Origin of the sequence: Tenacibaculum amylolyticum, assembly GCF_964511145.1 — a bacterium.
Taxonomy (GTDB): Bacteria; Bacteroidota; Bacteroidia; order Flavobacteriales; family Flavobacteriaceae; genus Polaribacter; species Polaribacter amylolyticum.
Genome location: NZ_CAZEFZ010000033.1, coordinates 57672 through 115342 on the forward strand (window position 1 = coordinate 57672; position 57671 = coordinate 115342).

The window sequence follows — 57671 nt, forward strand, 5'->3', positions numbered from 1 at the left end:
ACATAGATTAATCAAAATTTTTAAAATAAAATGGGATTAAATATCAAACCTTTAGCAGATAGAGTTCTTGTAGAACCAGCTGCAGCTGAGACTACTACCGCTTCAGGAATTATTATACCTGATAATGCGAAAGAAAAACCACAAAAAGGGACTGTTGTTGCCGTAGGAAATGGTAAAAAAGACGAACCTTTAACAGTACAAGTAGGAGATACTGTTTTATACGGAAAGTATTCTGGTACTGAGCTTAAATTTGAAGGTAAAGATTATTTGATGATGAGAGAATCTGACATTTTAGCGATCATCTAAATAACAACTAATTAATCACAAACAAAGAAAATAAAATGGCAAAAGATATAAAATTTGATATTGAAGCACGCGACGGTTTAAAACGTGGTGTAGATGCTTTAGCTAATGCTGTAAAAGTAACTTTAGGACCAAAAGGTCGTAATGTAATTATTTCTAAAGCTTTTGGTGCTCCACACGTTACTAAAGATGGTGTTTCTGTAGCAAAAGAAGTAGAATTAGAAGATGCTCTAGAAAACATGGGAGCACAAATGGTAAAAGAAGTAGCTTCTAAAACAAATGATTTAGCTGGAGATGGTACTACTACTGCTACTGTTTTAGCACAAGCAATTGTAAAAGAAGGATTAAAGAATGTAGCTGCAGGTGCAAATCCTATGGATTTAAAAAGAGGAATTGATAAAGCTGTAGCTTCTTTAACTCAAGATTTAGCTAAGCAATCTAAAGAAGTAGGAGATTCTTCTGAAAAAATTCAACAAGTAGCTTCTATTTCTGCAAACAACGATTCTGTTATTGGAGATTTAATTGCTACTGCTTTTGGAAAAGTTGGTAAAGAAGGTGTTATTACTGTTGAAGAAGCTAAAGGAACAGATACGTATGTAGATGTTGTTGAAGGAATGCAGTTTGACAGAGGTTATTTATCTCCATACTTCGTAACCAATGCAGATAAAATGATTGCTGAGTTAGAAAACCCTTACATCTTATTATTTGATAAGAAGATTTCTAACTTACAAGAAATTTTACCAATCTTAGAACCAGTTGCACAATCTGGTCGTCCGTTATTAATTATTGCTGAAGATGTAGACGGACAAGCATTAGCGACTTTAGTAGTAAATAAATTAAGAGGAGGATTAAAAATTGCTGCTGTAAAAGCTCCAGGATTTGGAGATAGAAGAAAAGCAATGTTAGAAGACATTGCTATCTTAACTGGTGGTACTGTAATCTCTGAGGAAAGAGGTTTCTCTTTAGAAAATGCAACGTTAGATTTATTAGGAACTGCTGAAACAGTAACAATTGATAAAGATAATACTACTGTTGTAAATGGAGCAGGTGATGAAGAGCAAATTAAAGCGCGTGTAAACCAAATTAAAGCACAAATCGAAACTACAACTTCAGACTACGACCGTGAGAAGTTACAAGAGCGTTTAGCTAAATTAGCTGGTGGTGTTGCTGTATTATATGTTGGTGCTGCTTCTGAAGTAGAAATGAAAGAAAAGAAAGACCGTGTAGATGATGCTTTACATGCAACTCGTGCAGCTGTAGAAGAAGGTATTGTTGCTGGTGGTGGTGTTGCTTTAGTTCGTGCTAAGAAAGTATTAGAGACTTTAACTTCTGATAATTTAGATGAAACTACAGGTATTCAAATCGTAAACAAGGCTATTGAATCTCCATTACGTACAATTGTAGAAAATGCAGGAGGTGAAGGTTCTGTAGTAATCAATAAAGTTTTAGAAGGAGAAAACAATTTTGGATACGATGCTAAAACTGAACAGTATGTAGATATGTTAGAAGCTGGTATTATCGATCCTAAGAAAGTAACTCGTGTAGCTTTAGAAAATGCTGCTTCTGTAGCTGGTATGATCTTAACTACTGAATGTGCTTTAGTAGATATTAAAGAAGATGCTCCAGCTGGTGGAATGCCTCCAATGGGTGGTGGAATGCCAGGAATGATGTAAGCATTTGCTTCAGATAATAAAATTTTAAATAAGTCTTGAGTTTTATAAACTTCAAGGCTTATTTTTTTGGTATAATTCTTGTTGATTTTCCTTTTGTTACCCAAACTTAGATTGCAATGAAGAAAATAGTATTATGCCTAGTATCTCTTATTTTTTGTTATACCCTTTTTTCTCAGCAAAAAATTGATAGTAGTTATGTAAGTTATTTTGAAAACACTAGAGAGATTCCTTTTTTACATCTCAATAAAACTACTTTTTTACAAGGAGAAGAAATTTGGTTTAAAACCTACATACAAGAACAAAACTCTCAAAAACTACATACTTCTACATCCAATCTTTACGTGTCCATTTTTGATCAATCAGGTATACTAAAAGACCAACAATTAATACATATTAAAAACGGACTTGGTCTCGGTAATATTCTTCTCGACTCTACTTATAAAGACAAAAATTATTATATAAAAGCCTCTACAAGATGGATGAAAAATTTTGAAGAAGACAATGCTTATTATCAAAAAATAAACATCATTTCTTCAACAACTAATATAACCAATATTTTATCCGAAAAAGACTTCTTTGAATTCAAACTACTTCCAGAAGGAGGCCATTTTATAGCTAACACCACAAACAATATAGGGATCCTTATTAAAAACTCTAATAACAAAGGTCTCCAAATTAAAAAGGGAGTTATTAAAGATCAAAACAATAAGATTATACGTCAATTTACCACAAATGAATTTGGAATGAATAGTGTACGTCTTTTTATTAAAGAAAATCAAACATATACATTTTACGCTACTTTATCTAATGGCTCTGAAATAAAAACAACCACCACCTCTCCTTCACCTCAAGGTATTGCTTTACATATTGTCAACAAAAAAAATGAACCACTTGTTATTAATGCTATCACTAATAAAAAAACATCAAGTGTATTTGCAGGAAAGTCGTATAGAATTATGATACATAATACTAGAAATTTCAGAAATTATTCTTTTACAATGAATCGTAATAAACAGAATTATATATTTATTATAGGTAAAGAAGACTTACCCCCTGGATTAAATATTATTACATTATTTAATGAAAACAATGCTCCTATAAGTGAGCGATTAACCTTCATTCATTCAGATAATTTATTTGAAAATGTTAGAATAAAAGTTAGAAAATCTATTACCGACTCTTTAAAAGTTACTTTTTCAAACCCATCTAGAGAAACTATTAATGTTAGTGCTTCTTTTTTACCTTACAACACAAAGGCATACAATCCTTCAAATACCATAAGCACTTCTTTTTTACTAAGGCCTTATATTAAAGGCTCCATACAAAACCCAGCTAAATATTTTGGCCCATACTATAAAAAACAACAAAGAGACCTTGATCTATTGTTACTTACTCAAGGATGGAGTAAATACAATTGGAATACTATTTTTAATACCCCACCTGCCATAAACTATCCTTTTGAAAATGGTATAAATATTACAGCTACACTTAATAAACCGATAAAACAAAAACAATTTATTGTTATACATTCTAAAGAAAATAACTTAATACAAATAATTCCTCCCAATAAAAACCCTTGGGTAATAAGAAATAGCTTTATTAAGAAAAATTCTATTATAGACTTTTCTTTGAATAATGAAGATTTTGCTAAAAAAATTTCTCCTGCATTATCTTTTTCTACAGGAAAAATAAATGAAACTTTCAATTCTTTTAATTTATTTAAAAATGAAACATTAGAGGTCGCTAATTTCTCATTACTGAAAGGTGATTTTGAAACTCTAGATGAAGTAATTGTACAAGCAAATAAAAGAAAAAAAATAGACAACAACATCACATATGGAACTGCTAGTAATCTACAAAAAGGAAACGTTCAAGATTTAAAAGTAGGAGATAATGAAACTATTATAGATTTTTTACTCACTAAAAGTTATAAACTAACATATAATTACCTAGGAGATTTATCTATATCTAAACGAAGAGGAATTAATAGAACTAATAAAGGAAGTTACGGGAACTCTAATGCTAAAATATTCTTAGATAGAAATGATGTTACTGGAATGGCTTGGATTTTAGATAGAATTTATTTAAACACAGTAAAAGAAATATTTTATGGAAATAACCCTCAAAGATCAAGAGAGGAAATTCATATTTTTTCATTAACCCCATCTGAATATATAACTAAAAGTGATGAATACACTCATGTAAAATTACCTATAGGTTTTGCTACAGAAAAAAAATATTATAATCCTAAATATCCTTCTCTTCAAGATGATACTTATTTAAAATATGGAGGCCTTTTTTGGAGACCTAATATTACACTAGATCCTTACGCCAGATTAACCTTTAAAATCCCAAAACACACACAACAAAAAATTAATGTGTATATTGAAGGGATTTCTACTACTGGAAAACTAATTTCAAAAAAAACAGTTATTAAAACTGAATAAAAAACTTAGTATTATAAAGTTTTTGGGTAAATCACATTACTTCTAGTCTCGTTTACTCATTGTAACGTATCATTCACTCATTCCTCTTTTTTGCAGAAATGAATATTCAATAGTTTTAGTGCTAATCACTAATTTAAACTACACTTTATGATAAAAAAAGTACTATCAAGCATTTTATTCTTTTTATTTTTAAGTATTAATGCTCAAAAAAGAGGATTTAACAACAGTTATATAAATTACTTTCAAAACACACGAGAAGTCCCTTTTTTACAACTAAATAAAACTACTTTTCTACAAGGTGAAGAAATTTGGTTCAAAGCTTATATTCAAGAACAAAATTCTCAAAAACTCCATTCAACAACATCAAATTTATATGTTTCAATTTTTGATGAATCTGGAGAATTAAAAGATCAACAATTAATCCATATCAAAAATGGTATGGGAAATGGAAATATCTTGCTAGATTCTACTTTTACCAATAGTAATTATTACATAAAAGCCTCTACGCGATGGATGAAAAACTTTGAAGAAGACAATGCTTTCTACCAAAAAATTAAGCTTGCTTCTACAAGAGATAAAGAAGTTTCAACAACTATTCCTGAAGAAGATTTTTTTGAGTTTAAATTATTTCCTGAAGGTGGTCATATTATCGCTAATACTCTAAACAGCTTAGGAATTCTAATTAAAGACTCCAATAATAAAGGGATTAAAATACAGGAAGGTCTTATAAAAGATCAAGACAATAAAGTTATTCGAAAGTTCTCTACAAATAAATTCGGTATGAATAGCGTACGTTTATTTTTTAAAGAAAATAGCAGTTACACATTTCATGCTTATTTATCTAACGGTTCTGAAATTAAAGTAACAACACCTAAACCTAAAAAACAAGGTATTTCATTAATTGTTAATAATAAAAGTTCGAAAGAAGTAGTTGTTAACCTTGTAAGTAATCATGAAACTTTACAGTCAATTGCAGGAAAAAAATATAACGTACTGGTTCATAATACTAGAAACTTTACAAACTATCCTTTTGTTTTTAAGAAAAACAACTTAAACCATGCATTAGTTTTACAAAAATCACAGCTTGGTTCTGGAATAAATATTATTACTGTTTTTAACGAAAAAAATACTCCTATAGCAGAAAGACTAATCTTTAACTATTCAGATAATTTATTCTACAACTTAAATATTCAAGGTAAGCGAAGTATAAATGATTCTTTACAAATAGGAATAACTAATCCTACTAATGAAAAAATATATGCTAGTGCTTCTTTTTTACCTCATAACACTATTGCTTACCAACCTACTTATAATATCGTTTCATCATTTTTATTAAAGCCATATGTAAAAGGAACTATTCAAAACCCTTCTGCATATTTTAAAGGAAATTCTAAAAAACAGCAAAGAAACCTCGATTTATTATTACTTACCCAAGGCTGGAGTAAATATAATTGGCATACTATTTTTAATTCCACTCCTCGTACTATACATCCTTTTGAAAACGGTATTGATATTACTGCTAAAGTGAATAAAGGATTAACGAATAAACAATCGATCTTACTATACTCTAGAGATAATAATATGGTAAGGATTTTACCACCTAAAGAGCAACCTTGGGTTATTAAAAACTCTTTTATTAAAAAGAATTCAGTATTCGACTTTGCTCTTAAAAGTAACGACAACTTATATAAAATAAGACCTGTGCTAGCCTACTCTAATAATAAAATGTCTGAAAAAATTAATCTAAGTAAATTAAAAAAAACTAATAACAAAGAGTTAGAAGTGGCTAACTTTAAACCGTTAGATAATGAATTTGAAGCATTAGATGAAATTGAAATACAAGCAAAAAAGAGGAAAAAGTTTGAAAATTCAGAAAAAGTATATGGAGCCCCTACAATACTTTCGAGAAGAAGAATGGAAGATATGATTGTAGCTTCTGGAGAAACTATTATTGATTATATAAAATCTAGGCTCTATAAAGTTAGTTACGATAATTCTGGGAATTTACAAATACTTCCTAGAGGTTTGGTTACACCATCAGGCCCTAAGAATGCTATTTCTACTGAAGATGAAGGTTTTTTAGCCGATAATGTTATAGAGTCAAGTAATAATAGTGATAGTAAATATGGAAGACCTTCTGTAAGAGTATATCTGGATGGGGCTGAAATTAGTGATAACCTATTCCTATTAGAAGGAATCTATTTAAATACTGTAAAAGAAGTCTTTTACGGAAGAAGCCCTGGAAGAATTGGAGAAGAAATTCATGTTTTCACTGTATCCCCCGGTGAATACGAAGATAAACGTGCAGAATATACTCATGTAACTGTACCTGTAGGTTTTGCTACTGCAAAAGAATATTACAATCCTAAATACCCTTCTTTTACAGATGCTACTTATCAAAAATATGGTGCTATTTTCTGGAATCCAAATATCTCTATAGCTCCTAATGGAAAATTAGATTTTAATATTCCAACCAATATGCAAAAACATATTAATATCTATATCGAAGGTATTTCTGAATCTGGAAAACTAATTTCTAAAAAAATAATCATTGCTAACTAGCATACTTTTTATAAAGTATTATCAGAAATTTAAAAAAATATTCTATGAAAAAAACAATACTATCAAGTATTCTATTCATCTTTTTTTTGAGCGTTAATGCTCAAAAAAAAGAAATAGACAGTAATTATATAAACTATTTTCAAAATACACGAGAAGTCCCCTTTCTACATCTAAATAAGACTACTTTCTTGCAAGGAGAAGAAGTCTGGTTTAAAGCTTATGTTCAGGAACAAAATTCTCAAAAACTCCATCCAACAACATCAAATTTATATGTTTCAATTTTTGATGAATCTGGAAAATTGAAAGATCAACAATTAATACATATTCAAAATGGTATGGGTAATGGGAATATTTTATTAGACTCCACTTATACCAATAACAATTATTATATAAAAGCATCTACTAGATGGATGAAAAATTACAAAGAAGATAATGCTTTTTATCAGCGTATTAAAATTGCTTCTACAAAACAGCAAAACAATATTATTGCTACTGAAAAGGAGTTTTTCGAATTCAAGCTATTTCCTGAAGGAGGTCACATTATAGCAAATACTATAAATAATATTGGTATTCTTATAAAAGACGCTAATAATAAAGGTGTACAAATAGAAAAAGGAGTTATTAAAAACCAGAATGGTAAAATTGTACGGCAGTTTGTTACCAATAAATTTGGGATGAATAATATTCGTTTATTCTTTAAAGAAAATGAATCTTATACTTTTCATGCTATCTTAAGCAATGGTTCAGAAATTAAAACACAAACTCCAAAACCAGAACGATTAGGTATTGCTTTAATTGTAAACAATAAAATTCCTGAAAAATTGGCTATAAACCTTGTCAGCAATATTCAAACTTTGAAAATGCTTTCGGGTAAACAATACAACATATTAATACATAACACTAGAAGTTTTAAAAATTTTCCTGTTACTTTTAATAGTAAAAACCTAAATCATGTTTTAGTATTACAAAAAGGTCAACTGGAACCTGGAATACAAATAATTACAGTTTTCGATGAAAATAACATTCCTGTAGCAGAAAGATTGATTTATTTGTATTCAGATAATTTATTTACAAGTTTTAATGTTAGTAGTAAAAAAGTTGGCAATGATTCTTTGCAAATCAATTTTACTAATCCAACTAATGAAAAAATATATGCTAGTGCTTCTTTTTTACCTTCTACTACAATAGCTAATAAACCTAAAAACAATATAATTTCAACTTTTTTATTACAACCATATGTAAAAGGAAACATTCAAAATCCTTCTGAATATTTTAAAGGGAATTCTAAAAAACAACAAAGAGATTTAGACTTATTATTACTTACACAAGGTTGGAGTAAATATAAATGGAATCATATTTTCAATAATTCTCCAAGCATCAAATATGCTTTTGAAAATGGTATTGATATTACTGGAAAAGTCAACAAAAAGCTTTCTAGTAAGCAATCTATCCTCATATACTCTCAAGAAAATAACTTACTTAGAACAATTAATTCTAGTGAAAACCCGTGGACATTAAAAAATAGTTTCATAAAAAAGAACTCCGTTGTTGATTTTAGCATTCATACTAAAGAAAACCTAACAAAAATTGCTCCTGCTTTATCTTATTCTACTGGAACATTAGTAGATAAACTGAATTTTAATCAAATAGCTAACACTAAATATATAAGTAAGGATATATCTAACTTTACCCCTCTCAAAAACAATTTTGAAACTTTAAACGAAGTAGAAGTAAAGGCTAAGAAAAAAAAGAATCAAATTCATAAAGACTATATTGAAGCAGGAGGTTATAGAAATATTAACATGAAAGATATCATCGTCCATTCTGGAGAAAACCTAGTAGATTTTATGCTTTCTAAAACTCCTCCGTCTAGAAGAATATCTAGAGTTCAATTAAATGGCAGAGATATATCTAGAGAACCTTGGTTATTAGAGAATGTGTATTTAGATCAGGTTAAAAGTATGTATTTTGGTTCAGATATGTTTTCTTTAGGACCCGCTGGTTATGCTTTTTTTATATTCACATATTCTCCTAACGAATATAATTCCAAAAAATCTAGTATGATGCAAGTTAAAATCCCTATTGGTTTTGCTACAGCTAAAGAATATTATAATCCAAAATATCCTTCTTATACAGATACTACTTATCAAAAATATGGTGCTATTTTTTGGAATCCTAATATTTCTATAGCTCCTAATGGGAAGCTAGATTTTAATATTCCAACCAATATGCAAAAGAACATTACTATGTATATAGAAGGCATTTCAATATCAGGAAAACTTATTTCTAAACAAGTAACTTTAAAAACCAAATAAAAAAACTCCCAAATTGGGAGTTTTTTTTATTTAACCTTTTTTATGATCTTTCACTACTTGTTCATCTCGGTATTTACAACAAGGATCTAGTTGGTCATATTTTTCTTGCGGTGCTTTTACAGCTTTGGTATCGTGTCCTACATTGGTAACACTTTCACGAACTTTATTTTCATCTGTTTTACGTTCGTCTATAATTACCATCAACTGATGTGAATTTAAATCCCAATTCGCAAACTTTACTCCTTTTGTGTTTAAAGCTGCTTTTTCAATACGTTTTTTACACATCATACAAACACCATCTACTTCAAAAGATAGTTTTTTATTACGTTTTTTCTTTTGTGCTTGTGTAGCAAAAGCCACAAATACAATACAAATTAATGTGAATACTTTTTTCATGATATTATGTTTTAATCAATTTTAAATCTGAATCCTGCATAGTAAGCACTTCCAAAAATAGGTGCATACACAATTGTACTATCAAAGTTTGCACCAAAAGGATTTTCACTACCTAGAATAGGATTCTCTTGTTGAACATTCGTTATATTCTCTCCTCCTATATATACTTCAAACTTATCTGAAAACACTTTAGTGATTTGCGCATTTAACAAACTATATCCTTTAGTATAACTTGGTAATTGTAATGCAATTGGATTTGAAGAGGTATTAGGAAGACGTTGGGTTCCTATAAAATTATATGTTGTATCAAATTTCCATTGACTTCCATTATCGCTTTTCTTTGTTTCAAAAGAAGCATTAGCAAAATAACGATGTTTAGGTTGCAATGGTTTGGCTAAATTTCCTGAAATATAATCTGTAGATACATCAAAAAACTTATATGCTGTTCTAATATTAAAGCGCTTTATTGGCTCGTAATTTATCTCTATTTGAAAACTATTTGCAATACTACTACCTGTTAAATTATAGAAAGATATTTCTTGTGGGTTTTCCCAATCTACAACGACTTGGTTTTCGAAATTTGTTTGATAGTAATCTATGGTTACATCTCCTTTTCTATTAAACAATCTAAAACCTTGTAAAAATGATACTCCATAATTCCAGGCAATCTCAGGATCTAAACCATAAATATTTCCTCCAGTACTTTGTATTGCTATTTGTCTTGATGAAGCAAATAATTGCTGGTTCTCTGCAAAAATATTAGCACTTCTTTTACCTCTACCTATTGAAGCTCTTAATACTCCTTTTTCCCAAGGCACATATCTTAGATGCAATCTTGGTGTAAGAAAAGTTCCTAATAAATTATGACGATCTAAACGTAAACCAGCTGTTAGGCTAAAATTTTCTGTATTATCATAAGCATATTCAAAAAATGCTCCTATAGAATTCTCATCTCTATCAAAATTCGTGGTTTCTACTAACTCTTTATAATCATCATAAGTAAAACTCAAGCCAGTTTTAAACTTATGACGTGTATCTCCAATAATAGAATTAAAAATATAGTTCGCATAAACACTTTCATGTTTAATATCATAATTACGTAATCCAAAATAAGAATCCTGATTATGATTACTATATGCTATTTGTAATCCCATACTTTGAAATGGTAGTTCTGGAAATACATAACCTACTTTTGCAGAAAAATCAAAACGTTTTGTTTTAATTTCACTACCCCAAATTGTTGTAGAACCTTTGTCTACATCTGGATTAAAATTAAGTTGCCCAGTTTGCTTTCGATCGTTTAAAAAACGAAAATTTAAAAAGCTAACCCAACCTGTTTCATTATTCGTAAACTGCCAACGGTTCATCACGTTTATTTGCTCAGCCAAAGGAGCATCTAAAAAGCCATCTCCATTATTATCAAATTTTTGACTCCTTAAATCGCCATGTGCATACAAACCTGTTTGCCATTTTTCGTTTAATTTCTGATTAAAATGTGTATTTAGTTCTAAACGCCCATTTCGGTTTCCATATCCATTTATAAAGAATTTATTATCGCTATAAGGTTTTACTAACTCTGCGTTAATCTGCCCTGAAATACTTTCAAAACCATTAACTACACTTCCAGCTCCTTTCGTTATTTGTATACTTTCTACCCAAGTACCTGGTGTAAATGTGAGTCCGTATACCTGAGAAGCTCCTCTAACCATTGGTATATTTTCCTGAGCAATTAATAAATATGGGCTGTTTAATCCAAGCATTTGAATTTGACGTGTTCCTGTTAAAGCATCAGAAAAATTAACATCAATAGATGGATTCGTTTCAAAGCTTTCTGCTAAATTACAGCATGCTGCTTTTAATAGTTCTTCACTATTTACTGTAAATACATTTTGCGTTTGTAAAAACGATTTTGATGTTGCTTGTTTTCTTGCAGAAATTGCAATTTCATCTAATGTATTTTCTTCTGTTATAAAATGATGAATCGGTTTTAAGTTTTTAATTTCAATAGTATCGGTTTTATAACCAACAAAACTAATTACTAACTTTTTGTAGGTTGGTTTGTATGGTATTTCAAACCATCCTTTTTCATTGGTTGTAGTTCCTATATTGGTGTTAAGCCAATATACGTTTGCTCCAAAAACTCCAAGGTTATCTTTCGGGTTGTTTTTATCCATTACCATCCCTTTAAAAGTTTCTTGTGCTAAGAGCTGTGCATTTACCAATAGAAATGCACACCATAATATTTTAAATTTCATGCGTATCTATGATTTATATTTTACATTTTTTTATAGCCACATAAAGGCTATTTCTTTAAAAAAATGCTTTTAAATCATATGATAAATACCTCGTGAAGTAATTGAATATCTTTTGTTAGTTTCGGAGGATTATAATACTTATGCGGTACTTTTTCTCCTTCTAAGTCGTTAAATAAATTGTAGTAACTAGCTACAAAAGCAACTAGAAAATGTTGTTTTTCTAAATCGAACTTTTCAACATCGTTTTTTAGTATATCTTGTCCTTCTATTTGTTGTATTTCGTCTTTACAACATTTTTTCTTTTTCACAACTTGTGGAGCATCACAACTTCCATCTTCTACTTCTGCTACACAATCGTCTGCATTTCCAAAATAAGATATTGCTACTAAAAATTCTCCACAAAAATGCTTTTCAACCGTGAAAGAAAACGTTGAAAACAACACTAATAGTGCCATTAAAGAGGATACTATTTTATTAAGGATAAACTTCATTTACATTGCAAAAATACGAAAAGTTTTATTAAAGAAGGGTTAAATTTTTCTTTCCACCACGTAATCAATCATTTGAAGTAACGAATTTTTATACTCAGAATCTGGATAATCTTCTAAAATAGAAAGCGCTCTGTTCTTATAATCGTGCATTTTTTGAGTGGTATACTCTAAGCCTCCACTCTCTTTTACAAATGCAATTACTTCTTTTACTCTTTTTTTATTTTTATTGTGTTTTTTTACAGAATTGATAAGCCATTTTTTCTTTTCTGGAGAACAATTATTCAATGTATAAATTAAAGGCAGTGTCATCTTTTGTTCCTTAATATCTATACCTGTAGGCTTTCCTATTTTATCTTCTGTATAATCAAATAAATCATCTTTAATTTGAAAAGCAATTCCAATATACTCTCCAAATTTTCGCATTTGTTGTACAGTTTCATTATTAGCGCTTACAGAAGCTGCTCCAATACCACAACAAGCTGCTATTAAAGTAGCAGTTTTCTGACGAATAATTTCAAAATATACATCTTCTGTAATATCTAATTTTCTTGCTTTTTCTATTTGTAGTAACTCTCCTTCACTCATTTCTCTAACAGCAATAGAAATCAATTTTAGCAAATCAAAATCTTCATTATCTATGGAAAGTAATAAACCTTTAGAAAGTAGAAAATCTCCTACTAGCACAGCTATTTTATTTTTCCATAAAGCGTTAATTGAGAAAAAACCTCTTCTTCTATTACTATCATCTACTACATCATCGTGCACAAGAGTTGCTGTATGAATTAATTCTACAATAGAAGCCCCTCTATAAGTTCGTTCGTCAAAACTTCCTTTAGAAACCATTTTTGCAACTAGAAAAACAAACATCGGACGCATTTGTTTTCCTTTTCTTCTTACAATATAATAAGTGATTCTGTTTAATAAAGGAACTTTAGACAACATCGAGTCTTTGAACTTCGACTCGAAAAGCTCCATTTCTTTTGCAATAGGTAGTTTTATTTGCTCAACTGGCTTCATTACAGCATACATTTCACAATGGAAGACCAAAAGTAAAGAAATTTAATTGATTATTTTCGCTTATAATCTTTAAAGGATGAAAAGCATTTTTATAAGCCTCTGCTTTCTAATTAGTGGAGTTATTTTTTCTCAAAATAATACGCAACAATTCCCCAATGATTTTTTAGGCATCTATCTAGGAGAATTACAAATTACTACTTCAAAAGGAGCTCAAAAAATCCCAATGGAATTTCATTTGCTTAAAACCGATTCTATTCATAAATATGAATATAAATTGGTTTATGATGAAAGCCCTAGAAACTATACTTTAGTTGTTATAGACAAAGAGAAGGGTATTTTCGAAATAGATGAAAATAATGGAATTGCATTACCAGCATATACAAATGACAATGTATTATACAGCTTCTTTGAAGTACAAGGAAATTTCTTAAGTACTCGTTTAGATTTTAATAAAAAAGACGAATTAACTTTTGAAATTTTATTCTCAAAACTAGATAAAAAAACACAAACTGGTGGTACTTCAAAAGAGATTCCTATTGTATATGGTTATCCAATTACTGTTTTTCAAAAAGCTATTTTAAAAAAGAAAAGCTAATATTTAATTACCAAGCTTAAGAAGGGACTGTTTGTAGTTTTCGTATTCTCTTAAATCTATTCCATAATTGTTTATTTCTTCTTTTATAAATAGAAAGTGTTCCTCTATCTAACCCAAAATAGAACAGACTAATTCCAGCCGGTGGATTTGCGCTCGGTAAAAACTCGAATTTACCATAAGCAATACTTGGCCATACCCAACATTCAAGGGACGTCCCTACAATTTCTACAATCGCAACAATAAAATACATGCTTAAATAAAACAATCGCTCTTTTGGGTATTTTCGTAAGGAAAGAAAGACAACAACTGTAAGAATAAAACCGAAAACATCATTTCTATAAACAAGGAATAGAACTGAATAAATAACAATAAAAATGGTTATAAAAAGCTCTATTTGTTTTCTATGCGATTTTACTTTTTGTTTTCTAGAAAATAGATAAATCCCTAAGAAAACAATAGCATGACCAAAAGGAACATAATGAGGAATATTATGTAAGCGATACGTATACATTCCTAAAAATAAAGAAAAGAAATACTCTCCTATAACACCTATTAACAAAGCATAAAATAGCTGTTCTCGCACACGTGGAGTACCTTTCTTCAGTAGATATAAATATAGAATAACAGCAAGAATATTATTTAACCACTGTCCATTTTCATAGTAGTTCTCTGCAAAAAATCTACTATCAAGAAATAATCCTAGGAAAATTATAAAAATTAACCACCCAATCGACTGAAAGGTTTGTCCTAATAAAGTTGTGGAAAGTTTCATTTACGATTTATTAGCAAGTTGACCACAAGCAGCATCAATATCTTTTCCTCTAGAACGACGTACATTTACAACAATATCGTTCATTTCTAAATTTGAAATATAATTGTTTAATGCTCTTTCAGAAGCTTGCTGAAACTCTCCATCGTCTATAGGATTGTATTCTATTAAATTTACTTTTGCCGGTACGTATTTACAGAACTTTACTAGCGCATCTATATCTTCTTTTCGATCATTAATTCCTTGCCAAACCACATATTCATATGTTATTTTACGATTTGTTTTTTCGTACCAATACTCTAAAGCTTCTCGTAAATCTGTTAGTGGAAATGTTTTATTAAAAGGCATTATAGAAGTTCTTACATCGTCTAAAGCTGAATGTAGAGAAACTGCTAAATTAAATTTCACTTCATCATCTGCCATTTTTTTAATCATTTTAGGCACTCCAGAAGTAGATAATGTAATTCTTTTTGCAGACATTCCTAAACCTTCAGGAGATGTAATCTTATCAATTGCTTTAATAACATTATTATAGTTCATTAAAGGTTCTCCCATCCCCATAAATACAATATTGGTTAATTTATGATTATGGTACAAACGACTTTGTTTATCTATTGCTACTACTTGATCATAAATTTCATCTGCATTTAAGTTCCGCATTCTTTTTAAGCGCGCAGTAGCACAAAACTTACAATCTAAACTACACCCCACCTGACTCGACACACAAGCTGTTGTTCTTTTTTCTGTAGGAATTAATACCGATTCTACAATTAATCCATCATGTAATTTAATGGCATTTTTAATGGTTCCATCATTACTTCGCTGCATTGCATCTACCTCAATATGATTGATCACAAAATTTGCATCTAGCATTTCACGAGTTGCTTTTGAGATATTTGTCATATCATCAAAAGAATGTGCTGCTTTGCTCCACAACCATTCATATACTTGATTACCTCGAAAGGCTTTATCTCCATTCTCTACAAAGAAATCTCTTAATTGTTCTTTGGTTAAAGCTCGTATGTCTTTCTTTTTAGGTTTCATCGTCATCAAAAATAGCAAAAACCTCACAGATAGTTATTTGTGAGGTTTTCTTTATGTTTATGCTTTCTACTTTCTTAATTATATAATTAACATCGCATCTCCGTACGAGTAGAATTTATATTTTTCTTTTACTGCCTCTTCATAAGCCTGCATTACAAAATCGTATCCTGCAAAAGCAGCAACCATCATTAATAAAGTAGATTTAGGCGTATGGAAATTAGTTACCATGCTATTCGCAATACTAAAGTCATATGGAGGGAAAATAAATTTATTTGTCCAACCATTAAACTCATTTAAACGATGACTTGCAGACACAGAAGATTCTACAGTTCTCATTACTGTAGTTCCTACTGCACATACTCTACGTTTTTGATCTAACGCATTGTTTACAATATTACATGCCTCTTCTGGAATGATAATTTGCTCAGAATCCATTTTATGTTTCGAAAGATCTTCTACTTCTACTGGGTTGAAAGTTCCTAAACCAACATGTAATGTCATTTCTGCAAAATCTACTCCTTTTATCTCTAAACGCTTCATTAAGTGCTTAGAAAAGTGTAACCCTGCTGTTGGAGCTGCAACTGCACCTTCGTGCTTTGCATATATTGTTTGGTAGCGCTCTTCATCCTCTGGCTCTACATCTCTCTTAATATATTTAGGTAATGGTGTTTGCCCTAAAACAATTAATTTTTTACGAAACTCTTCATAAGAACCATCAAATAAGAAACGTAATGTTCTACCTCTAGAGGTTGTATTATCAATAACTTCAGCAACTAAACTCTCATCTTCTCCAAAGAATAATTTGTTTCCAATACGAATTTTACGAGCTGGATCTACTAAAACATCCCATAATCTATGTTCTGCATTTAATTCTCTTAATAAGAACACTTCAATTCTTGCTCCTGTTTTCTCTTTATTTCCATACATTCTTGCAGGAAATACTTTCGTATTATTCAACATCATTACATCTCCTTCATCGAAGTAATTGATTAAATCTTTAAACAACTTATGTTCTATTGTTTGTTCTTTACGATTTAATACCATTAAACGAGCTTCATCTCTATGCTCTGAAGGATATTCTGCTAATAATTCTTTCGGTAATTCGAAGTCAAATTGAGATAATTTCATTGTAGAATCTTTGTTAATGGCGGCAAATATACGATTTCGACATAGGGGTTGTCAAGCCTTTTTGGTTTTATTTTATTTCTTCTTGGTGAATTCCAACTTTTTCAAGATCAATCCAAAAGTTCTTATACGACTTTGTTACAACTTCCGCGTTTAAAATACGAATAGAAGTTTTCAATGCTAGTGGTGCAAAAGCCATTGCCATTCGATGATCGTTATATGTTTTTATACTTATATCTGAATGTATTTTATCTGAAGTTTCTAAATGTAAACTTTCATTAGTTACAGAAATAATAGCTCCTAATTTTGTTAGCTCTTCTTTAAGTGCTTCTAAACGATCTGTTTCCTTAATCTTTAATGTATGTAATCCTTCTAAATTACAAGCAATACCAAGTCCAAAACACGTTGCGGCAATTGTTTGTGCAATATCTGGTGCTTCTACTAAGTTTAACTCTAATGTTACTGTGTTTGTTTCTTGCTTTTTCTCTAGAGTAATTGTATTATTTTGGAATGTAGTATACACTCCAAAATGTTCGTAAATAGTTGCTAAGCAACTATCTCCTTGTAAACTCTCTTTTTTATACGATGATAATGTAATTTCTGTTCCTACAGCACTTAAAGCTACTATAGAATAAAAATACGAAGCAGAACTCCAGTCAGCTTCAACTACTACTGTTTTATCAGCTATTTTATGTTTAGGTTTTATATTGATGAAAGCACCATTAAATGTTGTTTCAATCCCTAGTTGTTCCAGTAAACTTAGCGTCATTTTTATATAAGGAATTGAAGTAATCTTTCCTTTTAATTCTACTTCTAATCCTTTTGGTAAACTAGCTGCAATCAGTAATAAAGCAGAAATGTATTGACTACTTACATTTCCATCTATAACAACTTTACTTTCTTCTAATTTTTTACCATGTATTTTTAAAGGAGGGTATCCTTCTTTCTCTATATATGTTATATCTGCACCTAAACTTCTCAATGCATCTACCAATATTTTAATTGGTCTGTTATGCATTCGTTCCGAACCTTGTAAAATCTTCTCTACACCTTCTTGAGCAGCAAAAAAAGCAGTTAAAAATCGCATTGCCGTACCTGCATGTCCAATATCTGCAATTTCAGAATCGCTACTTAATGCATGCTGCATATGCTCAGAATCATCGGAGTTAGATACATTTTCTATATGCAATTCTGGATATAACTGTTGTAAGATTAACAGTCTATTCGATTCACTTTTAGAACCAGAGATTACAATATTATTTTTAAACAATTGATTTTTAGGAATCTTTAACAACAAGTCCATTGACAAAATTTTATATTTAGCTTCTTAATCAACTAAACAAATGAAAAAACTACTTTTTTTAGGAGTTTGTATGCTCCTACTCGCAAATATCAACGTTTACGGGCAAAAAAACAACAACCAATTTTCTAATGAATATTTTGATGCTATTGCTTGGAGAAATATTGGTCCATTTAGAGGAGGACGTAGTTGTGCTGTAACTGGTGTTCCTCAAAAATCTAACTTATTTTACATGGGTACAACTGGTGGTGGTATCTGGAAAACGAACGATGCAGGAAATACTTGGCAAAACATTTCTGATGGCTTTTTTGGAGGTTCAGTTGGATCTATTGCCGTTAGTGAATGGGACAATAATATCATTTATGTAGGAACAGGTGAAAAAACCGTTCGTGGAAATGTTTCTTCTGGTGAAGGTGTATGGAAATCTGAAAACGCTGGAAAAACATGGAAATATATGGGATTACCCAATTCTCGACATATTCCACGTGTTAGAATTCACCAGAGAAATCCCAACATTGTTTTTGCTGCTGTTTTAGGCGATTTATACAAACCTACTTCTGAAAGAGGCGTATATAAATCTATAGACGGAGGTAAAACTTGGAAAAAAGTATTATTTAGTAATGAAGATGCTGGGGCTGTAGATTTAATTATAGACCCTAGTAATCCTAGAGTGCTATATGCCACAACATGGAATGTACGAAGAACCCCTTATAGTTTATCTAGTGGTGGTGAAGGTTCTGGCTTGTGGAAAAGTACTGATGAAGGAGAAACATGGACAAATATTTCTAGTAACGATGGTCTTCCTAAAGGAATTTGGGGGATTTCTGGTATTACAGTATCTCCTGTTAATTCTGATATTGTTTGGGCAATTATAGAAAATAAAGATGGTGGTGTTTACAAATCTTTAGATGCAGGAAAAACATGGAAACTGATTAATAAAGAACGTAAACTACGTCAGAGAGCTTGGTACTATACTCGCTTGTATGCTGATACTGAAGATGAAGATATTTTATATGTTTTAAATGTGCGCTATCATAAATCAACAGATGGTGGAAAAACATATAAAACCTATAACGCTCCTCATGGTGATCATCATGATTTATGGATTGCTCCAGAAGACAATCAACGTATGATTATTGGTGATGATGGTGGTGGTCAGGTTTCTTTTGATGCTGGAGAAAATTGGTCTACTTATTTAAATCAACCAACTTCTCAATTTTACAGAGTAACTACAGACAATCACTTCCCTTACAGAATTTATGGTGCACAACAAGACAATAGTACTATTCGTATTCCGCATCGAACAAATGGTAGATTTATAACCACTAAAGACTGGGAAAGTACTGCTGGTGGTGAAAGTGCACATATTGCTGTAAACCCATTAAATAACGATATTGTATATGGTGGAAGTTACGGAGGTTTATTAACTAGAGTAAATCATAAAACAGGAGAAACCCGAGCTGTTAATGTTTGGCCTGACGATCCTATGGGACACGGTGCTGAGGATTTTAAATATCGTTTTCAATGGAATTTCCCTGTATTATTTTCTCCAAACAATCCTAAAAAATTATATGCTGCTTCTAATCATTTACACGCAACTACAAATGAAGGGCAATCTTGGGAAATTATTAGTCCAGATTTAACTAGAAATGATCCAAAAACATTAGGCCCTTCTGGTGGTCCAATTACAAAAGACAATACAGGAGTAGAATATTATGGAACTATTTTCGCTGTTGCTGAAGTTCCTAACGAAGATGGAGTTATTTATACTGGATCTGATGATGGTTTAGTTCACATTACAAGAGATGGAGGTAAAAACTGGGAAAATATTACGCCTAAAAGCATGCCAGAATGGATGATGATTAATGCTATTGAAATTGATCCATTTACAAAAGGTGGTGCTTATATCGTAGGAACAAAATATAAATCTGGCGATTACCAACCATATATTTATAAGACTGAAAACTACGGAAAATCTTGGAAGAAGATCACTAACGGTATTGGTAAGGAAGATTTTACACGAGTACTTCGTGCTGATCCTAAAAGAAAAGGATTATTATATGCTGGAACAGAAAAAGGCATGTATGTTTCTTTTGATGATGGTACAAACTGGCAAAAGTTCCAATTGAACTTGCCTATAGTTCCAATTACAGACTTAGCTGTAAAAGAAAATAATTTGATTGCTGCTACACAAGGACGTTCGTTTTGGATTATAGATGATTTGACTCCTTTACATCAAATTAACAATACTACCATAAAAGAAGATTTCTTCATTTATAAACCTAAAAATAGTTATCGAATGGGTGGTGGAAATGGTGCTACATCTAAACGAAATGGAACCAATTATTATGGAGGTGTTCCTGTAAATTTCTATTTAAAAAACTTCACTAAAAAAGACACTATTTCATTAACCTTTTTAGATGCTACGAAAAAACCTATTCGCGTATTTAGTAATCATCCTAATAAAAAGAAAAAAGAAGGGAGTTTAAAAGTAAAACAAGGTGATAATGTATTTTACTGGAACATGATGTATACTGGTGCTGAAAAAGTAAAAGGAATGATTTTATGGTGGGCTTCTTTAAATGGACCAATGGCACTTCCTGGAAATTATGAAGTACAACTTTCTGTAAATGGAAAAACAAAAACACAACCTTTTACCATTGTTAAAAAACCTAATTCGGAATCTACTTTAGCCGATCTGCAACAGCAGTTTGACTTTATCAATAGTATTAATGCTAAAATGACTGAGATTCATACTGCACTTAAAAATGTAAAAAAAGTTCGTTCGCAGGTTACGAATTTGAAGAAATCTATTAAGGATAAACAAAAACACAAAGACTTATTAGATTTTGCAGATAAACTAGTAAAAGAAATGACCGTTATTGAAAACAATTTGTATCAAACTAAAAGTAAGAGTAATCAAGATCCTTTAAATTTCCCTATTAAACTCAACAATAAATTAGGGCATTTAAATTCCTTAACAAGAATTGGAGATTATAAACCAACTGATCAAGCTATTGCTTTTAAAAATGAAATTACGAAACAAATAGATATTGAACTGAATAAATTATATACACTTTTTAACACTGATGTAAAACAACTAAATCAAAAGGTTAAAGAAAGTCAAATTGATTTTATTCAATTAGATTAAAAAGCTAATCCTTCTGAGTACGTTTGCTGTAATTGGTGTCTTTCATGATATTACTAATTGGTATAGCGTTATTTCAGAACGAGACATATTACTCAAAAAAGGCTGTCTAAAATATTTTAGACAGCCTTTTTATTTATGATAATTTAATTTTCGTTATTTGACAATAAATCGTTTAGAAGTATTGGTAAATTCATTACTTAAATTCAGAATATAAATTCCTGAATTCAGTTTATCTGTATTAATTAGTTTACTTTCTAATACACCTTCTCTTACTGTTTGTCCTAGTGTATTAATAATTCTATACTTCGTATTCGATAATTGATCCGATGAAATTAGCTTTAAGAACTCTCCTTTTACAATTGGGTTTGGTGCCAATGTTAACGAAGTTAATACGTTTTCATCTTCATCTCCTAATACATCTAATCTAGTTCCAAACTCAACTACAGATCTAGAACTACTAGAACATGAAGTTTCATAAATTCTAACATTAGAGAATGTAGAATTATTTCCAGATCCTGCATCATTATCATTAATGAATACTAATCTATCCATATTTCCTGTATATGAATCACCTACAGGGATTACATACGTTGTAGTTCCACTTGTATAATTATCGAAGTTTGTTACCCCATAGCTTTGTGTTCCATGTACTTTAAAGTATCTACTCGAAGTTAAACTATTATCATCTTCAAAACCAATTCCATGAATTTCTCCTTCAGAAGTACTACTAAATTCAAACTCTATTACAGTATTTGAAGTCACTGTATAATTCAAAGAAATATACTTCCATGTATTGTTCGTTAATGTTAATGAATTTCCTCCTGAACCTATAGAGAAATTACCAGAAGAGTCTTGATTTGAGAAAGATGTAATTGTATAATCATTAAAATTGATTGCTGAACATCCTGGGTCTGTTCCACCTCCAGCAGTTAAATTTATATTATCAATAGCAATATCACTTCTCCAACTAGAACCTGTAGTTCCAACAAATCTAAGTGTTACTGCTCCTCCAACATAAGCATTTAAGTTTACAGAAATGTCATTCCATTGGTTTCCTTTGTTTCCAGAATCGTTCCAGATACTAGTCCATGTTGTTCCATTAGTAGATGCTTCCAATGCTAATGATCCAATATTAGTTCCGTACATATGATTGCTGAATGTAAAAGTAGCTGATGTTTCTCCTGAAAGATCGAAACAAGGACTTTCTAAAATAGCAGTTGCGTTTGGCCCTATTTGTCCTGGGCTATTATTTGTTGAAGCCTCTAAAAACATATAAAAACTTCCATCTGCCCCAGAACTTGGTCCAGTAGTAGAGGAAGGTGTTCCACCACTATCTCTTACCCAATCTCCATCATCTCCAGATGCTTGAGTCCATCCATCATTAGTTTCGAAACTTTCGCTATATGGTAATGATTCACATGAACTACCTATTGCTGATGTTGTAAATGTTACTGTTGAACTATAAGCAGAATTACTACTCGTACACTTACTACGTACTTGTACTTCATAATTTGTAGATGCATTTAACCCTGATAATGTTGTCGATGTACCTGATACTGCATTTACTGTCCAGCTAGTTGTACCTGCTTGACGGTAACGAACATCGTACGTTGCTCCTGCAACTGAATTCCAAGATACTGTTGCTCCTGAACTAGAAACTCCAGATACAGCAACTCCTGTTGGTACAGTAGCTGTACACGGTACTGGATTTGTAATTGTAAAGTTTGTATTAGAAATATCGAAGAAAATATGGTTATTTCCTTTTACCATAATTCTATTTTGATTTCCTACTTCATTAGGTACAGTAATTGTATGAGAACCATCATTAGCTACATTACTTGCTAATGTAATTGGATATGTATCTCCACCATCTGTAGACATTAAAATATCTACTGTAGCTGCATTCACTCCATTTCCTGTAGTCCCTGCAACATTCCATGTTACTGTTTCTGCAGCTCCACTTGATAAGCTTACACTTGTATTAGGAGATGTAACTACGAAAGGACCAGCTGTCCCGTTTACTGTTACTCTAACATCGTCGCTATCGTTAGTACCTCCACCAACTCTATTATCTCTTACCGTTAATCTGAAATTTAAGTTTCTAGCTACATTCGGTACAGCTTCCCATTGCCAAGAAGTAGCTCCTGTTTTTACAGTTTCTAATCTAGGGAAGTATCTTGAAGTACTTGCTGTTGGCGGATACGATCTAAATGCTACTCCAGAAGTTGCAGTTACACTTGGTATTTTAGTAACAGCATTATCTTCATCAATTTGTTCCCAACAGTATGACAACACGTCAGAAGCATCTGCATCTGTAGCTGAACCCGTTAACACGAATGCTGTTCCTTTTGGAATAGTATAATCACTTCCTGCGTTTGCTACTGGCACATTATTTCCTGTTGCCGTATTTGTTTGACATGAAGTAGTTTTAATATAATTAGTAATCTGTTGGATTGTAATCGCATGGAAATAAGGATCACTATTAGGTTGTACATCTGTAGATCCTGTAATCCCAGCATATCCCATAATTGTTGAACCACTTCCTGGCTCCATTTGCACATCTCTTCCTTCATTTCCTCCGAAAGTCCAAGTATGATTACCTCCAAACTGGTGTCCAATTTCGTGTGATACATAATCTACGTCAAATACCTCTCCTTCTGGTATTGTAGTAGAACTAAATCCACTTCCTTTACTTCCATTTGTACAAACACAACCAATACACCCTGCATTTCCGTTGTTACTTGCTCTATGAAATAAGTGACCTACATCGTAATTTGCCTCACCAATATTACTTGTTAATGTAGATTGTAATTGTGAATTTAATGCTCCTGTATATGGATCTGAGCTTGCATTTGTATAAATAACAGTATCTGTATTTGGTACAACTACCATTGTTACATTAAAGTCAGATTCATAAATTCCATTTACTCTGGTCATTGTAGCATTAATTGCTGCTAATGCTTGAGCTTTAGTGCCTCCATGATATGACGTATATTCTCCAGTAGTTGAAATTGCGATACGATACGTTCTTAAAATTCCATCATCTGCGTTTTTATGAGCTGCATTATGATCATGATCTGCTTGTTTTTTACTAGGGTCTAGTGTACAATTTATTCCACCAACTCTACTTGGCTTATCAGCTCTTTTATACACAGAATACGTTTGTAAATCTTGTGAATATGGCTCAATAAAAACAGCTGCTTTATCTACACCTAAACGCATACTTTGCAACCCTTTAGGAGAAAGACTAAATCGTATTCTGTCTCCTGGATTTGTTACACTTACTCCAGCATACGATTTGATATTTGGATACTTTGCTGCTAGATCTGGGTGTAATACTGGCGCTTCAAAAACATAGAAATTTTCTAATACTCCATCTGCATTTGGGAAAGAAACTATGAGTTTCGATTGTTTTCCAATACTTCGCTTTGGAGCTGCATTTAGGGTCTGTTTTAACGATTCTACATCTAAGCTATAAATTGTTTTGTCGGGTAGTTTTTTTTGCAAAGCGACTGTGCTTACTTTTGCGCTTGAAGTGTTTGTTTTTTTCCAAAAATTACTGTTTTGAGCGCACAAAACAGTACTAGCCATCAATGTGGCTATGAGTAGTTTAATTCTCATTATTTTAAGGGTTTGCGGTTAACTGATCAAATTTAAACAAACTTTAATAAAAAATCATAATTTTTGTTAAAAAATAAATCAAACCGCAATTTAATCAAGAAAAAAACAACAATAAATGAGAAAAATTCAGTATTTTAATAGATTATCGCCATAAGCCATGCCTTTAAAATAGCTTTATTTTTATTATAACTTTTCAAGTTATTAAACAAAATTTGTAAGAATAAAAAGTAAAAAACATAACGAACTCTAACTACCTATATAACTACTTAAATTAGTTCTTAAATAACGAGTAATTATGTTTCTAAAAAAAGAGGACAATCATTCTAACTTCTCCTTATTTCATCTTTTTGTTAGTTATATAAATACCATAAATGATACTTATTACAACTTTTGGAAGCCAAAAACGAATCCATCTTTTATCTGCAAAATGCACTTCATAAACAGCTTTAAAATCTCCAGAAAAAATATTTCCTGCACTATTAAAGAACAATGCGAATAGCGTCACGATAATTAAAAAAGGGATTCCTATTTTAAGTACATTGATCCAAAATAACTTTTTTAAAAAATTTTGCTGTAATGACATTTTCTATTTGTTTTGTTAGCGAAAAGTAATCAAAGATAAAGATTTACTTATGATTGTTATGTAGATTTCCTTGTCCTTTTCAGAATACAAACATTCTATAAAAGATAGCACTCTTTTATAGAATGTTATCTAATTATAATCTATTGTAATTTCTTGTTGTTATGGTGACGGTCGTGATCTCTTTTTGTTTTGATGTCTAACTTTTTATTAAAAGCTTCTTGTAAGTTTACTCCCGTTTGATTTGCTAAGCATAAAACCACAAAAACAACATCTGCCAATTCTTCTCCTAAATCTTTTTGCTTATCACTCTCTTTCTCACTTTGCTCTCCATATCTTCTAGCAATAATTCTAGCTACTTCTCCAACCTCTTCTGTAAGTTGAGCCATATTTGTTAATTCATTAAAATAACGTACTCCATGGTTTTTAATCCAATCGTCTACCTGTTTTTGCGCGTCTTGTATATTCATAATCTATTTTAATAATCACTTTCAAAAATAACATACTTATTTATAAAAAAAGGAGCACTAAATATAATTTTAATGCTCCCTATTATTTAAGTAAGTTTTACTTTAAGACTATCTGGTTTATTTTTTAAAACCAATAAAAATATACCACTTAGTAACGAAAGTCCAAATACTATGTACCATGTATTATCAAATCCTACTTTTTCTATTAAATGCATTCCAGAAAAATGACCAAATACATGAGCTACAGAAAAAGAAATACTATACCAAGACATATATTGTCCTTGATTTCCTTTTTTGGCTCTCTCCATTGCATAAGCATTTGAGAATGGAAACATAATCATTTCTCCTATGGTCATGAAGAACATTCCTATTATTAAAATTCCAACCCAGCTTGTCATATTTAACACAATAAAACTCATAGTTACTAAAACACCTCCTATTAGCATTAACGAAACTTTAGTTTGCTTGCTATCTTCTAACCATTTTACTAGTGGCATTTCTAGAAATACGATAATAATACCATTAGCTCCTAAAAGTAGTCCTATTTCTAATTCAGATAAATGGTGTGCTTCTTTGTAATACAATGGAATTGTAGAGAAATACTGTAAAAACACGATTCCAAATAATGCCATTGCTACTAAAAATATCCAGTATGGTTTATCTGAATATACAGATACTGGATTTTCTACTTTTACTTCATCTAAAACTCTAGCTTTTTTAGGGTTTAGAACTTTTATTAATAACACAGTTGCCAAAATACAAGTAATACCATCTACCCAAAAAAGTCCTTGATATCCCATTGTAGTAATAATTAAACCACCAATAGCTGGTCCGGCCGAAAAACCTAAGTTAATTGCTAAACGAATTAATGTTACTGACCTTGTTTTATTTTCAGGTTTACTGTACGAACTTAAGGCAACAAACATTGCTGGGCGAAAGGTATCGGCAACCATCATTAATATAAAAATCGCTGCACAAAAGGCATTTAATGTAGTTATGAATTGTAATAACACAAACAAAACTCCAGTTAAGAATAAACTTACCGCCATTACCTTATAATACCCTATTTTATCTGCTAAATATCCTCCTAATTTAGATCCAGCTACAGAACCTAAACCAAAAAAGACCATAATTAAACCTACATCAGAAAAGGTAAACCCTAAACTTTGTGTTAGATATAACGATAAAAATGGTATTACCATAGTACCTGCTCTATTGATGAGTGTAATTAAAGATAACCACCACACTTCTTTTGAAAGTCCTTCAAAAGTTGCTTTGTAATTAGTAAATAACTTTTTCATAATTGTTTGATTTTAGTTGTTTATAGAAAATAAAAAAGTCCGACTATAAAGTCGGACTTAGCAATTGTATATTTTTATATCAATATAACATTTACACATAAATAGCCCGACAGGATGAAGGTGATTTAGACACCCATCTGCATTGCTTATATGTATAACTATTTTTCATGTTTTCTTTTAATTCTACTACAAACATATATAAAAAATTATAAAGTCGTATGTTAACTTTACGTTATGCTTCTCTTTTTTAGTAGCATAAAGATTAGTTTCTCTCTTTATTATTTTCTATTTACTAAAAAAATAAAGTATTTTTAGCCTCCTTATTAAAATAGCTATTATGAAAAAAACTCTAACCAAATTATCTTTATTATTATCATTATGCATTCCATATTTAGTAATTGCCCAACATAAAAGCACTTCTCTTATTGGCTCGGTTGCGCATAGTGGCGATTTAGTTTCTCAATTGGCGCAGCTATTACCTATGGGTATAAATCCATATGCTACGGTATTTGTTACTTCCATTTTATCTAAAATGGGAATTCACAACGATTTCATAGCTACCAATCCTTTTTTTGACAGTTGGCTAATTGTTTCTCTTTTTGGATTTCTTTTCTTATTTACCTCTCTTGTAGGAACTGTATTTAAAACAAATAAAGCAACTGCTGCTATTGGTTTAGCGGATAATTACCTTTCTAGCCATGCAGCAATTATTATAAATATTATTGTTATTGTATCACCTCTTTTATTTTTTGATGCTAATAATAATGGAGCAGGAACTCAAGAAGCTGGATTCTTTTCTTTAGGACTAAAAACATTACTTGTTTTAATTATTTCTATTTATTTTTTAGTCGTAGTTACTACTGTTCGTTTTTTTATTGATATTCTGATCTTCCTATCGCCAATTCCTTTTATAGATTCCATTCTAGAAATTGTAAAGATTGTAATCACAATTTTATTTGTTTTGATTAGTGTTTTCTATCCTACATTTTCGGTTATTCTATCAGTTTTAGCATTTATTATTTCTTTAATGATGTATCGTAAATCTGTACAATTGGTAAATAAAACTAAATACTTATTTGTATTTCCTATTCTGAATTTGTTTAAAAACAAAGAAAAACTACTTACTCACAATGATTTATTTTCATTTTGTGTTTATTTAAAAACTGCCAGTAAGAAGTTTAAAAAAGGTAGTGTGGTTCGATTGGTTAAAAAAGAAGGCACTGTTTATTTAGTTAAAGATCGATTTTTATTCTCTAGCATTGAAGAAACTATAGATATTTCTAATTTTACATTAACTAAAAAACACTTAAGTAGTACGGTAAGTAATGATGATAAAACAAAGGTTCTTTTACTAAATAGATCTTATCATAAGTATTTACAAGAAATTAAAACTACTTTTGATTTTGAAATTCCTTTTACAGAAGCTACTGAAGATATCAACTCTCAAAAAGGTTTACTTTCTAGAGCTAAAAATATGTTCAATAAGAATGATATTAATGAATTAAAATTAATCGATTAATGAAGAACTTAAAAAACTATATCCTTATTTTAAATTTACTTTTTCTTCTTTCTTGTAATTCACAAGGGAAAAGAGAAATATTAGGTGACTCAGAATTCCAGCGAGAAATGAATGCAAAATTTAAAGATGCTTCTAAATCTCCATTAACTAAAAAAGGATTAAAGAATTTTAAAGGTTTAGATTTCTTTCCTATAAATGAAAAATTTAAAGTAGTCGCAAAACTGACTGAAACCCCAGATGGTAAAGTTTTTAATTTTCCAACAACTACTTCTAGAGTGGCTAAGTATAAAAAATATGGTATTATCAATTTCACAATTGATGGGAAAGATTTTCAACTAGACATTTATAAAGATCCAGACCCAAAACCTAAATATAAAGACCATTTATTTTTACCTTTTCTTGATTTAACTAATGGTAAAACATCGTATGGAGGAGGTAGGTTTATAGATGTATTAACTACAGATAAAAAAGGCGATGGCACAATAGTTATTGATTTTAACGAAGCTTACAATCCATACTGTGCTTATAGTGACAGATATTCTTGCCCTATTACCCCACGCGATAACAGATTAGATATTGCAGTTGAAGCTGGTGTAATGGCTTATAAAAAATAAGACAAATAAAAACCGTTATCCTTTTGAAGAATAACGGTTTTTATTTTATAATCAATTCTTTTTGATCTAAGCGTCAAAAGATAATTCTTCTTTAAGGTCTAACTCAATTGCATTTTGTAAACTTTCTAAAAAGTCTTTACGCACTTTAAGTTTAGTGTTTTTATGTGCTGTTTTGTTTATTTTCCCGAATAGTTGCGCTACTTTAACCGCTGTTGGAAGTAAGTATTCACCTGGAACTATTTTATCTAAAAAACCAGCTGTAACTGCCTCTTTTGGATTATACATTTCTCCATTATTCACACTTCTTTCAAAAAATACAGCAGGAAGCTTATGTCTTGCTATTGCAATTCCTGCGTGGTGCATTGTCATACCAATTTGCACTTCGTTTAAACCAATTTTAAAATCCCCATCAACTCCTAATCTATAATCTGCAGATAATAATAAGAAAGCTCCTTTCGCAACTGCATGACCACTACAAGCCATAATTACTGGATAAGGGAATGATAACAACCTATGTGAAAGTTTTGAACCTCTAGATACTAATTCTTTAGCTGCATCTGCAGATTTTGTCATTACTTTTAAATCGTAACCACCAGATAAAATACCTTCTTGTCCAGTTATAATTACTACTCTTTCTTCCTTTTCGGCAGCTTCTAAACATTCATTAATTTCATCTATAACTTCATGAGAAATTGCGTTAACTTTCCCATTCGCTATTTTAATTATTGCATAATTATCTTCAGTAGTATACTGCACTAAATTGTTCATATTATATATATTTTACTAAAAAAACTCCTAAGAAAACGGCCAAGAATCCAACTACAAAACTAGCTATGGTATACGATGCAAACGAAATAAAATCTCCTGATTTTAAAAATATATGATTCTCATAAGCAAACGTAGAAAATGTAGTAAATCCACCGCAAAAACCTGTAGCTAACAATAGCGATTGATTTTGGGTTAATGCTTCATTTTTAGCTGCCAGCCCTAGAATAAAACCTATTAGCAAACTTCCTAAAATATTGGCTAAAAAAGTTCCTAACGGAATACCTGTTTCAGAGTTATTAAGTGCCTTTCCTAATAAATATCTTAACACACTTCCAAAACCACCTCCTATGAATACGAATATTGCTTGTTTCATTGCCTACGAAAATAAGAAAACCTCACAAAATAGTGAGGTTTTTTAATTTGTATTTAATCTGGTAAATTATTCTACTGGATAAAAAATATCTGTTTGAATATCTATTTCTTTTACGTTAGCTGGATCGTTAACGTATAATTCGTAAATAGGAAACTTACTCTTTATTTTATTAGCCTCTAAATATTTTGCCAAGGCTGTATGCGCTTCATAATCTCCTTCTCCGTAGTTACCATATTTAGAAATTTTAGCATGCTTCCCTCCTGCAATATTCATTTTATCCATTCCTTCTGCTGGATCTATATCTTTATTTAGTAACAATCCAATATGAAACTCTGTTTCTCCAGTTTTTTCGTCCCATTTGTGAAATACTGCTGCTGGTATATAATCTCCTAGAACTAAACCAGATTTAACAGCATACATACCTGCTTTTGGCAATGATTCCATAAATGCTTTTTGCATAGCTTCGTGGTTTATTTTCATTTTATGAGGGAATCCTATAAATGGTTTTTCTTCAGTATCTACCACAACCACTTCGCTTAAACGAAATTTATCTGGTATATTATTTACAACTTCACTCAAATTATCTAAACCTTGCTCTTCCATAGGGCCCAACATAGCATCCCAACCTCCAGATAATGCAGCAAAAAATTTAAATATAAAAGGAGCCTTATCGTCTTTCATTGTCCAAGTAACCTTTGTTCCATCTGTTACCTCTTCAAAATCCCAAATGATTTCACTAGGTTCATTATCTCCAAAAGTCATTTCTTGTTGAATTGATTTATTTTCTTCTACTGCAATTGTTTTCATTGCTCCTGGGCCATCTTTACTTGTCCAACTATCACTTGCACCAACTCCTACGGTAGTTTCGCCGTAAGTAACGACTATTGTACTATCTTGATCGTGCCATGGCCCCCATTGTTCCCATGTTTTTAAATCATTAACAGTAGAAAATACTTTTGAAATTGGTTGGTTTATCACTTTTGAGCGAGAAACATCATAGTTTGAAGGTTGCATTGTTACATACAACAAACCTATTACAATAATTGCTAACAGAAATAGCACTGTATATTTTAAGATTTTCATAGATAAAAAGTTTGGTTAATACTCATTAAATATAAAAAATAACTCGTAAACAAATAACCTCGTGCATTTTACACGAGGTTATTTATAATTTTATAAGGTTTATTTTCAATGAATATAGAGGTTTTCCCTCTATTATATTCATTCAAGAACTAAAGCTCTACATCATCTGCATCTGTCCAGTTCCACTTCCCTACAATTGTTCCATTTTTAACTGTTACAATACCAGGGTTTGCTCTAATTACCGTTTTAATTGCTGTTCCATCACAACTACCAAAAATATATGGTAGATTATACTTTTCTTTGAAATTATTCAATTCATCTTCATCGTACATCATTCCATCTGCTGTAAGGATATATATTTCATACCCTTTATTTTTTGCTTCTGCAGCTACTTTAGAAACAGCTGAGAATCCTTCTTCGTCTGCTTTATCTACCGTGTTTATTAGAATCAACATTGCTTTGTCTTTACCTAACATTTCTTCTAACAAATCTCCTTCGTCTGTATCAATTGTAAAATCATGGATTGGGGGCACTTCTCCATCTCCTTGATATTTCATTCCTTCAGCAATATTTGTTCCTACTGAATAAGCTCTAAAATCTATAATAGGTAAATGATTTAACACATAATACGTAATTAATAATGATACAAATACAGATGCATATGTAGTTATTGTTGCTATTTTTAAAGAAGGAATAGCTTTAATATATTTTAATCCTGCAATTAAAATTCCTATCAATACAATAAAAATTACGTTTTTATAGAATGTTTGTTTTGGTGTTATTTTAATAGCATCTCCAAAACAACCACAATCTGTTACTTTATTATATGTATACGAATACCATGTTAGGAATAAAAATATTAAGGTAATTGCAAACAAACTCCAAACGGTAAATTTAGGTTTGTATCCTACCAATAACATAATTCCTAAAACAGTTTCTGCCACTACTAAAAGAATTGCAAATACTAATGCATAAGGAGTTAAGAATTCTAATCCTAATACCGCTTCACTAAAATATTCTTCTAATTTAAACATGGTTCCCAATGGGTCTACCAATTTTACAAAACCTGAATAAATGAATAGTAATCCGACAAAAACTCTTGAAATGTGTGTAAGTATTTTTAACATAATTATAGGGATTTTTGGGCTTCATTTAAGTGAATCATTGCAAATACTGAATAGTTGATCATATCCTGATAATTTGCATCAATTCCCTCTGAAACTATGGTTTTTCCTTTATTATCTTCTATTTGCTTTACGCGTAATAATTTCTGTAAAATTAAGTCTGTTAATGAAGACACTCTCATATCACGCCATGCTTCTCCATAGTCGTGGTTCTTATTCTCCATTAATTCTTTAGTAACTTTTACATATTTATCATATAAAGCTGTAGCTTCTTCCGTTGTTAGGTCTGGTTGTTCTGCAAAACCTAATTCTAATTGTACCAGCGCCATGATAGAGTAATTGATAATTCCAATAAATTCAGATCGTTCTCCTTCATCTACCTTTCTTACGTTATTTTCTTGTAGCTGGCGAATTCGTTGTGCTTTGATAAATATTTGATCGGTGAGTGATGGTAAGCGCAAGATTCTCCACGCGCTTCCATAATCAGACATCTTATTAATAAATAAATTGCGGCACTCTGTAATTACCGCGTCGTACTGCTCTGAGGTATTCTGCATTTCTATGTATTCCGAAAAAACTATGTAAAAATAGCAAATCAAATAGGTTTTCGATTATTTTTATCGAAAAATTTGATTTTTAACACTCAGAAGCATGACTATTAACTGCCGCGGAAAACTTATTGATTTTCAAACTCCAAAAGTAATGGGGATTTTAAATATTACTCCAGATTCTTTTTTTGATGGCGGTAAATACAATAATGAAAAAGATATTTTACTGCAAACTGAGAAAATGTTAGAAGACGGAGCTACTTTTATTGACATTGGAGCTTACTCTTCTAGACCAGGTGCTGCACATGTTTCTGAAGACGAGGAATTGCAGAGAATTGTTCCTGTTGTAACTCTTTTATCTAAAAAATTTCCAGAAGCATTCATCTCTATAGATACTTTTCGAAGCAATATTGCTAAAGAAACTATTCTTGCTGGCGGTGCAATTGTAAACGATATTTCTGGTGGTAATTTAGATAAAAATATGTTTAAAACTATTGCTGAACTTCAAGTTCCATATATTCTAATGCATATGCAAGGTACTCCGCAAAACATGCAGCAGAATCCTAATTATGAAAACATTACTACTGAATTGATTTCTTTTTTTGCTGAAAAGTTATTTGAATTACACCAATTAAAAGTTAATGATGTAATTATTGATGTTGGTTTTGGTTTTGGAAAAACGATTGCACACAATTACGAATTGCTACAAGATTTATCATTATTTGAAAATCTAGATAGTCCTATTCTGGCAGGTGTATCCAGAAAATCTATGCTATACAAATTACTAGACACTTCGCCACAAGAAGCCCTAAATGCAACTTCTATTGCCAATACTATTGCACTTTTAAATGGTGCTAATATTCTTCGTGTACATGATGTAAAAGAAGCTGTTGAAGCTGTAAAGATTGTTTCACAAGTACGTTAGTTTTCTGGCATTGTTTTTGTTAATTTTCTGTTAAGACCAAAAATTGCTTAGTAGCCAAACTTTAGTAAAAATCATTTATTAATTTTTTAAAAACTACTAATTATGAAAAGAAAACGCATTTCAGAAATTAACGCCGGTTCTATGGCAGACATAGCTTTTTTACTTCTTATTTTTTTCCTTGTTACTACTACTTTGGATGTTGACAAAGGTATTTTTAGAAAGATGGCTCAAAAAAATGAAAATCCTCCACCTATTGAGCTTCATGATAGAAATCTTTTAGATATTAATATCAACTTAAATGATGAAATATTAATTGGAGAGCGCCAAGTAAATACTGATGAAATTACAGAGTTAACCGCAAACTTTATTGATAATGGTGGTGGTAAGGATGTTAATGGGCAACCTTGTGATTGGTGCAATGGAAATAAAAAAAGTAATTTATCAGATCATCCTTCTAAAGCTGTAATAACTATAACTGCTGATAGAAATGCAACTTATGAAACTTATATTAATGTTTTAGATAATGTAAATCATGCGTATTCTCAATTACGAAATAAACTAACACTTAAAATTTACAAAACTAGTTTTACCGCTATGGAAGAAGAGTTTAAACGTACTAAAGATGCCAAAGTGTTTGAAAAAATTAAATTTATTCGTAGTAAATACCCTCTTTTAATAGGAGATTTAGAAACTACTATGGCTACTAATTAGTCTTAAATTATTAGAAAACTATTATATAAAAAAACCAGTTACACATTGGTAACTGGTTTTTAACCTTTTATTGCTTTAAATACAATTAAAACGCACAAAGATCTGGAATGAATAATGGTTCTCCATTAACATCTATTGTCATTCCACAACCGCTACTACAAGGAGGACAATCTCTATTTGAACTACATTCAAGAAATTGTGCATAACATCCGAAGCCTCCTTCGATATTTCTTTGGTCGTTTTTAGAAAGTACTTTTCCTAATTTTGAAATTTGATTTTTCATAATAATGGTAAGGTTATTAGATTAAATTAATATTAAGATTGGTTATTCTTAACTCTACCAAAATACAAAATTCTAATCTAAAACACTTTTCTTAATTACTATTTTTTATTTCCTTGAATAAAATCTAGATTATAACAGCACAACTACTTTAAATTTGGAAAATTCAGAAAAGGCTGAAACCATACAAAACCACCAAATTATTAGTACATTTACGCAAATGTCTTAGGATACATGTTAGACTTTATAGATTTTTCTTTTCTTGATATACTAGATATTATCCTAGTAGCTGTTTTACTATACTATATTTATAAATTAGTTAAAGGTACAGTAGCAATTAATATTGTTATTGGAATTGCTTTTATTTTCTTAATATGGAAAGTTACGCAAGCATTGCACATGGAAATGCTAAGTGGTATTCTTGGTTACTTACTTTCTGGAGGTGTTATTGCTTTGATAATTGTATTTCAACAAGAAATTAGAAAGTTTCTATTAATGATAGGAACTACTAATTTTTCGACAAAACGTGGTTTCTTAAATCAAATAAAGTTTTTACAATCTGAAATTAATGCAGATACCGATGTTGAAACAATTGTAAAATCATGTAAAAATCTTTCCAAATCAAAAACTGGAGCCTTAATTGTTATTGAACGTACGAACAAGCTTGATTTCTTGGTAAATACAGGAGATCCAATGAATGCTTTAGTTAACAATGCCATTATACAAAGTATCTTTTATAAAAATAGTCCATTACACGATGGCGCTACCATTATTAGAGATAATTATATTGTTGCTTCTCGTGTCATTTTACCTGTATCTGACAACCCAAGGATTCCTGCTAGATTTGGTTTACGACACAGAGCTGCTATAGGAATTAGCGAAAAAACAGACGCTGTTTGCTTATTAGTTTCTGAAGAAACTGGTGAAATTTCTTACATCAAAGACGGTGAATTTGTTCTATATAAAGACTTTGATCAATTATCCGAAAAAATAAAACAGGACGTTTCTAAACTTACTTAATATTACTCTTGATTCGAGAAGCTTTTGAAATAGAATAGCTACTTATTAATTTCTACGATCCCAAAATTTTGAAGAATTCCATCTTCTTTCTTCTCGATAATACCGAGTCTTTATCTCCTTATATTGATCAAAATTTCTTTGAATATCTTCTTGATACACCTTCGTTGTTAAAAAACCTTCTTCTAACTCTTGGACAATATGCTTTGCCGCATAACAAGCCGAACTTATAGAGAAACCAATCCCCATAGAAGAAATTGGATCAAAAGATACAGCTGCATCTCCAATTGCTATAAATCGATCTAAACTACTGCTATCTGTAAGTTGTGTTTGTGCGTTTTTTATCCATAATTTATTTGAAAGTGCATGAGAACCATCGATGAGACCTTTAACATGTTTGGTTTTTTGTAGTCTGTTTTTCCAATTTTCTATTTGATGAAGTTTATATTCTGAAATAATATCTGCATCAGAAAACAAAGTCATTACCATTTTTCCATCTGGTAAACAAGCTGTGTACCACCAACCTAAAGCTGTTGCTTCTATGGTTTGTTCAAATATCTTTGATATATCCTCTCGTTCTAAGAATAAACCTACTCCCATTAACGCATCGTATGTTTGTGAAGATGCTCCAATTTTCCTACTAACATTTCCTGATCTTCCTGAAGCATCTACCAAATAATTAGCTGTAACAGTAAATTTCCCTTCAACGGGATGACTCATTAACACTCGCCAACTTTTATCTTCTAATTGTTCATAATCTAAACATTTTGTTCTTGGATAAATAGTAGCGCCTCTTTCAGCAGCTACTTCGATCAACTTAAAATCGAATTTTTCTCTATCCATCTGATACGTTGCTTCTTCTGTTGTAAAAATTGTATTTGTTGTACTTACCGTATCGCTTCCCCAGTAAGCTTTACTCGCATATGCAGGCATAAAACAATCATCTTCAAAATCATTCTTATTTAGTTGTAAATAATCTATCAGATTAAATATACTAGACGATACATGTTCTCCTACTCTAATATGATTAAAGTCTGATTGTTCTACAAGTGTTACACTACAATTTGAATAATTTAGCAAACTTAATGCGGCAGAGGCCCCACTAGGACCTCCACCAACAATAAGTACATCTGTGTGTTGTATTGTCTCTATCATTAGCGTCTTATTCTTGTTCCAGAACGTGGTAATCCAAGTCCTTCACTACTAATTTTTATCTTTTTAAATGTTCGTCGTTCTAGAAAAGCTACTAGTCTTTTAGCCTTTTCACTTTTTTCTCCTACACTCTTTAAATCATTATTTATATAAAAAATAGGCACTGTAGTTTCATTATCAGAATCGTCTCCTGTAACTTGCCCTATTCCTAATTCTTTAAATGAAAAAAGTTCGTTTGTACGTTCTGTTTCTGTAAAGTAAGGGAAGCCTTTATCTTGTGAGTTTACATTTCTAATAAAAGCCATGGCCGACCAATGTTCTACCATTTGAACAAAGCTATTGATCCCACGAGCATAATTTACTTGTTGTCCTGCTGGAAAATGTGAATTCATTTGTCCTTCTACAGTAATTTCACCTGTTAAAACATCCCATGGACTTTGTGGTGGCCACCAATAAGAGTAATAGGTAGGCGGTAATGGTTCTCTTTGGGAACTTTCATACGTTCTAACTGTTGTTTCTTTTTCAGTATTGATAACTTCTCCTAATGAATCTTCTTCTGGGTTTGTCCACGTTTTATTTGTGGTTGTTTCTACTCTTTCTGTAGTAGTAACATTTGCTTTATTAAAATCTGGATTCGTAAAGTTTACGGGCTGTATAGTGCATTGGAAGAAGTCTGCTTGCCAAGGACAAGCCATTCTTTTAGTTAAATCTCCTGGTTGACAACCGCCTCCTTCAGCTTCATCTCTGGAAGGTGACAACCCTGTTTTATTGTAACCTCCAAGGCCTTTTTGATCTGCTATAACATAAGGTGCTTCGTATATACTTGGATTTTGTAAACTCCACGTTACTTCTATACCTGGACACATTGGTAAACCTACACAATTACCTACACTTGCCTGATCTTCTTTACTAATAGCAAATGGCTCATAGTCTGGATTATTTTCAAAACTCCCATTAGCCCATTGTTCAAGCATAAAATACTGTGTATCGTTTAATGCTAAGAACTTTACAATATTTACATTACTTACTGAATTACTTCCTGAGTTTAATGGCATCATTGGAAACATATCATCTCCTTGCGTTTTAAATAACTCAGATTGTGGTTGGTTTGAAGAAGTATCTGATTTATCGTTTGGACGTCTAAAATATGCGAAATAGTTTAGTCTATTAGCTTTATTTTCCTCACTAGGATCAGATAAGTCAAATACATTTGCTGAAAATGCTATCATGGATTGTACATTGGCAACCCATTGGTAAGCAGCAAAACGTTTTACAATAGGTAAAATGTCTCTTTGGTAATTTACTATATACGAACTATTAAACTGTCCATTTGTACACATACTAGGTACTAGGTTAAAGGCACGTACTCCAACATCAAACATGGTATCACTTAGGTTAGAAATATTAACTATTTCAGGAGCAAAATCTGGTGACCCCACAATAACCCAAGCTTGTAAAATAACTGATGAAGTACCATCGTTAAATGTAATCTTACAATACACAGGTCCGTCTGAAATGTCATCATGCCATGTATTAGAACCACCGTAACTAGTTAAAGGTTCATCTCCTCCTGCATGACCATATCCTCCTAAAACGATAAGCCTTCCTTCATCATCTGTTTTTAAATCTCCTAATGTTTTTATTTCGGTTCCATATTTAACACCTTGTCCATCTTCTGATGTTCTAAGATCTACACTTCCATCTTCAGAAATAGTATGGTTAGAAGGAAAACGATCTGGATAACCATCGGGTACAGATGCTTTATCAAAACTTATACTTTGGTTAGCACCAGAAACTGTTCTGGGCCCTGGATCTATAATTAAAGCTTGCCTAGCTTCTCCTTCAACAGCTGGGTTTCTTAATTCAACTTTCTGATTTTTATAACTATTCTCTGGACCATACAAAAGGTTTCCTTTTAGCTCACTAAATTGATACCAAGCTGCCTTTTTATTGGCTAAATGCACAGTCCATTCCATATTTTCTACATTAGGTGAGTTAATGGTAAGTTCAACACCTTCTGCATTAAAAATTTTAAATAGTTGACCTTGCCTTCTTACTTGACTTTCTTCGTCTTTGAAATGTTTAATGGGTCCTAATTTGTTTCCTGATGCATCGGCTTCAAAAGGAAGTCCTCCAATGCTATCTGGAGAAAGACAAAACTGTCCTTCACTATTCCCTAATCTAGCTACTCCTACCGAAGGGCTAATTTTAAATTCCATAGTTATATGATTTAAGAGGTTAATTGGTTTATATATTTTGTTTTTTATAACACTAGCATTAATTCAATTTATCGCTAAGATTTATTAAGAATATCAACTTAGCAGTTATCCTAAAATCACTACTGTTTTTATACTATAACCTTATAACAATACCTGTAGTCATGTAAATTATTATTACACACTATCAGTAATAAAAAATGTTATTTGCTAATGTTTAAGAAAACTTAATTTGTAGAAAACAAAACTTAAATGTTTGTTTACTATTATTCGGGGTTTAGTATTTGGTTTCTTTCAAAGTTAGAGATAAATTATTTTCTTTATACAGGAAAACACCTTAATCATTTCTAAAAGTTCGCTTTTTTTACACTATGACTAACCACAATTTGTAACAGCAATTATTACGTTATTTTTTATGCTTAAAACATAAAAAAACCCGAGAACATTCTTACACTGATCTCGGGTTTTAATTACAGGGGATTACTAATTTTTAGTAATCAAAAAACTACTTCACTAGTATCTTACGAGTCGTTCTTTCTCCTGTTGTATTATTTTCTACTTCTAAGATATAAAATCCTTTTGTAATATCCTCAATAGAAATCCTTATTTTTTGCTGATTATCAAAAGAATAAGTCTTCAACACCTGACCACTTACATTTAATAAACGTATATTCCCTTTATGTAAACCTTTAGACATTACATCATTTCTTGATAATAAAACATCTAAATATGTTGTTGCTGGATTTGGTTTAACCATTACAGGTAAACTCTTAGTTTTAGAAGTTGTATTTTCAATTTTTACAGCTCTAGCACTTGATTCACAACTAGGCGCTTGTGAAGAGTTACTAAAATAAATTGTAAACCCTCCGTTCTTTGAAACCATTACAAAATTATTTCCATCCATTGTTACCCAATAAGTACCATCTAAATCTGCAAATCCTGATCCACTAATGGTTACTTCTGGCTCTGCTTGATTAAAACTTTGGCTAACTTTAGGTAATAAGTCATTCCACCATGCTGGAACTCCATTAGTAGTAAGGATTGAAAATTGATACAATCCATTATTTTGTAAATCCCAATTAATTGTAAAGTTATTTAAGTTACTAAGATTTGGTCCTCCATTTCCTAAAACATGTGCGTTATTGTATTGCTTATTTCCAATATTTGGTAACGGAGTAGCTAATGGCGCTCCAAATCCACAGTTTAATGGTTCTTCAACTGTAATCACTTTTGTCGCTACATCTACTCCATAAGGATTTATTACTGTAAGTGTAGCTGTATATGTACCAGCATCTGTATAAGTAGTAGTAATCGTTTCTCCACTTCCTGTTTGACCATTTCCAAAATCCCATGTATATAACAGGCCTGTTCCTGAAGGATCTGCAGAATCTGAAGCATCAAAACTTACAGTTAAAGGAGCTGTTCCTTGGGTATCGCTCACAGAAAAAGCAGCTACTGGCGCACCATCAGTAACTTTAAGTACTTTGGTTTTTGTTCCAGTTTCATTTCCATCACTTACCGTAAGAACTACGGAATAATCTCCAATATTAATATACGAATGTGAAACTGTTACTCCAGTAGCTGTAGTACCATCTCCAAAATCCCATGAGTATGTTAACGCATCTCCATTTGGATCTATAGAATTAGAAGCATCAAAGAAAGCTGTAGTTGGCGCTACATATACATCTTGATCTGTTGTAAATTTTGCAATGGGTGCTCCACTTGTAATTTTTACAGTTTTTGTTTCATCATCTGTATTAACTCCATCACTTACAGTTAACTTAACTGTATAATTTGCAGCTGTAGTATAAGTATGAGTTACTGTTACTCCGCTAGCTGTAGTTCCATCACCAAAATTCCATGTATATGTTAATACATCTCCATTTGGATCTGTAGAACTAGAAGCATCAAATGAAATAGTTGCAGGAGCAGGAGCATTGGTAGATGAGGCAGTAAATGAAGCCTTTGGAGTATTTCCACCTGGTGCTTCAACACCATGAATTAACTCTCCATCGTTATACATTGGAATTTTTGTAGAGTTTATTCTTGTGTTTCCACTTAACCCAATTGCAGAATAATCATTACTAATGTCCCAAGGCATACCGTGAGATACCTGTATATTTATCTGCGCTTCTCTTCTACTTTCCGATTGTCCTGCTGGAGCTACATTTTCACCAGGAAAAGAAACTTCAGCATAGTATACATGATTCTCTTCATCCCATGGTTTTACAACTAACGAGCTACTTCCTTGCGAATAACTTAAGTTTATATTATAATCGTTTATAGAATATCCAGCAGCTACACCTTCACTAATATTAAAGAAATATTTAAACGATAATTTTTTTACAGCTCTAGCAGGCCATGCTGTGTGATTTCTAGCCATTACAGAAACTGTAACTCCATATTGATTACTACTATTAAATTTTGCATCTGCTAAAAACTCATTAGTAGGTGTTTCTTCTATTGGGAAATTTGCTAACGGAGTTCCTCCAAATTCATTGTACATTCTTGCTAATGCTCCTGTAAAACCTGCATTATAATCACAAGCTACTTCATTTGCTATATAATCTCCTCTATCGTCTGTGTATTGATCGTTTGCAGCTCCAGGTCCACCAACAAGTGCTCCATAAAGCGTATGTCTACTAACTGTTGGTGGCCCAACTAAGTTATTCGTCCAAGTTCCATGTGCTGTTCTATGATGTGGATTTTTTGGTGGATTGTTACCAAATCCTACTACATAACTTCTATTACTTGGATTATCTCCTAAAATATAATTGATTTGATTCACCGCAAAATTGTGATACGTACTTGCTTTTGAACTTGGAACTTTATCACTATAAACAAAAGCTAAAAAAGCTGTATTTGCACTATGACGTAAAGACCCCCAAGTAGTTAAGTGCGCCTGACCTCCTGGACTATATGCAATTCGCTCTCCATTAAATCCTGTTGTCCAATAATCTAAGTGTCTTTCTGAATCACTCTTATATTTTTGTTTTCCAGTTATATCTGCCAACAATACATAAGAACCATAAGATTTATCATCCCACGCAAGTCCCCATTTATAAGCTTTAAAGTTTGTTTGCCCTTCATTACCTAAGAAGCTATATTCTGATTCTGCTTTGGTTAAATAAGTCGCATTTCCTGTAGCTTTATATAACCAAATTGCGCCCCATACAATTTCATCTTGGTAACCGCTCCAAGATTTATAGTAATCTGCCGCGTCTGTAATAGCATCAGAATATTTACCTCTGTAAGTATCTGCAAAACTATAGAGTTGCTCTGCATGTGTTATTAAAGTTGCACTATACGATGGGTCTGAATCTGCAAAAACCATACTTGCTGCTGCTAAAGCTGCCGCAGTTTCTCCAGCTAGATCTGAACCTGGCTTAGCTGTTGTAATTTTATACGCTGGCCTTGTCATTGGCATTACTTCTGCACTCCCCCACCAAGCGTGATCGGCGCTTCCTTTACCTACTTGGCCGTAAAACTCATTTGGTGCAGTATGACATTTGATAAAGTAATCGCAAACAAATCGTAAGTTTTTCTTCATTTGCTCTAATTGCCCACTATTTTCATAAGCATCTTTATACTCTATCATTCCCCATGCTAAAACAGTAGTTGAATATGCCATTGGGAATCCAAATTTTACGTGGTCTCCTGCATCGTACCATCCTCCTGTAAGATCGATTTGTACATCTGAACCATCATCCATTCCTGAATTACCTCTCCAGGTTACTCGATTCCAATCAGGAATTTCTCCAGATTGTTGTGCTTCGTAAAAAAATATTGATTTCTGTAGTGCTTCTCCATAATTATATTGTGAAAAACATGGGAAAGAGACTACTAATAAAAGTAGTAGTAGTTTATAAAATTGTTTAGATTTCATGGTTTTTAAAATTGATAAATTCATTCCTCGCCAATAATATAAAAGCACAGTAATACTTGCCTATATGATTGACTTGTGTTTTAAAATTTGATGTAAATAACCTAGAATTGAGGAAAGAATGCTCAGGGGATTCTTAGTTGTTTTAAATTCTAGAATGTTAAACTATAATTAACTCTATTAATCATGATTTGTTAGAGTTAACTTAAAAGCTCTGTAGATATCGATACCTATTCTAATTTAAACATAAAAAACTATATACCAATAACTTGATTATTATATTGAGCTTTTTTTTTAATAAAATGTTTTTTTCTGTATAATGCTTTCTTAGCTATAAATAAACACTCTTTATTTGTTTAAATTATATTCATAGAAAACGATATCGTTACGTAATAAAAACGAGGCCGAGCACTTAATTAAAAACTAAATATTTCGACCTCGATAATTAATGTGATATTCTATAACAGGTTAAAAAACCTTCGTCCTGTTAAACTTATAATACCCTAAAATCACATTAACTTAATTTTAGAAAAAGAGGAACTACTTTACAATAACTTTATTATTGATTATAGTTCCCCTTTCATTATCCCTAAACTCTAAAATGTAAATTCCTTTTAGTAAACCATTTACAGGAACTTGTTTTTTATTTACTCCTGAAATAGCATATTTCTTTATTACTTGTCCATTTAAATTGATTAGTCGTATTTGTCCTTTATTTACCTTATTCGGTAATAATACATTAATATAATCTTGTGTAGGATTTGGGCTTATTAATACTACAGGGAACGTTTTACTTTTCTCAGTAGTAATTGCAGTTTTAGCTCTCGAAGCACTTGAACTACAATTAGGTTGAGTTGCTGAATTACTTAGATAAATAGCAAAACCACCTATTTTAGAAACAAGAATTAAATTTCCATTGTCAATGGTTACCCAATAATTTCCATCAAACCCAGAGAATCCAGATCCTGAAACAGTAATATCTGGTTGTGGTTGACTAAAGTTTTGAGTTACTTTTGACAGTAAATTATTCCAATACGCAGGAACTCCGTCGTTTGTTAAAACTGAAAATTGATAGAATCCATTATTAGCTAAATCCCAATTAATTGTAAAATCACTTACATTACTAAAATCTGGTCCTCCATTTCCTAATACATAAATATTTTTATATGATTTATTTACCGACCCTAATGGATTATCTATTGGTGTACCAAAACTACAGCTTCCTGAAGTAATTGTATCTACAATAACAGTCTCACTTTTAGAATCTTCTACCTGGCCATCGCTTACCGTTAGCTTAATTGTATACAAACCGTTTTCAGTATAAATATGAGAAGCAGTAACTCCTTGCTCAGTTGTTCCATCTCCAAAATCCCAAGTATACGTTAATGGATCTCCATCTGGATCATAGGAAGCATACGCCTCTACTGTTACACTAGCACCTGTTGTTCCACTAGTAATTGTTTTAATAAAATCTGCGACTGGTGGATTATTTGTGCTTATGTTAACTTCATTTGGAATTAAAGGTGCTAAATGTGGTGTTAACACATCTAACTTCCATTGATGTGTTGTTACCCAATCGCCTGTTAAAATTCCTCCTGTATCTCCAGAATTTGGATTCATGCACCAGAATGTCCATGAGTAATTACTTCCCATAAAGTTCATAAACTCTGTAAACCAAGTATATGCAATTCCTCCAAAAGCTCCTTGATCTCTAATTCCAAATTCTCCTAAGAATATTGGTGAAGTACCTTCTTCATATAAATAATGATAATTCTTTTTCCATATTGCAGGCATATTATTAGGAAAGTTAGGTTCGTTAAACCAATCTTGATTAAATACCTCTGGTCCATATTCATGAGCAGAATACATTAATTTACTTGGGTTTGACAATTGAATAGGATATTTCTTAGCTCCCATTAATTGTCCTCCCCACCAATAACTATTTCCTTCAAACTCACCAACACCTTCTACAATAATTAGCACATTAGGATTTGCAGCTAACACTGCATTTCCACATCGTTCAGCGGCTTTATTCCAATCTGTTGCCGGATTGCTATTACCCCAAGTTGACCCATGTGGTTCATTATTCAAATCCATTGCTACTACAGCAGAAAAGTCTTTATATCTATTTGCCATAAAAACCCAATCCTGAATCCAACGTGCTTCAGAATATTGACTTGTATACCAAAGTTCTTCATTCAAAAAACCATCTGCAGCTCTTGAATGATTATCTAGAACAACTTTTATATCGTTGTCTTGACACCATTGTACCAATACATCTAATAATTCTATAGGCTTTGTAATTTGCCCTTCAACTTCATTCATTGGAGAAATTCCAGTGTATGGGTCTGCTCCATAAGAAGGAACATCTATTGTTTTTCCTGGATCTAACATTTCGTTACACCAGGGTACTCTAATAGTATTAAATCCTAAATCTTTAATTTGCTGTAAGACACTTTTCATATCACGTGTCCAAATACCATGTGGAAAATAACTTTGTGTTTCAAATCCAAACCAATTTACACCTGTTAATCTTACCACTTGCCCTCTTGAGTCTATGAGCTTATTTCCAGAAACATTCAAATAATTTGGCTGTTGTTGTGCTTGTAATAGCCAACCAAAACATAAACAACATACAAATAAAATATTGTAGATTATTTTTTTCATCGTTTTTGATTTTAGTAATTATTGAGTAGTATTCCCAATTTAAAAGAAAGAGGAAAGTATGTACTCTCCTCTTTTCCCTAACCACACAATGAATCATAATTACTTTATTATGATCTTGTTTCGTTGTACCTTATTAATTGAAAGGTCGTTCGTTTCTAAAATGTATAATCCTGAAGGTAATTTTCCTAATGACATTTGAGTACTTTGTTGCCCGTTAGTCATTAAGTCAGTTTTTATTACTCTTCCTGATAAATCAATTAATCTAATTTCTACGTCTCCTTTTCCTTCATTTCCTACATAAATATTTAAAATATCTGACGTTGGATTTGGTCCAATACCTACTATTGGTGCAGACTTTGGCGTATCTAATCTTTCTGATGTATCCTCTCCGAAGAATAATCCATATTCTGCATTTGCTAATGCTACTTCAATTTGAGCCCAACTTCTGTGGTAACGCGTTGTATAATCTACTCCTGATTCGTAAGCTGCTTGTAAAGCTGGGAATTCTGGATCGTTATAGTAATTAGATCTAATGCTTAAGAAAGTAGCTCCTGGAGAAATTGCATCTCCGTTAGCCATTGTTCCGTTATAACTGTTTGGAACAAATACTTCTTGTGTAAAGAATCTGCTATAATCTCCTCTTGATTCTGGAGCAGAAACTCCTTTATCATCACGGTATGTTCTCCACATTCTATCTAAGATTTCTTTTGCTAAATCTCTAGAAGCTGCATCAAATTTTCCATGCTCTCTAGTAGCTGCAGCATAGTAAATTAATGCTTTTGCTAATGAAGCAGCAATTCCTAAATCTTTACCGTAATTAACTACATTTACACTTAATCCATTGTTAGCTCCTGGATTGTTAGCATTCCAAGTATCTGGTTGTCCTGACCATTCTAAAGTAGAAGGAATTTCAAAGTCGTCAGATCCTAATAATCTAACTTCACTTTTAACCCAACCAACCCATTTGTCCATGATTTTCTTAGCTCTAGCATCATTAGTTATGTAATAATACTCAGCAACACGTTCCATAGACCATGCTTGCCATCCAAACCAAGTACCACTTCCTGGATCGTGATATACTGGATTATCGTCATATGCCATATCGTAGAAAGTAGCTTTTCCACTTGGGTATGTACTGTAGTTTCCATTCCAGCTGTTAGTTGCCCCACCAGCGATTGCTCCTTCTTTAGATTGTAACCACTCGTAAAACTCCATTTGTCTAGTTAAACTTTCACTCCAATCTCTATGTCCGTTTTGAGATAATGGTCTCATATCTTGCTCTTGAGTTAATGCATAAGCTGCTACAGGGTTTTGGTATCCGAAGTGACAGTGACTTGCACTAATTCTATATGCCCAAGGATATTGTGCTCCTACAGAACCACCCCAAGAAATATACCAAGACATTAAATAGTGTGCACTATCATATCCTGTTCCTGCTCCATTAGTTTCGCTTTGTACTCCCATTGGCTTAAAGTACTTATCGAACATTGCTAATCTTAAATAGTCTCCCATTTTAACAGCTTTGTCCATATCTAAATTACTAATGCTAATCCCTTGTTCTTTAGCATATCTTTGTGCCCAGTACATTGCTTGTACAACTCTTGCATCTGCATCTGGTGCACTAGTATATCTCCATTGCTTAGAATATGTTTGATCTCCAATAAAGAATGGTAAAAATCCATCTTGTCCACCCCAGTTAAACTCTTCCCAAGATGGGTGAGGAATTGTTTCCCATACTGATTCTTGCTCTCCTCTTTGGAATGTGTTGATATAAGAAGGCGTACTTGTTCCGTCTCCTCTATTTCCGTATCCGTAGAAGTTATCGTTATCTAATAACCAGTGCATTTGATATACATCTTCTCCATAAGTAGCTGTTAAGTCTGGAGAAATTGGATCTACTCCTACTGGAGCTGAAAAGTTTAATGGTGATGGATAATCGTCTGGTAATGGGAATTCTGGTGCATATGTAGCTGGACTACTAGGGTCGTATTGTGCGTTTGTAGGTTGATCGTCGTGTGTTGGAATGATAAACTGCTCTAGTTTTGTCCATACATTGTTTAATTCAGACCAATCTCCGCTTAATTTTCCGTGCATTACTTCTAACCATATCCAATATGAGTATAACTCACTTGTAGACTCGTGTCCGTAATCTGGTGCTTCTACAATTAATGTTTCAATTGAGTGGTGAGGAGAACCATCTGCACTAAAGTATCCATTTGCTGGATCGTAGAACTCAGAACGGATTTCATTAAATCGTCTAAAATACTCGTTATCTCCTGGTCCGTTATCATCGGTAACACTAATTGGAATTACTTTTTCACCTTCAGACCCTAATCCGTCACTTACTGTTAATTTAGCTTGGTAAATTCCATTAGCAGTATATGTATTTTGTACAACTACTCCTACTGCTGTGTTTCCGTCACCAAAATCCCATGTATACGTTAACTCCTGTCCATCTGTATCATAAGAAGCCGAAGCATCAAAATCTACTAATAAAGGAGCTGTACCATACGTTGGTGTAGCTGAAAACTCGGCAACTACTTTATTTACACAAGTAGGTGCTATAGCTGAATTACTAAAGTAAATTCTATAATTAGCTGTTTTAGATACCAATACAAAATTACCGTTATCTGTAGCTACCCAATAACTTCCGTCTAAACCTGGAAAACCTGAAGAACTAATAGTTACACCTGGTTGATTTTGGTTGAAGTTGTGTGTTACTTTACTTAATAAATCATTCCACCAAGAAGGAATTCCATTATTTGTAAGCAACGAAAATTGATATAATCCATTATTTTCTAAACTCCAATTAATTGTGAAGTTAGTAATATTACTAAGGTTTGGCCCACCATCTCCTAATACATGCACATAACTATATGTTTTATGATTAGTAGTGGCTAACGGCGAACTAGCAGGGGTTCCAAAGTCGCAAGTGGTCTGCGAAAACGCATTGAGCGTAATGAGAATAAGTATTAGTACGCTAAGTTTTCTTAATTTCATTTTGATTAAAATTTGGTTAATTCATTCCTCGTCAATAACATTAAGGCATTAGAATTCTTTTAGCCTTTTGCTTTGACCTGTTTTTAAAAATTATTAATGTAATTAGCCTAGAATTGGGGAAGAATGCTCGGGGGATTCTTATACAATTAAATTCTAGAGGTTTTTTAACTACAATTAGTTTTATAAATTAAAAATTTACCAAACTAACTTAAAGTTCATTGATATCGATATCCACTCCAATTTAGTCATAAAAAACTATACGGCAATACCTCTAATTGTATATTGAAGCTTTTTTTTAACAATTTGTTTTTTTTGTATAAATCTTAAAATTTTATCAAAAATTCAATAAAAAATCAATTTTAACACATAATCAATACATTTTTAACAATTTATAATACATTGTTTACAAAAAAAACCTTCACTAAAAAGTGAAGGCTTTAAACAATAATAAGTATTGCTTTATTATTTCGCTGGTGCCATTTTAGCTTGAATAGCACTCATTACACCTGTAAATTTTTTAGCTGCTTCTGCATCTAAAGATCCAACGATCTCTTTTCCTTTAGTAGCTAATTCTACACCTTTTTTAGCTAATTCAGCGTTTTTAACTACATCTTTACCTGCAGCTAAGTATTCTTTAGCATATTCTGAATAAGACTGTAAGTACTCTCCTACTTTAGGGTCTTTAAATTCTGGAATAGAAATTCCTTCTAAAGCAGACTTTACATCTCCAGCAGAATCGTTAGCTACTTCTTTTACTTCCTCTACTACTCCATCTACAGCTTTCTTAGCTTCTTCTGCAACAGCATCTGCTGCTTTTTTTGTTTCTTCTACTACAGCTTCTGTAGCGTTTTCTACTTTTTTCTCTGCTTCTTTAGCTTCTTGCTTACAAGAAGTTGCAACTAAAGAACCAGCAACTAAGACAGATAAAATTACTTTTTTCATGTTTTCTGATTTTGAGTTTTTGTGATTGATTAACAAATGTAGTATTTTGATTAAATTAATCAAATAAAACCATAGAATTATATAGCTTCAGCACTGAATTGCTTTTCGTATAAATTCCTGTAATAGCCATCGTTTTCTAATAATTTTTGGTGGCTTCCTTGCTCTACAATCAATCCTTTATCCATAACCAGAATTGTGTCTGCTTTTTTAATAGTGGCTAATCTATGTGCTATAACGATTGAAGTTCTGTTTTTTGTTATTTTATCTGTAGCATATTGAATCATTTGTTCTGATTCTGTGTCTACTGAAGAGGTTGCTTCGTCTAAAATTAAAATGCTTGGTTCACTTACATACGCCCTTAAGAAGGCAATTAATTGTCGTTGTCCAGAAGATAACATTGCACCTCTTTCTTTCACATTATAATGATACCCGTTTGGCAAGCTCTCTATAAAGTTGTGAATTCCTATTTGTTTAGCAGCTTCTTTCACCTTTTCTAAAGAAATACTTGTATCTCCTAAGGTAATGTTGTTTAAAATAGTATCTGAAAACAAGAATACATCTTGTAACACAACTGCTACTTGCTTACGCAATGAGTTTAAATCATATTTTTCTACTGGAGTTCCATCTACCATAATTTGCCCCCTATCTATTTCATAGAAACGACTAATTAAATTGATAATCGTTGATTTTCCTGCTCCAGTGGCTCCAACAATAGCGATAGTTTCTCCTTTTTCAGCTTGGAAAGAAATTCCTTTTAACACTTCTTCTCCTTCAATATAACTAAACCTTACATCTTTAAACTCTATATTTCCTTTTAGGTTATCTGCTACTATTGTTCCTGAAGTATCAATAGAACTTTCTGTATCCATTACTTTAAACACACGTTCTCCAGATACAATCCCCATTTGTAGTTGATTGAATTTATCTGCTATTTGTCTTAAAGGTCTAAATAGCATTTGTGCCATTTGAATAAAACTAATAATTGCTGCAACATTAATAGCATCATTATCCACTACTTGTAAACCTCCATACCATACAATTAATCCGATAGCGATAGAAGATAGTATTTCTGCAATAGGAAAAAAGATAGAGTAATACCAAACAGTTTTAATATGAGCTGCTTTATGTTTGTCGTTTATCTTTTTAAAGTTCTCATATTCTATACGTTCTCTATTAAATAGTTGAACGATTTTCATTCCAGTAACTCGCTCTTGTACAAAACCATTTAAATTAGCTACTTGGTTTCGAACATCTTGAAATGTTTTTTTAATGGCTATTTGAAAGAGTTTGGTTGCATAAATTAAAATTGGGAGTACCGCTAAAGCAATTAATGCAAGCTTCCAATTAATTACAACCATTACTACAACTACCACTAACATTTTAAGTACATCACTAACAATCATAAATACTCCTTGTGAGAAAAAGCTAGCAATTGTTTCTATATCTGAAACAACTCGTGTTACCAACTTTCCTACTGAAGTATTATCGAAATATGACATTTTAAAACCTATGATACGTTGAAAGGTTTTTGTTCTAATATCTTTAATAATATGCTGCCCTACCCAATTTGCATAATAAATGAATGTAAATTGAAATAGTACTTGTACCAATAATACTGCTAACATTGCCATGGTAAAATACAATAGCCTAATTTCACTTTTATGAAGTGTAAAATCTTCTATTGCTTTGTATAATATTACTGGGCTCGCAGCTGAAAAAATTGCTAATAATATGGTAGATATGGTAGCAATCCAAAATCGGGTACGGTACTTTTTTGCAAAGCTCATAAGCCTTGCGAAAATCTTTATATCAAATGCATTTCCTGTTGTATTCTTACTCACAATCTATGTAATTATATGCTACTTCTGTTAAAAATAATCCTTTTGCAGGAACAGATACACCTGCTTTACTTCTATTTTTACTTTCTATTACTGCTCTAAAATCTGCCACTGTTATTTTTTGTAAACCAACATCTAAAAGTGTTCCTACAATAGCTCTTACCATATTCCTTAAAAAGCGATTTGCAGAAATATAAAACGTTAGTTCGTTGCCTTCTAATTTCCACTCTGCGTTGGTTACTGTACAATTAAATGTATGTACGTCTGTTTTTACTTTAGAGAAGCACTCAAAATCTTCATATTCATATAATATGGCCGCTGCTTCATTCATTAAAGCAATGTTGATATTTTTATAGTTTAATTGCCAAGTGGTATCTAATGCAAACGGATTTCTACCTAACCATATTTTATACTCATAACTTCTACTCACAGCATCAAAACGTGCATGTGCATCTTCTGTTACTATAATGGTTCTGTAAATTACAATATCATTTGGTAAAATTGCATTTAGTTTATAGGTAAAGTTTTCATCTAACTCCTTATCAAAATCAAAATGCGCATACATTTGCGATGCATGTACACCTGTATCTGTTCTTCCAGCTCCTACTACTGCAATTTCTTTTCGTAAAATGGTACTCAATGCTTTTGTAAGTTGCTCCTGAACTGAAATTACATCAGGCTGTACTTGCCATCCATAGTAGTTTTTACCGTTGTATGAGAGCTCTAAAAAGTATCGCAAAAATTGACTTGTTTTAAAAGGCTAAACTACGGATTTTATTTGGTTATAAGATTTAGGATTTTCTTAAAAAAAGTAAAAAAGCAAAGGATAATTTCCTTTGCTTTTTGTTTTTTAATTGTTTGAAATATACTTCTAATTTGGTCCTGCAAGAGAAGATCGTCCCGTACATTGCGCTCCTGCTCCTCCGCATTGGTTTCTGTATTCTTATTAAGGAAGTTTTATTACGATTCTTTGTACCTTAGCTATGTGAAAAAAATCTTACTCTTATCTGATACGCATAGTTATATTGATGCACAAATAGAAAAGTTTATACTACAAGCCGATGAAGTTTGGCATGCTGGTGATATTGGCGATTTAAAGGTTACCGATACTATTAAAACATTAAAACCTTTGCGTGCCGTGTATGGAAACATTGACAATACTGATGCACGTGCAGAATTTCCTTTAGATAATAAGTTTGAAGTGGAAGGTGTAACTGTATGGATAACACATATTGGCGGATATCCTGGAAAATACAATCAACGAGTTAGAGCAGCTTTACAAAAGAATCCACCAAAACTTTTTATTTGTGGACATTCTCATATTTTAAAAGTACAGTTTGATAAACAATTAAATTTATTACACATTAATCCTGGCGCAGCAGGAAAACATGGTTTCCATAAAGTACGTACCATGGTACGTTTTGAATTAGATTCGGGGGAAATCAAAAATATGGAAGTTATTGAATTAGCAAAACGCTAAGCCAAGTGCTTTTTAGGTGCTTTTTTTCGCACTACTGGAATTTTTATAATGGCTTTGGTCCCTTGTCCTTTAGAAGATTCTATTAAAAAAGTTCCATTCATCATATGAATTCTGGCTTTTATTTGGTTTAAACCAACGCCTTTTTCTCCTTCTTTTTTGTTTTTAAAGCCAACACCATCGTCTTTTACAATAATATTCATCGTTTCTTCTTCTTCCTCCATAATAATATATGCATTTTTTGCACTACTATGTTTTAAAATATTATTGATGAGCTCTTGAATAATATTGAAGATTTTTATCTCATAATCTTGAGAATAACGATACACATTATGAATAGCCGTATTAATTTTAATACTAGAATTACTAAATTTTTTAGCAGCATCTTTTACCGCATACTCTAACCCAAACTTTAATAAAATAGAAGACATTAAATTATGCGACAAATCTCTAATTTTTTGAGAAGCCTCGTTTATAATTTCCTGTGTTTTTGCTATTTCTAGAGGTGTATGCCCATTGAATTGCTTTTGGCTAGCTTGTAAATGCATACTTGCAGAAGATAACAAAGCACTAACATTATCGTGTAAAATTTCTGCTATTTGCTTACGTTCAGTTTCTTTACCGTCTATAGTTGCATTTAATATTTTTACTTGCGACTGCGATTTTAAACGTTCTAACTTACGTTGTTGCTTTAACTCGTTTTGCGAAAGTTTTAAACTTAAATTACGTTGTCTTAGCTTATATAAATTAGCTAAGTATAAAAATAACAGCGATACTAAAACTCCTGTAATACCTATTATCCAAGTTTTACGCTCTAATTGTAAACGTTTTACCTCTTCAGCTTTTTTTACAATATCTACATTATGCTCAGCTTCGATTCTTTTTAAATCTTTCTTTAACTTATTTGTATTTAAACTGTCACGTATTGCATAAGAGTCTGTAACAAATTCATAAGCTTTGTAATCTTTTAAATTATATAACGCCCAAGCAATATTATCATATAATATCTCTTTATAACCTAAAGCCATTAACGATTTATCATTTTTTAAATATGTTAATGCTTTACCATATATCTCTTTACCTTTATTAAACTGTTTTCTTTCAACATATAGATTAGCTAGATTCATATAACCTAGAACTAATTCCATGTTATCATTCTTTAAATTTGTTTTAATCTTAATAGATTTTAACATGTTTTTTTCAGCTTCATTTAAATTACCTTCCACAGCCTGCATATTCCCTAAATTCATAAATGCTGTACCTTTTAAACTCTGCACAGTATCATTAATACTATTAAGGTTTATCAACTCGTTTAAAAAGTATTTAGAACTATCAATTTTTTTTAATTTTTTAAAAACCAATGATAATTGTAAGTAATTATCAGCTAGTAGAAATTGAGAATCACCTTTAAAATCTTCAAACTTTTCCTCATTTAGTTTTAACGATTTTTTTAGATGCATTAATGCCTTTGATAAATCTCCTGCTTTTCTAAAAATCTTACCTGCAAGTATATTTATTTTAACTTTAAATTCAGGATCTTTAATATCCTTATCTATAAGAGGTAAAATTAATTTTAATGCTTTTGTATATTTTTCTTGTTCGTAATTTATTTTAGCTAATTCATATTTTCGAATTGTAATTATGGAATCTTGTTCTTTCTGTAAATCAGAAGCAGAAAAAGCCGAGTTATAAAACTCCGCTTTAATTTGTATTGATAGAAATATAAAAGCAAGAAATATTAATTGTTTTATATAAGTTTTATTAGAAATATTCTTAATAAATAGAACCTCCATCTCCATATCTAGGCATACGTTTTGTTTGGTAAGCAATAGATCTACTCAAATCCGAGCTCTTTGCTCCTTCATTATTTACTTTGATGTAATTTACAAAATCTATTTTTAATGGTAAACTAGGTGATTTTGTATATATTTTTGTAAAAGTAGTACTACTTGCCGTTTCATCTTCTTTTAAATGTACTTCGTAAATATTTTCGTTTGCGTTATATTCAAAATTTACTGAAATACCTTCCTTAACAGTAAAATCTAGCACGTAGTTAGCTCCTTGAAAATATTCTACACTATAGGATTGTAAGAAATTAGGATTTATTAGACCTTTCCCCATTACGATGTTTTCATCTTCTACTGTAATAGAATTCTTCTGTATGCTATTTTCAAATACACCAATTTTTATCTTATCATTTTCTAACTCTAAAGATTGCTTTTTATTGTCAAGGCCGCTGTATCCATCAAATGCTTGTATTTTGTTTGTATTTGTTGCAGCGTCTTTTTCCATCTCTACATGCGCACCTTCTACTAGCTCATAATCTATAGAATACCTACCGTTGGTATCTCTACTTACTTTATACGACTTCAATAACGTTTGCTCCTGATTTACAGGTACATTATCATCGTTAGAACAAGATGATATAAGGGCGCACAATGCTACTAAAAAAGGTAAGTAACTTTTTTTCATGATTACAAATTTTAAGTGGATTAATGTGATCTTTATAAGAGAGGTAGATCAACGGGGGACAAATATTTTTAAGTTGGTAACTTCTTTATTATTAAAATGAAGAAGGCTTGACAATCGCACATAATATAGTTCGGGGGGGAACATATATAAGGACGGGGAACCTCTATATAAAATTGAAGGGAGGTTAATTAAACTATATTATTTTTTACAGCATAAATTGCCAAACCTACTACATTCTTTACTTTAATTTTTTTATACAAATTTCGTCTATGAGACTCTATCGTTTTAATTGTTACATTTAACTTGTCTGCTATTTCAGAAGTACTATATTCTTGTGTTATCAATTTTAATACTTCTACTTCTCGCTCTGTGAGCGGTTCGTTAGCAGCGCTACTTTTAATTGCTTCGTCAGTTTTAGATTCGTTTATGTACAAATCGAACAAACTGTTCTTAATTTCATCACTATAATACTGCTCTCCCCTATGCACCGCCTTGATCGCTTGTATTATGTGTTCGCTCGCCGATCCTTTCTCTATGAAACCATTTGCACCTAGTGCAATCATTTCCTGTACTATTTTAGGATCGCTTAACCCTGAGAGAATTATTGTTTTCTGATTAAAGCTTCTGTTTTTGAACGTTTTTAGTACTCCAATACCATCTAACTTTGGCATATTTATATCGAGTATTAATACATCGGCTTTATTATTTTTTGACCATTCTATAACTTGTTTTCCAGTTAACGAGTAGCCTTCTACTTCAATATTATCGTCTGTGTTTATCAAAGCCGAAACTCCTTCTATTACAACTTCATGATCATCGGCTATGTGAACTTTGATTTTGTCTCTCATTGTTACATGTACAAATTTATAAGGTTAATACGTTGTGACCAAATTACAAACACCCTGAAAACCTTCTCAGGGTTTCCCTTGAAGTTCTAAGGGTAAACCCTTAGACACCCACTTAGGGTTGTCCCTTAAACACTAGTGTTAAAGCACTTAAAGGTAGCTATTTATATAACAAAAAAAAACCGAGACTATTGCTCGGTTTTTATCGCACTAAATATACTAAGATGTTAGGTTTATCGTAATCTATCTACAGATTTTACAAGATCTTCATCCTTTTTAATGGCTTTGTTAGCTATTACTAATAATAAGATAACAATTACAGGAAAGAACATCCCAATACCTTTCTCAGAAACCGCAGCTTCTCCAGATAACGTTAGAGATAAATATACCAACACTCCTAATAAAAAAAGGTTTGTCAAAATATTTAAACGACCTAATACAAATTGTAGCTTTCTATTCTTAAATAGAAAAATGGTCACAATTGCTAAAATGGCCGATACTATATATAATATAGGTACAATTTTTTCTAAAATGGAATTTGCACTTAAAAGGTCTGTTGAAAAAACATTTCCATTTATAGTACTCCATAAACTAAATACAAAAGTTAAACCACCAGAAATAATTCCGACTAATAATAAGTATAAGGTTTGTATTCTTTGTATCATTTTGAAAAATTAGGAGACAAATGTACATTTTCTTTTTATAAAAAGAAACTTTGCATATTAAAATATTTACCTATATTTGTCGCGACGGTGACCTCACAAAAGTTTATAACATTATACTTAATTAGTGTCCTACCCAA

At 31.6% G+C, this 57671-nt stretch carries 43 protein-coding genes; 13 read left to right on the plus strand and 30 right to left on the minus strand.

Annotation, left to right across the window (positions count from 1 at the left end; all coding sequences use genetic code 11):
- The first annotated feature begins 30 nt into the window (after positions 1-30).
- The 5 genes from ACKTTC_RS11365 (at position 31) to ACKTTC_RS11385 (ending at position 9300) form a co-directional block, all read left to right on the plus strand.
- Positions 31-306, plus strand: a complete 276-nt coding sequence (locus ACKTTC_RS11365) for a co-chaperone GroES (RefSeq protein WP_408039948.1) — start codon at positions 31-33, stop codon at positions 304-306.
- A gap of 35 nt (positions 307-341) precedes the next feature.
- Positions 342-1976: a chaperonin GroEL gene (groL, locus tag ACKTTC_RS11370; protein ID WP_408039949.1), complete on the plus strand. Its 1635-nt coding sequence runs from the start codon at positions 342-344 to the stop codon at positions 1974-1976.
- A 116-nt stretch (positions 1977-2092) separates the two neighbouring features.
- Positions 2093-4423 (plus strand): hypothetical protein, encoded by a 2331-nt coding sequence (locus tag ACKTTC_RS11375; RefSeq protein ID WP_408039950.1) that lies wholly within the window; start codon positions 2093-2095, stop codon positions 4421-4423.
- 147 nt (positions 4424-4570) lie between these two features.
- Positions 4571-6985: a hypothetical protein gene (locus ACKTTC_RS11380; protein WP_408039951.1), complete on the plus strand. Its 2415-nt coding sequence runs from the start codon at positions 4571-4573 to the stop codon at positions 6983-6985.
- Between the two features lie 44 nt (positions 6986-7029).
- Positions 7030-9300, plus strand: coding sequence for a hypothetical protein (locus ACKTTC_RS11385; protein ID WP_408039952.1), 2271 nt, complete (start codon positions 7030-7032; stop codon positions 9298-9300).
- A 30-nt stretch (positions 9301-9330) separates the two neighbouring features.
- Here ACKTTC_RS11385 and ACKTTC_RS11390 read toward each other — a convergent pair whose 3' ends face one another.
- The 4 genes from ACKTTC_RS11390 to ACKTTC_RS11405 all read right to left on the minus strand — a co-directional run bounded on the left by ACKTTC_RS11390 (position 9331) and on the right by ACKTTC_RS11405 (position 13459).
- Positions 9331-9696: a heavy-metal-associated domain-containing protein gene (locus ACKTTC_RS11390; RefSeq protein ID WP_408039953.1), complete on the minus strand. Its 366-nt coding sequence runs from the start codon at positions 9694-9696 to the stop codon at positions 9331-9333.
- Between the two features lie 11 nt (positions 9697-9707).
- Positions 9708-11870 (minus strand): TonB-dependent receptor, encoded by a 2163-nt coding sequence (locus tag ACKTTC_RS11395; RefSeq protein WP_408040041.1) that lies wholly within the window; start codon positions 11868-11870, stop codon positions 9708-9710.
- Between the two features lie 155 nt (positions 11871-12025).
- Positions 12026-12442 carry an HYC_CC_PP family protein gene (locus ACKTTC_RS11400; protein WP_408039954.1) on the minus strand — a complete coding sequence of 139 codons (417 nt, stop codon included), beginning with the start codon at positions 12440-12442 and terminating at the stop codon, positions 12026-12028.
- A gap of 39 nt (positions 12443-12481) precedes the next feature.
- Positions 12482-13459 (minus strand): polyprenyl synthetase family protein, encoded by a 978-nt coding sequence (locus tag ACKTTC_RS11405; protein WP_408039955.1) that lies wholly within the window; start codon positions 13457-13459, stop codon positions 12482-12484.
- A 76-nt stretch (positions 13460-13535) separates the two neighbouring features.
- Here ACKTTC_RS11405 and ACKTTC_RS11410 point away from each other — a divergent pair, with 76 nt between their 5' ends.
- A complete protein-coding gene (locus ACKTTC_RS11410; RefSeq protein ID WP_408039956.1) occupies positions 13536-14054 on the plus strand; it encodes a hypothetical protein in 519 nt (172 codons plus the stop codon).
- A gap of 16 nt (positions 14055-14070) precedes the next feature.
- Here ACKTTC_RS11410 and ACKTTC_RS11415 read toward each other — a convergent pair whose 3' ends face one another.
- The 4 genes from ACKTTC_RS11415 to ACKTTC_RS11430 all read right to left on the minus strand — a co-directional run bounded on the left by ACKTTC_RS11415 (position 14071) and on the right by ACKTTC_RS11430 (position 18295).
- Positions 14071-14826 (minus strand): hypothetical protein, encoded by a 756-nt coding sequence (locus ACKTTC_RS11415; protein WP_408039957.1) that lies wholly within the window; start codon positions 14824-14826, stop codon positions 14071-14073.
- Positions 14827-15867 carry a 23S rRNA (adenine(2503)-C(2))-methyltransferase RlmN gene (gene rlmN, locus ACKTTC_RS11420; protein ID WP_408039958.1) on the minus strand — a complete coding sequence of 347 codons (1041 nt, stop codon included), beginning with the start codon at positions 15865-15867 and terminating at the stop codon, positions 14827-14829.
- A gap of 78 nt (positions 15868-15945) precedes the next feature.
- Positions 15946-16995 (minus strand): tRNA preQ1(34) S-adenosylmethionine ribosyltransferase-isomerase QueA, encoded by a 1050-nt coding sequence (gene queA, locus ACKTTC_RS11425; RefSeq protein WP_408039959.1) that lies wholly within the window; start codon positions 16993-16995, stop codon positions 15946-15948.
- Between the two features lie 67 nt (positions 16996-17062).
- Positions 17063-18295, minus strand: coding sequence for a 3-phosphoshikimate 1-carboxyvinyltransferase (locus ACKTTC_RS11430; RefSeq protein ID WP_408039960.1), 1233 nt, complete (start codon positions 18293-18295; stop codon positions 17063-17065).
- A gap of 40 nt (positions 18296-18335) precedes the next feature.
- Here ACKTTC_RS11430 and ACKTTC_RS11435 point away from each other — a divergent pair, with 40 nt between their 5' ends.
- Positions 18336-21443 carry a WD40/YVTN/BNR-like repeat-containing protein gene (locus ACKTTC_RS11435; protein WP_408039961.1) on the plus strand — a complete coding sequence of 1036 codons (3108 nt, stop codon included), beginning with the start codon at positions 18336-18338 and terminating at the stop codon, positions 21441-21443.
- Positions 21444-21596: 153 nt separating this feature from the next.
- Here ACKTTC_RS11435 and ACKTTC_RS11440 read toward each other — a convergent pair whose 3' ends face one another.
- The 4 genes from ACKTTC_RS11440 to ACKTTC_RS11455 all read right to left on the minus strand — a co-directional run bounded on the left by ACKTTC_RS11440 (position 21597) and on the right by ACKTTC_RS11455 (position 27415).
- Positions 21597-25064, minus strand: a complete 3468-nt coding sequence (locus tag ACKTTC_RS11440) for a reprolysin-like metallopeptidase (protein WP_408039962.1) — start codon at positions 25062-25064, stop codon at positions 21597-21599.
- Between the two features lie 334 nt (positions 25065-25398).
- Positions 25399-25647 carry a hypothetical protein gene (locus tag ACKTTC_RS11445; protein ID WP_408039963.1) on the minus strand — a complete coding sequence of 83 codons (249 nt, stop codon included), beginning with the start codon at positions 25645-25647 and terminating at the stop codon, positions 25399-25401.
- A gap of 140 nt (positions 25648-25787) precedes the next feature.
- On the minus strand, positions 25788-26114 hold the full coding sequence (locus tag ACKTTC_RS11450; RefSeq protein ID WP_408039964.1) for a nucleotide pyrophosphohydrolase: 327 nt from the start codon (positions 26112-26114) through the stop codon (positions 25788-25790).
- Positions 26115-26200: 86 nt separating this feature from the next.
- Positions 26201-27415 (minus strand): MDR family MFS transporter, encoded by a 1215-nt coding sequence (locus ACKTTC_RS11455; protein ID WP_408039965.1) that lies wholly within the window; start codon positions 27413-27415, stop codon positions 26201-26203.
- A gap of 337 nt (positions 27416-27752) precedes the next feature.
- On the opposite strand from ACKTTC_RS11455, the gene ACKTTC_RS11460 reads away from it, so the two are divergent.
- Both ACKTTC_RS11460 and ACKTTC_RS11465 read left to right on the plus strand, forming a co-directional pair.
- Positions 27753-28934 carry a hypothetical protein gene (locus ACKTTC_RS11460; RefSeq protein ID WP_408039966.1) on the plus strand — a complete coding sequence of 394 codons (1182 nt, stop codon included), beginning with the start codon at positions 27753-27755 and terminating at the stop codon, positions 28932-28934.
- Positions 28934-29548: a DUF1684 domain-containing protein gene (locus tag ACKTTC_RS11465; RefSeq protein WP_408039967.1), complete on the plus strand. Its 615-nt coding sequence runs from the start codon at positions 28934-28936 to the stop codon at positions 29546-29548. Before ACKTTC_RS11460 ends, ACKTTC_RS11465 begins: the two co-directional genes overlap by 1 nt.
- A gap of 66 nt (positions 29549-29614) precedes the next feature.
- Here the strand turns inward: ACKTTC_RS11465 and ACKTTC_RS11470 are convergent, their stop codons facing one another.
- From ACKTTC_RS11470 to ACKTTC_RS11490, 5 genes are all read right to left on the minus strand, one after another.
- Entirely contained in the window at positions 29615-30316 is a 702-nt protein-coding gene (locus tag ACKTTC_RS11470; protein WP_408039968.1) for a crotonase/enoyl-CoA hydratase family protein, read from the minus strand.
- 1 nt (position 30317) lies between these two features.
- Entirely contained in the window at positions 30318-30689 is a 372-nt protein-coding gene (gene crcB / locus ACKTTC_RS11475) for a fluoride efflux transporter CrcB (protein ID WP_408039969.1), read from the minus strand.
- A gap of 66 nt (positions 30690-30755) precedes the next feature.
- On the minus strand, positions 30756-31772 hold the full coding sequence (locus tag ACKTTC_RS11480) for an SRPBCC family protein (protein ID WP_408039970.1): 1017 nt from the start codon (positions 31770-31772) through the stop codon (positions 30756-30758).
- A 149-nt stretch (positions 31773-31921) separates the two neighbouring features.
- A complete protein-coding gene (locus ACKTTC_RS11485) occupies positions 31922-32899 on the minus strand; it encodes a DoxX family protein (protein ID WP_408039971.1) in 978 nt (325 codons plus the stop codon).
- A 2-nt stretch (positions 32900-32901) separates the two neighbouring features.
- Complete coding sequence (locus tag ACKTTC_RS11490; protein ID WP_408039972.1) at positions 32902-33453, minus strand: DUF1599 domain-containing protein; 552 nt, start codon at positions 33451-33453, stop codon at positions 32902-32904.
- A gap of 94 nt (positions 33454-33547) precedes the next feature.
- Between ACKTTC_RS11490 and folP the strand changes: the two genes are divergently transcribed.
- Positions 33548-34369 carry a dihydropteroate synthase gene (folP, locus tag ACKTTC_RS11495; protein ID WP_408039973.1) on the plus strand — a complete coding sequence of 274 codons (822 nt, stop codon included), beginning with the start codon at positions 33548-33550 and terminating at the stop codon, positions 34367-34369.
- 102 nt (positions 34370-34471) lie between these two features.
- The gene (locus tag ACKTTC_RS11500) at positions 34472-35080 is read left to right on the plus strand and encodes an ExbD/TolR family protein (protein ID WP_408039974.1); all 609 of its coding nucleotides are present in this window, start codon (positions 34472-34474) and stop codon (positions 35078-35080) included.
- An 85-nt stretch (positions 35081-35165) separates the two neighbouring features.
- Here the strand turns inward: ACKTTC_RS11500 and ACKTTC_RS11505 are convergent, their stop codons facing one another.
- Positions 35166-35363, minus strand: a complete 198-nt coding sequence (locus tag ACKTTC_RS11505; protein WP_408039975.1) for a hypothetical protein — start codon at positions 35361-35363, stop codon at positions 35166-35168.
- 231 nt (positions 35364-35594) lie between these two features.
- Between ACKTTC_RS11505 and cdaA the strand changes: the two genes are divergently transcribed.
- Positions 35595-36380 (plus strand): diadenylate cyclase CdaA, encoded by a 786-nt coding sequence (gene cdaA / locus ACKTTC_RS11510; RefSeq protein WP_408039976.1) that lies wholly within the window; start codon positions 35595-35597, stop codon positions 36378-36380.
- Between the two features lie 45 nt (positions 36381-36425).
- On the opposite strand, the gene lodB is transcribed toward cdaA, so the two are convergent.
- The 8 genes from lodB to truA all read right to left on the minus strand — a co-directional run bounded on the left by lodB (position 36426) and on the right by truA (position 52814).
- Complete coding sequence (gene lodB, locus ACKTTC_RS11515; protein WP_408039977.1) at positions 36426-37532, minus strand: lysine-epsilon-oxidase maturase LodB; 1107 nt, start codon at positions 37530-37532, stop codon at positions 36426-36428.
- Positions 37532-39748, minus strand: a complete 2217-nt coding sequence (lodA, locus tag ACKTTC_RS11520; protein ID WP_408039978.1) for a CTQ-dependent lysine 6-oxidase LodA — start codon at positions 39746-39748, stop codon at positions 37532-37534. The genes lodB and lodA overlap by 1 nt, the downstream gene beginning before the upstream one ends.
- A gap of 502 nt (positions 39749-40250) precedes the next feature.
- On the minus strand, positions 40251-43631 hold the full coding sequence (locus tag ACKTTC_RS11525; protein WP_408039979.1) for a glycoside hydrolase family 9 protein: 3381 nt from the start codon (positions 43629-43631) through the stop codon (positions 40251-40253).
- A 537-nt stretch (positions 43632-44168) separates the two neighbouring features.
- Positions 44169-46295 (minus strand): cellulase family glycosylhydrolase, encoded by a 2127-nt coding sequence (locus tag ACKTTC_RS11530; RefSeq protein ID WP_408039980.1) that lies wholly within the window; start codon positions 46293-46295, stop codon positions 44169-44171.
- A gap of 99 nt (positions 46296-46394) precedes the next feature.
- Positions 46395-49295, minus strand: a complete 2901-nt coding sequence (locus tag ACKTTC_RS11535; protein ID WP_408039981.1) for a glycoside hydrolase family 48 protein — start codon at positions 49293-49295, stop codon at positions 46395-46397.
- Positions 49296-49757: 462 nt separating this feature from the next.
- The gene (locus ACKTTC_RS11540; protein WP_408039982.1) at positions 49758-50237 is read right to left on the minus strand and encodes a hypothetical protein; all 480 of its coding nucleotides are present in this window, start codon (positions 50235-50237) and stop codon (positions 49758-49760) included.
- Positions 50238-50314: 77 nt separating this feature from the next.
- Positions 50315-52024, minus strand: a complete 1710-nt coding sequence (locus ACKTTC_RS11545) for an ABC transporter ATP-binding protein (protein WP_408040042.1) — start codon at positions 52022-52024, stop codon at positions 50315-50317.
- Between the two features lie 46 nt (positions 52025-52070).
- Positions 52071-52814 (minus strand): tRNA pseudouridine(38-40) synthase TruA, encoded by a 744-nt coding sequence (gene truA, locus ACKTTC_RS11550; RefSeq protein ID WP_408039983.1) that lies wholly within the window; start codon positions 52812-52814, stop codon positions 52071-52073.
- A 246-nt stretch (positions 52815-53060) separates the two neighbouring features.
- On the opposite strand from truA, the gene ACKTTC_RS11555 reads away from it, so the two are divergent.
- Positions 53061-53555, plus strand: coding sequence for a metallophosphoesterase family protein (locus tag ACKTTC_RS11555; RefSeq protein WP_408039984.1), 495 nt, complete (start codon positions 53061-53063; stop codon positions 53553-53555).
- Here the strand turns inward: ACKTTC_RS11555 and ACKTTC_RS11560 are convergent.
- The 4 genes from ACKTTC_RS11560 to ACKTTC_RS11575 all read right to left on the minus strand — a co-directional run bounded on the left by ACKTTC_RS11560 (position 53552) and on the right by ACKTTC_RS11575 (position 57534).
- Entirely contained in the window at positions 53552-55351 is a 1800-nt protein-coding gene (locus tag ACKTTC_RS11560) for a tetratricopeptide repeat-containing sensor histidine kinase (protein ID WP_408039985.1), read from the minus strand. The genes ACKTTC_RS11555 and ACKTTC_RS11560 overlap by 4 nt on opposite strands.
- Positions 55326-56024 carry a hypothetical protein gene (locus tag ACKTTC_RS11565; protein WP_408039986.1) on the minus strand — a complete coding sequence of 233 codons (699 nt, stop codon included), beginning with the start codon at positions 56022-56024 and terminating at the stop codon, positions 55326-55328. The genes ACKTTC_RS11560 and ACKTTC_RS11565 overlap by 26 nt, the downstream gene beginning before the upstream one ends.
- Before the next feature lie 188 nt (positions 56025-56212).
- Positions 56213-56872: a response regulator gene (locus ACKTTC_RS11570; protein WP_408039987.1), complete on the minus strand. Its 660-nt coding sequence runs from the start codon at positions 56870-56872 to the stop codon at positions 56213-56215.
- A 230-nt stretch (positions 56873-57102) separates the two neighbouring features.
- A complete protein-coding gene (locus ACKTTC_RS11575) occupies positions 57103-57534 on the minus strand; it encodes a DUF4293 domain-containing protein (protein WP_408039988.1) in 432 nt (143 codons plus the stop codon).
- Positions 57535-57671: the final 137 nt, after the last annotated feature.

Coding starts and splice junctions, on each gene's coding strand:
- ACKTTC_RS11365 (WP_408039948.1), top strand. CDS start 31: ATGGGATTAAATATCAAACCTTTAGCAGATAGAGTTCTTGTAGAACCA.
- groL (WP_408039949.1), top strand. CDS start 342: ATGGCAAAAGATATAAAATTTGATATTGAAGCACGCGACGGTTTAAAA.
- ACKTTC_RS11375 (WP_408039950.1), top strand. CDS start 2,093: ATGAAGAAAATAGTATTATGCCTAGTATCTCTTATTTTTTGTTATACC.
- ACKTTC_RS11380 (WP_408039951.1), top strand. CDS start 4,571: ATGATAAAAAAAGTACTATCAAGCATTTTATTCTTTTTATTTTTAAGT.
- ACKTTC_RS11385 (WP_408039952.1), top strand. CDS start 7,030: ATGAAAAAAACAATACTATCAAGTATTCTATTCATCTTTTTTTTGAGC.
- ACKTTC_RS11390 (WP_408039953.1), bottom strand. CDS start 9,696: ATGAAAAAAGTATTCACATTAATTTGTATTGTATTTGTGGCTTTTGCT.
- ACKTTC_RS11395 (WP_408040041.1), bottom strand. CDS start 11,870: ATGGATAAAAACAACCCGAAAGATAACCTTGGAGTTTTTGGAGCAAAC.
- ACKTTC_RS11400 (WP_408039954.1), bottom strand. CDS start 12,442: ATGAAGTTTATCCTTAATAAAATAGTATCCTCTTTAATGGCACTATTA.
- ACKTTC_RS11405 (WP_408039955.1), bottom strand. CDS start 13,459: ATGAAGCCAGTTGAGCAAATAAAACTACCTATTGCAAAAGAAATGGAG.
- ACKTTC_RS11410 (WP_408039956.1), top strand. CDS start 13,536: ATGAAAAGCATTTTTATAAGCCTCTGCTTTCTAATTAGTGGAGTTATT.
- ACKTTC_RS11415 (WP_408039957.1), bottom strand. CDS start 14,826: ATGAAACTTTCCACAACTTTATTAGGACAAACCTTTCAGTCGATTGGG.
- rlmN (WP_408039958.1), bottom strand. CDS start 15,867: ATGAAACCTAAAAAGAAAGACATACGAGCTTTAACCAAAGAACAATTA.
- queA (WP_408039959.1), bottom strand. CDS start 16,995: ATGAAATTATCTCAATTTGACTTCGAATTACCGAAAGAATTATTAGCA.
- ACKTTC_RS11430 (WP_408039960.1), bottom strand. CDS start 18,295: ATGGACTTGTTGTTAAAGATTCCTAAAAATCAATTGTTTAAAAATAAT.
- ACKTTC_RS11435 (WP_408039961.1), top strand. CDS start 18,336: ATGAAAAAACTACTTTTTTTAGGAGTTTGTATGCTCCTACTCGCAAAT.
- ACKTTC_RS11440 (WP_408039962.1), bottom strand. CDS start 25,064: ATGAGAATTAAACTACTCATAGCCACATTGATGGCTAGTACTGTTTTG.
- ACKTTC_RS11445 (WP_408039963.1), bottom strand. CDS start 25,647: ATGTCATTACAGCAAAATTTTTTAAAAAAGTTATTTTGGATCAATGTA.
- ACKTTC_RS11450 (WP_408039964.1), bottom strand. CDS start 26,114: ATGAATATACAAGACGCGCAAAAACAGGTAGACGATTGGATTAAAAAC.
- ACKTTC_RS11455 (WP_408039965.1), bottom strand. CDS start 27,415: ATGAAAAAGTTATTTACTAATTACAAAGCAACTTTTGAAGGACTTTCA.
- ACKTTC_RS11460 (WP_408039966.1), top strand. CDS start 27,753: ATGAAAAAAACTCTAACCAAATTATCTTTATTATTATCATTATGCATT.
- ACKTTC_RS11465 (WP_408039967.1), top strand. CDS start 28,934: ATGAAGAACTTAAAAAACTATATCCTTATTTTAAATTTACTTTTTCTT.
- ACKTTC_RS11470 (WP_408039968.1), bottom strand. CDS start 30,316: ATGAACAATTTAGTGCAGTATACTACTGAAGATAATTATGCAATAATT.
- crcB (WP_408039969.1), bottom strand. CDS start 30,689: ATGAAACAAGCAATATTCGTATTCATAGGAGGTGGTTTTGGAAGTGTG.
- ACKTTC_RS11480 (WP_408039970.1), bottom strand. CDS start 31,772: ATGAAAATCTTAAAATATACAGTGCTATTTCTGTTAGCAATTATTGTA.
- ACKTTC_RS11485 (WP_408039971.1), bottom strand. CDS start 32,899: ATGTTAAAAATACTTACACACATTTCAAGAGTTTTTGTCGGATTACTA.
- ACKTTC_RS11490 (WP_408039972.1), bottom strand. CDS start 33,453: ATGCAGAATACCTCAGAGCAGTACGACGCGGTAATTACAGAGTGCCGC.
- folP (WP_408039973.1), top strand. CDS start 33,548: ATGACTATTAACTGCCGCGGAAAACTTATTGATTTTCAAACTCCAAAA.
- ACKTTC_RS11500 (WP_408039974.1), top strand. CDS start 34,472: ATGAAAAGAAAACGCATTTCAGAAATTAACGCCGGTTCTATGGCAGAC.
- ACKTTC_RS11505 (WP_408039975.1), bottom strand. CDS start 35,363: ATGAAAAATCAAATTTCAAAATTAGGAAAAGTACTTTCTAAAAACGAC.
- cdaA (WP_408039976.1), top strand. CDS start 35,595: ATGTTAGACTTTATAGATTTTTCTTTTCTTGATATACTAGATATTATC.
- lodB (WP_408039977.1), bottom strand. CDS start 37,532: ATGATAGAGACAATACAACACACAGATGTACTTATTGTTGGTGGAGGT.
- lodA (WP_408039978.1), bottom strand. CDS start 39,748: ATGGAATTTAAAATTAGCCCTTCGGTAGGAGTAGCTAGATTAGGGAAT.
- ACKTTC_RS11525 (WP_408039979.1), bottom strand. CDS start 43,631: ATGAAATCTAAACAATTTTATAAACTACTACTACTTTTATTAGTAGTC.
- ACKTTC_RS11530 (WP_408039980.1), bottom strand. CDS start 46,295: ATGAAAAAAATAATCTACAATATTTTATTTGTATGTTGTTTATGTTTT.
- ACKTTC_RS11535 (WP_408039981.1), bottom strand. CDS start 49,295: ATGAAATTAAGAAAACTTAGCGTACTAATACTTATTCTCATTACGCTC.
- ACKTTC_RS11540 (WP_408039982.1), bottom strand. CDS start 50,237: ATGAAAAAAGTAATTTTATCTGTCTTAGTTGCTGGTTCTTTAGTTGCA.
- ACKTTC_RS11545 (WP_408040042.1), bottom strand. CDS start 52,024: ATGAGCTTTGCAAAAAAGTACCGTACCCGATTTTGGATTGCTACCATA.
- ACKTTC_RS11560 (WP_408039985.1), bottom strand. CDS start 55,351: ATGGAGATGGAGGTTCTATTTATTAAGAATATTTCTAATAAAACTTAT.
- ACKTTC_RS11565 (WP_408039986.1), bottom strand. CDS start 56,024: ATGAAAAAAAGTTACTTACCTTTTTTAGTAGCATTGTGCGCCCTTATA.
- ACKTTC_RS11570 (WP_408039987.1), bottom strand. CDS start 56,872: ATGAGAGACAAAATCAAAGTTCACATAGCCGATGATCATGAAGTTGTA.
- ACKTTC_RS11575 (WP_408039988.1), bottom strand. CDS start 57,534: ATGATACAAAGAATACAAACCTTATACTTATTATTAGTCGGAATTATT.